The following is a 57,457-nucleotide window of genomic DNA, read 5'->3' on the forward strand; positions in this document are numbered from 1 at the left end:
CGGTCAACGCGGACGTGAACGGCGGCGGGCAGAAGAGCACGGGCCCGTTCGCGTTCACGGTCACCTCGTGGAGCACGGTGACGAACGTGACCGGGTTCACCAATAACAGCACGTCGGTAGATGTCACGACCGGTGACAGCGCGGGGAGCTTCACGCCGAAGATCCGCTTCGCCTTCCCGGCACTTGACCGCTTCCGCACCCAGATCGCCCCCAGCGGCCAGGGTCTGAATATTTCCGGAGTCTCCGGCTATACGGTGACGGATTCCGCGAGCACCCTCACCATCTCCACCACGAGCCTGGTGCTGAAGATCCAGAAGTCGCCCTACCGTCTGTCGGTCTACAAGGGCGACGGGACGACGCTGATCACCCGGCAGTACGACCCCGCCACGTTCAGGAACATCGGCTGGGCCAGCGACGGCGCCACCACGGTCACCAAGATCGAGGACCACTTCATGTCGCCGTCGGGCGAGCGGTTCGAGGGCTTCGGCGAGCGCTATGACCGCCTCGACCAGCGCGGCACCGACGTGCACAACTACGTCTACAACCAGTATCGCGACCAGGGCAGCACCCGGCGGACCTACCTGAGCGTGCCGTTCTTCCTGAACTCGGCCGGTTACGGGGTCTACCTCCCCAGCACCCGCTACGCGATCTTCAACCTCAACACCCACCTCAGCGACCTGGCCGGATTCACCGTCGACACGAGCGGCGCGCTCGACTCGACACTGGACTACCACTTCTTCGCCGGCACCCCCGCGGAGATCGTGGACGACTACACCGCGGTCAGCGGCCGGCCGCAGCTGCCGCCCAAGTGGGCGTTCGGTGTGTGGATGTCGGCCAACGAGTGGAACACCCAGGCCGAGGTGGAGAGCGAGCTGGACAAGGTCGGCACCTACAAGATCCCGCACACGGCGATGGTGCTGGAGCAGTGGAGCGACGAGGCCACGTTCTATCTGTGGCACGGCGCCACGTACACGCCCAGCGCCGGCAGCGGGAAGCTCGCCTACGGTGACCTGACGTTCCCGGCGGGCGGCGAGTGGCAGAACCCGAAGGCCATGGTCGACAACGCCCACGGCAAGGGGATCAAGATGATCCTCTGGCAGATCCCGGTCTTCAAGGAGAACTTCGACACCAATCCCCCGACAGCGCCGCAGCAGCATCTCAACGACAAGAGCTACGCCCAAGCACAGGGCTATGTCGCGAAAAATCCGTCCAACGCGCCGTATCGGATTCCGACCGGACAGTGGTTCGGCGACAGCATGGTCCCCGACTTCACCAGCACGGCGGCGACGAACTGGTGGATGAGCAAGCGGGACTACCTGATCAACGAGGTCGGCATCGACGGCTTCAAGACCGACGGCAGCGAGGCGGTCTTCGGCAGGGGCGTGACGTTCGCCGACGGCCGCAAGGGCGACGAGATGCACAACGCCTACCCCAACAGCTACACCAAGGCGTACAGCGACTACGTCAAGGCCGAAAGCGCGGACAACGTCATCTTCAGCCGGGCGGCCACCGCCGGCGGCCAGAGGAACTCGATCTTCTGGGCCGGTGACCAGAACTCCAGCTTCTCCGCCTTCCAGGAGGCGGTCAGGGCCCAGCTCAGCGCCGGGCAGTCCGGCGTGCCGTACACGGCCTGGGACCTGGCCGGCTTCACCGGCGACTTCCCCAGCGCCGAGCTCTACCTGCGGGCGGCGGCGCAGGCGACGTTCTCGCCGGTCATGCAGTATCACTCGGAGAAGTCGAACCCGGGCACGTCCGAGGCCCGCACGCCGTGGAACGTACAGGCGCGCAGCGGCGACACGACGGTCGTGCCGACCTTCCGGAAGTTCGCCAACGTCCGGATGAACCTGATCCCCTACCTGTACACCGAGGCCAAGGCCGGCTCGGCCACCGGGGCTCCGATGATGCGGGCGATGAGCTTCGCCTTCCCCGGCGACGCGACGGCCGCGGCGCAGGACCAGCAGTATCTGTTCGGCTCCCAGTTGCTCGTCGCGCCGGTGACCACGCAGGGCGCGACGACGAGGAACGTCTACCTGCCCGCGGGCGAGTGGTACGACCTGTGGAACGGCGGCCGCTTCACCGGCCCCGGCACCAAGTCCTACGCCACGGCCCTCTACACGATCCCGGTCTACGCCAGGCCGGGCGCGATCATCCCGCTCAACCTCAACGCCGACTACGAGCTCGGCGGCGAGATCGGCAACAGCGTCACGAGCTATCCGAACCTGGTCTTCCGGATCTACCCGTCGGGCAGCTCCTCGTACTCCTACTTCGAGGATTCGGCGAACGCCAACCGGACGATCAGCTCGGCCGAGAACTGGGCCGGACACTCGGTGGCGCTCACCGTGCCCACGCTCACCACGACCGGCACGCTCCAGGTCGCCAGTACCAAGCCGACATCGGTGACCGGCGCGACCGCGCGGGCCACGCTGGCGGCGCTCCAGGCGGCGGCCGAGGGCTGGTGGTGGGACCCGGTGCGGCAGCTCACCTACGTCAAGCTAGCCGCCAGTGCCTCCAGCAGGACCGTCACGCTCAACGGCGTGGACAAGGCCGCGTACGAGGCGGAGTTCGGGACGGGCACCGGCACGACGACCAACACCGACCACGCGGGCTACACCGGCACCGGGTTCGTCGACAACTTCGCGAGCTCGGGTGACGCGGTGAGCTTCCAGGTCAAGGCGGACGCGGCGGGCAGCCACCAGCTCAAGTTCCGCTACTCGACCACGGTGGCGAGCACCAGGACCGTCTACGTCGACGGCGTCTCGGCGGGCACGCTCACGCTGCCCGCGCAGGCGAACTGGGACACCTGGGGCACCGCCTCGCTCACCACGACACTCACCGCGGGCGCGCACACCGTCAAGATCGCCTATGACGCGGCCAACACCGGCGGGATCAACCTCGACAACCTGGTGGTGGGCCGGCCATGAAACGTGCTCTCGTCCTTCTGACGGTTCTCCTGGGTACCTTCCTCGTCGCGGGCGAGGCGCGGGCGGCGGTCCAGCGGGTGCAGTTCACCAGCGGATCGGCCTATCTGATCGTCGAGTTCCTCGACGACGACCTCGTCCACTTCGAGCTGGCCTCCGGGACCAGCCCCGGCACCGGATCCGCGCTCTTCACCACGCCGCAGGTGGCGAAGAAGGACTACACCGGTCCGTCCTCGTTCAGTCAGAGCGGCAACACGCTGACCACGGCCTCGATGAAGGTCGAGGTCACGGCCGGCACCCTGTGCGTGCGGGTCTCAGACCCGGTCAGGCAGCTGTACGAGGCGTGCCCGCGCAACCTGACCCAGGCGTGGAAGGGCCTGACGATCACCAAGGGCTCGATCCAGAACGCGTACGGGCTGGGCGAGCAGTTCTTCATGGGCGGCAGCTCCGACGGCGACTGGGTGGGACGCAGCCGGACCCCGGGAGGTCCGTACGGCAACGCCATGGCCTACGACACCGACAACGGACCGGTGGGCAACGCGCAGATCCCCGTGCTGTTCGGGGTCGGCGCGTCGAACCTGAACTACGGGTTGCTGCTCGACCAGGTCTACAAGCAGGAGTGGAACCTGACCGGCGACCCGTGGACGGTCGACACCTGGGGCGACCAGCTCAGGTGGTACACGATGACCGGGCCGGACCTGCCCGACCTGCGCAAGGACTACATGGAGCTGACCGGCCGGCCGCCGGTGCCGCCGAAGAAGGCGTTCGGCATGTGGGTGTCGGAGTTCGGCTACGACAACTGGGCCGAGATCGACAGCCGGCTGAACGGGCTGCGGGCGGCGAAGTTCCCCGTGGATGGGTTCGTCCTGGATCTGCCCTGGTTCGGCGGAGTGACGGCCGGATCCGACAACACCCGCATGGGCACGCTTTCCTGGGACACGGCCAACTTCCCCAACCCAGCGACAACTATTTCCGATTATCAGGCGAACAAGGGCATCGGCCTGATGACCATCGAGGAGTCGTACGTCGGCAAGAACCTCGCCGAGCACGCCGACCTCGCCACCCGCGGCTACCTCGTCAGGTCCGGCTGCGCGACCTGCTCGCCCGTCTACCTCACCGCCAACGACTGGTGGGGCCGCGGCGGCATGATCGACTGGACTCAGGACGCCGCGGCCGACTACTGGCAGACGACCAAGCGCCGGCCGCTCATCGACCAGGGCATCATGGGCCACTGGCTGGACCTGGGCGAACCGGAAATGTACGACGCGGCCGACTGGACGTCCGGCGTGCTGCCCGGCAAGCACGCCCACGCCGACTACCACAATGTCTACAACCTCAAGTGGGCTGAGAGCATCGCCAGGGGCTACACGTCGAGCACCAAGCGGCCGTTCGTGCTGGCCCGCTCCGGCGCCGCCGGGATGCAGCGCTACGGCGTGGCCATGTGGTCGGCCGACATCGGCTCCAAGCTGACCGCGCTCGCCCAGCAGCAGAACGCCCAGCTGCACATGTCGATGTCCGGCATCGACTACTACGGCTCCGACATCGGCGGATTCCGCCGCGAGATGCTCGACTCCGACCTGAACGAGCTCTACACGCAGTGGTTCGCCGACGGCGCCTGGTTCGAGGTGCCGATCCGGCCGCACACCGAGAACCTGTGCAACTGCGCGCAGACCTCACCGGACGCGATCGGGCACACGGCCAGCAACCTCGCCAACCTCCGGCAGCGGTATGAGCTGGCGCCGTACTACTACTCCCTGGCCCACCGGGCCTACCTGTACGGCGAGCCGGTGGTGCCGCCGCTGGTGTACCAGTACCAGAACGACGCGAACGTCCGCGAGATGGGGCACGAGAAGCTCATCGGCCGCGACCTGCTCGTCGGCGTCGTAGCGGGCGCGAACGAGCGTAAACGGGACGTCTACCTGCCGGCGGGCTCCTGGTTCGACTACGCCACAGGCGAGAAGCTCACCAGCACCGGCCAGTGGTTCACCGACCGGCCGCTCTGGGTCGGCGGCGCGTTCCGGCTGCCGGCGTTCGCCAGGGCGGGGGCGATCATCCCGAAGATGTACGTGGATGACAAGACCATGAACGTCGTGGGCAAGCGGACCGACTCCACCACCAGGAACGAGCTGGTGGCCCGGGTCTACGCCGACCCGGCCGCCTCGAACTTCACCCTGTACGAGGACGACGGGGCGACGACCGGCTACCAGAGCGGCGCCGTACGCACGACGCTGTTGAGCCAGCAGCTCAGCGGCGGCACGGCGACCGTCACGGTGGCCGCGGCCGGCGGCACCTACACCGGCGCGCCCGCGAGCAGGACGAACGTGGTCGAGCTGGTCTCGGGCACCCAGGCGTCCGCCGTCACGCTCAACGGCACCGCGCTCACCCAGCACGCCACCAAGGCGGCCTTCGACGCCGCGACCAGCGGCTGGTACAACGCGGGCGGCAACCTGATCGTCGCCAAGTCGGCGAGCACGAGCGTCACGAGCGCCAAGACGTTCGCGTTCACGCTCGGGCAGGCTCCGGCGTCGATGACGTTCAGGTGCGACAACGGCACGACCACCACGGGCCAGTCCGTCTACGCCGTGGGCAGCGTCCCGCAACTCGGCGGCTGGTCGGTGGCGAGTGCGGTCAAACTGTCGCCGACCGCCTACCCGACCTGGACCGCGACGATCGGCAAGCTGCCGCCGAACACCGCCATCGAGTGGAAGTGCGTCAAGCGCCAGGAGACGAACTTCCCCGACACCGCCGACCAGTGGCAACCCGGTGGCAACAGCACCTTCACCAGCCCCGCCTCGGGAACGGGAGGCACTACCACAGGGGCGTTCTGAGCGCCGGATCCGGCGCGTCCATCGAGGTCGCGGTGTTAGCGTCTTGAATTCCCTGTGGTTCCCTGAAGGAATCAGGCAACTCGGACAGGCGTAACCTGCCTTGGACCGCCCCCGTGCTCGGCAAGCGTGAGCACGGGGGCGGCTTTGGCGTGGTGGAAGCCGGTCCGATGGTGAGAATTCCTGGCATACCCTGTCCGGTACGGCTGACGCCGTCCCGGCTTGGGTGCATGGCCCGCCGGACGCTGTCCACCGCCGGTGGGCGGTGGGGCGGGCACCGTGCGCCGGTCGGGCACACGGCTGAAAGCCATCGGGTTGTCTCGCGAGCTGTCTTGAGGGTTGTTTCGTGAGTTGGCCGGGACGCGGGTGGGCCGTTTCGGGGTGGGGCGGTTCTTGGACCGGTCGCGTGCCGCCGGTCGGGGGTGCAGGTCGGCTCGGGTGCGGCGGGCGCGGCGAGCCGCGCGGGTGAGTTTGCGTCGTGGTCGGGCGCGGGCCACGTTGCCCTCCACGACGGCGTGGATGGTGCGCGCGCCGGTGGAGCGGTGGGTACGGGTGGCGTTTGGCCGAGCAGGCCGCGTGCGAGGATCCGCTCGGCCGCTGCCCAGTCCCGGTCACCCGACAGGCCACAGGCCGGGCAGGAGGCCCACCTCCAGCCCCGCTCACCGACCCGATCCGGAGCAGGGCAATGCATGAGCACCGACGTACCCTGGCCGCAGCGGGGGCAGTATCGGGAGGTGCCACGCGCCGGGACGGTGACCACCGCGATGGAGTGTCTGGCCGCCAGGTGCCGAATCGCCTCGACGATCTTCCCGCGCACCTGCCCCAACAGGCGCGCGTTCGCGCTCCCCCGTCGCCCGCGCGCCTCCAAGGTGGCCAGGTCCTCCAGGTAGATGACCGTCGCCCCGGCGCTCACGGCGTGGTCGACCGCCCAGCGTGCCGCCGACCAGGCCAGCGCCTTGTTCAGGTTGCGGATGCGGGCGCACAACCGCTCATGCTCAACCCCGATGCGCTGCCAGGCCGTATGCAACGCGGCGTAGCGGGAATCGGCGGGCGTGATGCCCGCCAGAAGCCTTTCCAGGTGCCGGTGTTTGGCGGCCAGGTGCTCACGCTCGGCCCGCAACCGGTGCAACTTGGCGCAGATGCCGCTCGCGTCGTAGGCGAACGGCCGCCCATCACTGATCACCCGGCCATCAACCAACTGCCCTGTCACGCCGGCCAGCAGAGTGTTCAGGCCCCAGTCAAAGCCGTACCCGACCGTATGGCCGGCAGCGGGGGCGAAACCGATCGGGATCCGGAACGGCAGGTCGACGCGCACCCGGCCCTTGGCCACCCGCACGGTGGGGGCACACAACGTCGCCTCCGGCGTGACGGTCGGCGGCAACGCGACCGGCAGCACATGCCACGCCCAGTCCCTGCCGGAGGCGGGAAACTCGACCAGCGGAAGCCGCACCCGCAGTCGGGCGCTACGACTGCCAGAACGCTCCAAGGTCACCAACTGCCGGTCGGCCGCCGCCAAGACCACCTGCGCCGCAACGTTCGGCGGCCCCTCCACCTCGGTCAGATCGGCCGGGAACGCGCCATGCTCGTCAAGGTAGGCGCGAACCTGCCGGGTCCGGTTCCGGATGTCCGCTGCCGTCACCCCGTCCGGCAGCAGCGCACGCAGCGCCTCCCACTCGGCGCCCGTACGCGCACCCGTAGCCTGCGGCCAGGTCGCCACGATCGCCGCCACCAGGCGACGCCGGTGCAACGCCAGCCGCAACAGGCGAGCGGCCTGCTCCTGCGCGCACCGCAACACCCGATCACACACATGCACGCCTGAGGGCGGACCCACGGCCCAGCCGAGCCGTCGCAGGGCCATCCAGCCCTTCGACGGCAACACCCGCCCGTCCAGCCCCACCCCGGACGCCAAAGCGTCCAGATCTTCCGGATTCCACCGGGCGGCCACCAGGCGGGCGGTCAGGTCGCGTGCCAGGCTGGCCAGCCAGGCCACCCGCCGCACCAGCAGCGGCTGAGGAACGACTTCGCCGCTCGCTTCCTGCACCGCCGCGTGAGCGGTGCAGGAAGCGGTGGCAGTGAGTTCACTCATGCACCGCTCCAGCCTCCGGGCAGGCGGAATCCCGGGTGGGCGGACGGTGACGCACCGCGCTCGGATCGGCCGTCCTGTGAGCACTGCCCGACAGTCGGCGACCACGCGCGGACGAGGGTGCCGGCCGGGCGGCGGCCGCACCACACGGTCGGCGCGGCCCGATCGCTGGGAAGCCGGTATGCCTGCATATCCGCACCCCCGCCCCCGGAACACAACCTCACGATTGGTAATTGAAAGATTACCATCCGTTGGCCTTGGTGGATAGAACAGGTGAACGACAACGCTCCGATTCGCCTGCCCGCCAGGCCAGAACCAGCCGCAACCTGTCGCGTTGCGGGCGTCCAAACAGCGGCGCCGCAGGCAACCGGTTCGGCTGGCGCCTCGCCGAACCATGACAGGCCCTGCGGAACGATCCCGCTCGGCCCAGCCGACCCCACCGATCAAGAGGAAACCTCGACGACCATGGCGGATGTTCAGGTTTTCATAGCGAATATGAAGCAGCAGTTCATACCCTCGAAGACATGCTCGGATCCGGAACCACACTCAACGATCGCTACACGCTGATCGGCCGCGTGGGCGGCGGCGGCATGGGCGAGGTCTGGCGGGCCACCGACACGGTGCTCGGCCGGACCGTGGCGGTCAAGGTGCTCATCCCCGCCCTGACCGAGGACCCGAAGTTCGCCCAGCGCTTCCAGAACGAGGCCAGGGCGATGGCCACGCTGCGGCATCCCGGCGTGGTCGACGTCTACGACTACGGCACCTCCGAGGTCGACGGGCGCCAGGTGAGCTTCCTGGTGATGGAGTTCGTCGAGGGCGAGTCGCTCGACCGCGTCCTGCGCCGCGAGGCGCTCGATCCGGCGGCCACCATGCGGCTGGTCGCCGAGGTCGGCGACGCGCTGGCCGCCGCCCACGCGCAGGGCATCGTGCACCGCGACGTCAAACCGGCCAACCTGATGGTCCGGCCCGACGGCAGCGTGGCGCTCACCGACTTCGGCATCGCCCACTCGGTCTCCGCGGTCCAGCTGACGGCCACCGGCGCCATGCTCTGCTCGGCCGGATACTGCGCCCCCGAGATGGCCACCGCCAGTGACGTCACCCCGGCCGTCGACGTCTACGCGCTCGGCGTGGTCGCCTACCAGTGCCTGACCGGGCGGTTGCCGTTCGATGGCGACACTCCTGTCCAGATCATCTACAAGCATCTGCACGCCCCCGTCCCGGACCTACCCGCCGACGTGCCGTCGGGGCCGCGCCAGGTCGTGACGCGAGCGCTGGAAAAGACGCCGGACCGGCGCTGGCCGACGGCCACGCTGATGGCCGAGGCGGCGAGGAAGGCCTCCGACGCGCCTGACTCACTGAGCTCGCTGAGCTCGCTGGGCTCAGCGGACCTGCCGCCCACGCCCGACTTGCCGGACTCGCCAAATTTACTGGATTTGCCCCCCACGCCACGTGGCCGCCGGGCGCTGGCCGCCGCGCTGGCCGTGGCCGTCGCCGTCCTGGTGAGCCTGGCGGTCGCCGGATCGGTGTGGATCCGCAGCGACCAGGCGGCCGAGCAGAGCGGCAGCGTCCTGCCCCCCGTCACGCCCGCCTCGAGCACACACCCGACCGCCGCCACGCCGAGCAGGAAGCCACTGGCGCCTCCGTCGAAGCACTCCCCCACCGCGCGGCCGATCATCTCCCAGACACCGACCGCCACCGCGACGGCCACCCCCCGCCCGACCGTGACCAAACCGACGGCCACCCCGACCTCCGACGCCCCCGAGCCGACCGACAAGCCCACCGCCACGCCCGAGCCGACGGAGCCCACGATCGAGCCCCCGGTCAGCGAGCCGCCGAGCGACATCCAGTGCATCAAGGCGCCCTGCCCCAGCTAGCTTGCTGACCACCTAGTCCGGACATGTGGCCATCCGGCCATGAGAAGGTAATCGGGTGGATACGACTCGCGATCTGCTCGTAGCGCTGGCCCGCCGCTACGCCTTCTCCGACCTCGGAGCACTGGCCTCATCCGAGGAGATCGCCGACGTGTGCGAGTTCGGCAGCCGGCTGCTCTCGCTGGACGCCGAGGACTTCGCGGTCGAGGCGAAGTCCGTGCCCGCGGACCTGCGGCGGCGGGCACGGGCCTGCCACATGCCGCAGACCCCGCGCGAGCAGCCACGCGGCGCGCTGGAGTCGCTGCGGCCCGCCTACGGGCTGCTGCTGGAGGTCATCGCCGTCCGCTGGCAGCGTCGCGAGCTGAGCCCGATGATCGCCGCCGTCCACATCGCCAGCGAATACCTGCCACTGCTGGCCTACGAGCCGCATCTCGGCCATGCCGGCGACCCCGCGCGCTGGCCTCCCGGGCTGAGCGCGCCGGGCAGCAGGTTCGGCGTGATCGGCGACCGCGAGTGCGACCACACCAAGTCCGAGCAGTCGGCCACCAACCGGACCCTGCGGGTGGCGAGCGAGCCGCCCGAGGGCTGGCGCGCGTACTTCGACCGGCAGCACAGCCAGGTGGCGGGCGCGATGGCCGTCTGCGTCGCCGACTGCCGCAACCCGTGCACGGCGATGCACTGGATCGAGCCGGAAGAACGCGCCGACCTGCACGTACGGGCCCGCACCGCGCTGGCGTTCGCGGAGACGCCGCTCGTACGCCTGCGGCACGCGGCGCCCGTCGGCCACGGCTTCGGCGTGCCCTCGCCGGAAGAGGTGCTCGACGCCTGGCAGCGCAGCCGGTCGGCGCTGGACAAGAACGAGATCGGCTCGGCCGCGCTCCAGGATGACGGGTTCCCGCTGCCCGGCCTGCCCGCGCTGTTCTCGGCCATCGGCCGCGCCCCGATCGTGCCCGCCACGCTGCTGGCGGGCGTCAGCGAGCACGTCACCGGCCTGCTCCAACGCTGACGCTTGGGCCTGCTCTTTGGGCCTGCTGGGGCCTCAACGCTCTGGGCCTGGGTTGCCCCCTGGAAGCCTCCAGGGTGACCCCGCCGCCCGCCTCGCTTACAAAGACGGGGTGGGCGTCGCCTACCGCGGGGGCGCAGGCGACGCCCGTCCTACCGCCTGGCGGTGGCCTGCTCGCCCAGCATGCCGATGCCGTACAGCAGCCCGCCCACCAGGTCACCGGCGCTGAACGCCGTAGCCATCGACATAGCGGTCAGCCGGCACGCGGTGTCGGGCAGCCGCCGCCGGGCGTTCTCGCCGGTCACGATCTCCAGCGCCCGTCCGGCGACGTCCACGAAGATCAACACCGCCTCGTCCGCCTCCTCGCCGAGCGCGGCGTGCAGCCGCTCGGCGAAGTGCCGCCGGCCGCCGACCGGCGCGCCGAGGAAGGCGCCGAAGCGCAGGCCGCTGCGCCGCTCGGCGACGTGGAGCGCCTGCCTGATGTCGTCGGCCTGGGCCGAGGTCAGTCCGCGCATCGCCATCACCATCCCGCCGAAGCTCCGCCGACGCGTCTGCCGGGCTCGGCCGTCTCCGCCATCGCGACCCAGTCGGACTCGGGCGCCGGCGCCCAATGAGCGACCCGGTCGGCCAGCACCAGGCCCGACGTGCTCACGCCGTGCTCGCTCCCGGACGGACCGCCCAACCACACCGGGCCCGTCTCCACCCTCCGCGCCGAACCCCGCCCCGGCACCATGACCGCCAGGCTGATCAGCACGAACAGAGCGAGCGAAACCCCCAAGAGAAAAGCCAGAATCTCCAGCGCGCTGTCCACACCCAAGAACGTAATCCCGGTTCGGCTGTCCGGCCAGACCCGGTCGTGAGAGAGTCTGACTCAAGATCCCCCAGACAAGGTCAACTCAACTGTGGATGCGATCGGAAGGTATCCCGTCGAGCGCGTTCTGGGCTCGGGCGCGTTCGCGACGGTGTGGCTCGGCCGGGACGACCGGCTCGACTCCTATGTGGCGATCAAGGTGCTGGCCGACAACTGGTCCGCCGAACCGGCCGTGCGCGAGCGGTTCGTCAAGGAGGCCCGGCTGCTGCGCCAGGCGGACTCGCCGCGCATCGTCCAAGTCCACGACATCGGCGAACTTCCGGATGGCCGCCCGTACTTCGTCATGACTTATGCCGACATGGGGTCTTTGGCGGGGCGCGTACTGGACGGCCCCCTACCGATACCCGAGGCGCTCCGCGTCCTCGGCGAGATCGCCGAGGGCGTGACGCTGCTGCACCGGCTCGGCATCGTGCACCGCGACCTCAAGCCGTCGAACGTGCTGTTCCGCGCGCTCCCGGGCGGTGGCGAGCGCCTCATGGTGGCCGACCTCGGGGTCGCCCGCTCGCTGGCCGACGCCACCAGCCACACGATCGCGGCGGGCTCGCCCGGGTACATGGCGCCGGAGCAAATGCGCCTGGACGGCGCCCCGGACGAGCGGGCCGACGTGCACGGGCTGGGCGCCATGGCCTACCACCTGCTCACGGGCCAACTGCCCGCCTCGGGCTCGGTACGGCTGGCACCGCACCGGCTGCGGCCGGAGGTGCCGGTACGGGTGGGGGCGGCCATCATGAAGGCCATCGACCCGGACCCGGACCGCCGCTGGCCAAGCATCCCCTCCTTCGCCGCCGCCCTCAACGCCCCGGACGACGCGCCCGTGGGTTCCGTGGTCCCGGACTACGCACCCCTGAGCGACGCACCCCTGGGCGACGCATTCCCGGAGTACGCGCCCGTGGGCGACGGACTCCCGCAGGAGACGCCCGTAGGCGACGGCCCCACGGAGAGGGCGCTCTCGGACGTCCAGCCCCCGGAGCGGGCGACCCCGGACGTCCGACCCTCGGAAGGGTCGGCCCCGGGCGACCGACCCCCGGAAGGGTCGGCCCCGGACGACCGACCCCCGGACGACCGACCCCTGGACGACCGACTCCCGGAGGGCGGGCTCCCGGCGAGGGCGCTCCCAGGGGTTCGGCTCCCGGAGGACAGACTGCCGGAGAGGGCGCTCCCGGTGGGCGGGACGGACTCGGAGCGGCGACCGGGAATCTCGCCCCCCGGATCCGCGGACGACGAGACCGCCGCGTACAGAAGCACGGACACCGGCGAGGACGCAAGCGGCCGTCCGGCCGCAGGTGCAGATGCGATCGCGGATGCAGATGCGGACGCAAGTGCAAACGCATCCGCAACTGCGGGCCCAGGTAGAGGCGCAGACCACGGTGGCGGCGCGGGAGCGCGCACAGGCGGTGGGACCGGACCGAGTGGTGGAGCCGGACCAGGTGGTGGAGCCGGACCAGGTGGTGGAGCCGGACCAGGTGGTGGAGCCGGACCGGGGGGAGGCGCAGGCCCGGGGGGAGGCGCAGGCCCGGGGGCAAGTGCGGGCGGAGTCCTGGGAGCGGCCGCAGGTAGTAGGACCGGACCTGGTGGTGGGGCAAGCCCGCGGGGAGGCGCAGGCCCGGCGCCGAGCGCGGACGCGGGCGCAGGCTCTGGCGCGGATCTGGACGCGGATGCGGATCTGGACGAGGGTGCGGATCTGGACGAGGGTGCGGATCTGGACGAGGGTGCGGATCTGGGCGCGGATGCGGGGCGGGGCAAGGCGGTGCTCGCCGGGGTGGGCGCCGTGACTGTCGCCCTGGCCGTGGTCGTCGCGGTGCTCGCGCTGCGTCCCACCGACCGGTCGTCCACGGTGACCGGCTCACCATCCGGATCCTCAGCGCCGTTCGGATCCGCAGGACCGTCCGCGTCCGTAGGACTGTCCGGATCAGCAGGAGCGTCCGCATCCGCAGGACCGTCTGCATCCGCACAGTCGGCCGGATCTCCGAGCGCGGCCGGAACGCCACGGGCTTCCGAGCCAGGGCCGCCGAAGGAGGGGATGGGGTTGCGGGCGGATGCGGATATCCCGGCTCAGTACCGGGCGCTGATCATCCAGGCGGGCACCTGGTGCCACGACGTCGCGGGTCTGTCGCCGGCGCTCGTGGCCGGGGTGGTCAAGGCGGCCAGCGACTTCGACCCCGACCTGAGCGACCCGGCCGCCGACGAGTTCGGCATCGCCAGATGGACCCCCAGGGTCCTCCAGTACTGGCAGCCCAACGGGATCAACGACCCGATGCCGAAGCCGCCCTTCTCCCCCGAGCTGTCCCTGCCCGCGATGGGCCGCTTCTTCTGCGGGCTCGGCCCTCAGATCGCCGACGTGCCAGGGGACCCGGCCGCCAAGCTGGCCGCTCTCTACGTGTCCGGCGTGGTGCCGGTGAGGCGGGAACAGGGCGTGCCGGCCAAGTGGAAGGCCCACGTACAGCAGGTCCTGAAATATCGGGACCAGTATCAGTCCTGACAGCCACCAGCGACCATCACGCCAGCGACAACGACAGCAGGCCGCACACCAGCAACGATAAGGTTCCAGGGCCACCAGATCGCCGGTCGCCCCAGAAGCCGCCCCTGGCCGCCCCAACCTGGGCCGACAGGGAGATCAACGTGCGTTCGGCGCCCAGGCGGCCCGCCAGCATGACGCCGATCGTCAGCCCGTCGGCGGTCCAGTGCAGTGGCAGGTTCGCGGCGGGCTGGCCGGTCACGTTTTGACGCGCTCCTCGCCCTGAAGAGGCGAGGATTCCCGTGCTGCTTACGCAGCAGTCCATGCCGCGTAAACAGCACGAGCTGTGGAACAGGATGCTTGACGCTTCACCGACCCGCCTACCGGCAAGTCTCCACGTCCTGTCACCGCCCGTCCGGCGGCCTCGTCGTACCGATGAATCCAGGAAGCGATCTCACAGCCAGCTTGGTTATCGCTTGCCAGTTCGATCACGGAAACCTTACCGTACGTGATTGAGATGTCGCAAGCAGTTCCGATCGCTGCCCGCTCACGCCCCAAAGGGCACCGGCGCGCGGGCCTCCACCATCCCGCCTGGAGACGGGAGCACTGGCCTGCATCTCGGTAGATCGCGGGGAAGGCGGCTAACCCCTTCGGGCGTAGCGGGCGATGCGCAGCCGGCCCGGATCGCGTCCGGCGCAGGCCAGGAACGTGCCTTCGTGCGGCGGCGCGAGATAGAGGTCGCCGGGGTTGTTGTGCGTCATCACGTCGAGCAGCGCCGCGGCGTCGGCGACGGTACGGGCAAGGGGGCCGTTCGTCGACAGGCCAGCGAGGTCGGGGATGATCGGCGCGAAGCTGATCCGGCCACGGGTGGGTTTGATGCCGAACAGCCCGCACACCGACGCCGGGATGCGGATCGAACCGGCCCCGTCGCTGCCCTGCGCGGCCGGCGCCAGCCCGGCGGCCACGGCCGCGGCGGCGCCGCCGCTCGACCCGCCCGCGGAGGTACGCGGATCCCATGGCGAGCGAGAGGGCGGCGAGAGGGCGGTCTCGGTGTAGCAGGGCAGGCCGAACTCCGGTGTCGCGGTCTTCCCCAGCATCACCGTGCCCGCCTCACGCAGGCGCTCGACCACCGTGTCGTCCACCGGGGCGACGAAACCCCGGTATGTCGACGACCCGAACATGATGGGCACGTCCTTCACCAGGTTAAGATCCTTTATAGGGATCGGCACTCCGGCGAGGGGTCCGTCTGGCAGCTCTTTGGTCAGACGGTGCGCCTGTTCGAGGGCTCTCTCGGCGGTCACCGTCACATACGCACCCACCTGTGGATCGATTCGCTCGATCCGATCGAGGTGGTGCCGCGTGAGCTCGACCGGCGAAATCTCCTGGTCACGGATGGCTTGCGCCTGCTCGAGCGCCGAAAGCTCGTGAAGTTCTCGCACGCTACCGCACACTAGGCATCTCTAGAGAAGAACGTAATAGATACCCGGAAAACGGGCGTAGAACACGGTGAGCTGGGCCATAAAACTATGGACAAGGCAGCACTAGGAATCGACAAGAACCACGGGCTACGGTGAGTTACGTGGACTCCGACCATCAGCGAGAAGACGGTCACAACTCCTCACCCATCTGGGTGAGTGACCGACCCGAAGGCGAGCCGGCCCCCGCGAAGCAATCGGCGCCCACGTCAACCTACGCGCCCATCGAGCGCGCGTCGTTGCGCAGCCTGCTCCAACAACCACGCTTCCGCCGCATGCGCAACCGCGCCCTGCTGGCGATCCCCGTTGGCGTGGTCGTGGGCATCCTCGTGGGCGACTGGCGGGTAGGCGTGACCGCGGGCGTGATCGCGGCCATCCTCGACACTGTCTACCGAGCGCGGTCCAACTCGACCGTGCCGGCCTGGCGCCGTGCCTCCATCGCGGAGCGCCGCACCGAGGCCCAACTGCGCAAACTCGAACGCAACGGCTATCGCACGCTCCACGCGCGGGCGATACCGGACAGCGAGGCCCAGATCGACCACCTCGTGGTGGGCCCGACGGGCGTCTACGCGGTCGACTCCGAGAAGTGGGACAAACGGCTGCCCGTACGCGTCCAGATGGGCAAGAAGCTCTTCCACGGGCCGTTCGACATGAAGCCACGTCTCACCGAGGCCAAATGGGAGGCTTCGCGGGCCAGCGAGCTGATCAGCGAGGTCTACGGCAAGGAGATCTCCGTCGTGCCCTCGCTGGCCATCTACGGGCCGCCCGTGCCGTGGAAGATCATGACGATCCGCGGCGTGGACGTCTATGAGGGCGGCCGTGCCCGCAAGTGGATCACCAAGCGGGAGCGGGCGCTCACCAAGGCGGAGATCGACCGCCTGCACGACATCGCGGCCCAGGTCCTGCCCGCGAGATACGGCGAGGACTGACCGACCGAGCTCTGAAGGCACGCCCGTCGACAGTCTGACGGGCGTGCTTTCGGCAGTTCCGGAGGCGCGCCCCGCATGGCCGGGATCCACCCAGCTCGCCGCCGTACGCGTTCCGAGCGGTGGACAGTTGTCTCAGCAACCGGGCAAATGGTCGTACGATGTGAGGACTCGCAACGATGGGAGAAGTTCAATGCCCGCCCTCAGGTCTCGTACGGTCACCCATGGCAGGAACATGGTCGGCGCCCGCGCCCTCCTCCGGGCGACCGGCGTAGCCGGGAGCGATTTCGGCAAACCCATCATCGCCGTGGCCAACAGTTTCACGCAGTTCGTGCCCGGCCACGTTCATCTGCGCGACGTCGGCGACGTGGTGTCCGCCGCGATCCGCGAGGCGGGGGCGATCCCGCGTGAGTTCAACACGATCGCGGTCGACGACGGCATCGCGATGGGCCATGGCGGCATGCTCTACTCGCTGCCGTCGCGCGAGCTGATCGCCGACGCCGTGGAGTACATGGTCAACGCCCACTGCGCCGACGCCATGATCTGCGTCTCCAACTGCGACAAGATCACGCCGGGCATGCTGCTGGCCGCCTTCCGGCTCAACATCCCGACGATCTTCGTCTCGGGCGGGCCGATGGAGGCGGGCAAGACGCCCGGCCGCAAGCTCGACCTGATCGACCCGATGGTCGCCGCCGCCGACAGCAGCGTCTCCGACGAGGACCTGCTGGAGATGGAGGAGAACGCCTGCCCGACCTGCGGGTCGTGCTCGGGCATGTTCACCGCCAACTCCATGAACTGCCTGGCCGAGGCGATCGGCCTCGCGCTGCCGGGCAACGGCACGATCCTGGCCACGCACAAGGCGCGCAAGAACCTGTTCGAGGACGCCGGGCGCCAGCTCGTGGAGATCACCCGCCGCTACTACGAGGACGGCGACGAGTCGGTGCTGCCGCGCTCGATCGCCACCAGCGAGGCCTTCGAGAACGCGATGGCGCTGGACGTGGCGATGGGCGGCTCGACCAACACGATCCTGCACATCCTGGCCGCGGCCCGCGAGGCCGAGGTCGACTTCGGGCTCAAGGAGATCAACGAGATCTCCCTGCGCGTGCCGTGCCTGTGCAAGGTGGCTCCGGCGACGAACAAATACCACGTCGAGGACGTGCACCGCGCGGGCGGCATCCCGGCCATCCTGGGTGAGCTCGACCGCGCCGGGCTGCTCCACCGCGACGTGCCGACGGTCAACGGCACCACGCTCGGCGAGACGATCGCCGCCTGGGACCCCCAGTCGCCCACGGTGCGGCCCGAGGCCCTGGAGCTGTGGCACGCGGCGCCGGGCAACGTCCGCACGGTCAAGCCATACTCGCAGGGCAACCGCTGGGACTCCCTCGACCTCGACCGGGCCGAGGGCTGCGTGCGCGACCTGGCGCACGCCTACAGCGCGGACGGCGGGCTCGCGGTGCTCTACGGCAACATCTCGCGTGACGGCGCCGTGGTGAAGACGGCCGGGGTCGACGAGTCGATCTGGAAGTTCAGCGGGCCGGCGGTGGTGTTCGAGTCGCAGGAGCAGGCGGTCGAGGGCATCCTCGGCGACCGGGTCAAGGAGGGCGACGTGGTCGTCATCCGCTACGAGGGGCCGAAGGGCGGGCCGGGCATGCAGGAGATGCTTTACCCGACGTCGTTCCTCAAGGGCCGGGGCCTGGGCAAGGCGTGCGCGCTGGTCACCGACGGCCGCTTCTCCGGCGGCACGTCCGGGCTGTCGATCGGGCACGCCTCTCCGGAGGCGGCCGAGGGCGGCATGATCGCGCTGGTCGAGGACGGCGACACGATCGAGATCGACATCCCCAACCGGTCGATGGAGCTCCGGGTCCCCGAGGCCGAGCTGGCGGAGCGCCGTACGCGCCTGCTCGCCGACCTGGGCGGCTACCGGCCCCGCGACCGCAACCGGCCGGTCAGCGCCGCCCTCCAGGCGTACGCGGCGATGACGACGTCGGCCTCCACGGGCGCCTCTCGCGACCTCTCCCAGCTGTCTAGATAAGTTTCTTTTACGGCAGGCACGGTGGGCCCCACCCGCCGTGCCTGCTGGCGTCTGTCCAGGGGCACGCTCCTCCGGTTCACCGGCTGAGCGCCGTGACGTGCGTCTTGCCGGCCATGGCTTCCGTCAATGGTCGGCCGTGGCTTCCATGCCTGGTCAGCCCTGGCTTCCCTCCGCGATGGCGTGCCGCCTCCGCCCGTGGGGACGTGGCGGGTTCCGTCAGCGTGGCCTGCGGCTTCCATCAGTGGTGGCATGGCGGCTTTCGCCAGTCGTGGTGTGGCGTCTGACAGCCTTATTCGTTCGATACATGGTGCTTACCAGCCGTACAGGCTTTCGAAAACTGTCGGTGGTCGTCTCTATTGTGGGGGTATGGCTACAGGCGTGAACTCCCACACTCGCCCGCTGACCACCGCCGAGATCGCTGCCCTCGCCCTGTCCCTCGCTCATCTGGGGTCCGGTCCACAGGCCGTCACCGCCAGGCGCGGTCTGCAGCACGCGCTCGAGCATCTGGAGCTCGACGATGATGTCATCGCCACCACCCTCACGACGCTCACCGAGCCGCTGCCCGTGGACATCGCGTCGCGGGCCAGGCTCATCGCGGACGCGATCACCAGCAGGCTGATGATTCGTCTGCACTATCGGGATGCTTCAGGACATGTCACGGCTCGGGATGTCGAGCCGGTGACGTGCCTGGTGCATCGCGAATACTGGTATCTCGTCGGGGTCTGCCGGATGCGGCGCGCCATCCGGGCGTTCCGGTTCGACCGGATTCTCGCGGTCGAGCCGACGCTGACCCCGTCCCGGCCGCACCTGGCCGACCGGTTCCTGCCCTTCCAGCGACGCAAGCGGGCTCGCGCCGCCTAAGGAGCGTCCCTCCCGGAGGCCGGGCGGGACTCGCAGCACCTAGCGAGCACCCGCCGGAAGACTGGGTCGAGGCCCGACCCGTCGCGCCCAGCCGTCGGCGCGGCGGGTCGGCTTGATGACGTGCGGCACCGCCGGCCAGCCGGTGAACCCGGGCGTCAGCCGCAGCATCCCCCGCCGCAGCAGCCGCCCGAGCTCGGCGCGGCGGCGCCGCCGGTCATCGCGACCGTGGAGAGCAACCTGACGGTGTCGTCGTGCCCCTCGGGGCACGCGGCCGCCTCGTCGGAGGCGGCCATCGGGCGGGTCACCTCGAAGGTGGACCCGCAGGCACGGCAGCGAAAGTCATAGCGCGGCATGCCCCCAAGACTACGGCAAACCACGCTACGGCAGAGAGCCGAAGGTCACCTGGGCGTAGTCGTGGACGGGCTCGTAGCCGATCGACCGGTAGACGGCGTTGCTCGTCGGATTGGCCAGGTCGGCGAAGAGCACCACCTGCTCACAGCGCGTCTCCAGCGCCACCCGGCTGGCGAACGCGGTGACCGCGGCGCCGTACCCCCGTCTGCGGCAGGACTGCGGCGTGTACACCGGCCCGACGCGGCAGACGCCGCCCGCCGCGGGCGACAGGGCGGCCATCGATACCGGGACCCCGTCCGCCTCCCACATGAACAGCTGCCGCCCGGCCAGCCGGTGCTCGACCTGCTGGACGGGATCCCCACCTACGCCCAGACCCACCTCCTCGCCGAACGCCTGGAACCAGGCGACCAGCAGGGGAAAGTCGGCGACACCCGCCAGTCGGCCGTGGCCGGCCGTGTCGGGGACGATCAGGGCGCCGAGGCGGTAGAGGCGCTCCGACAGCACGGAGCGGGGCTCGCCGAGCACCTCGGAGAGCGCGCCGGTCAGCTCCAGCGGGCCCAGGACCTCCGTGAGCTCGCCCCGCCACGCCGTGACCAGCGGCGCGATGGACTCGACCGGCATACGGGCCAGGCCGATCGGATGCGGCGGCGTACGGAAGACCGCCCCCCGGACCTCGCCGTCGGTGGTCCACCAGCCGAAGGAGGCGTCATCGGCGGGCATCCCGGCGCGAACGTTGGCCAGCACCGTCAGCGGCACCGTGTTGCCCACGGGGTCGGCGAGCAGGAACGCCTCGGCGGCGCTCGCGTACTCCTCGACGTCGGTGGTGAAGGTCCACATGCCCTGGAATCCTGCCAGGAGCCGTGAAGCACGACAAAGACATTTCAGGCCCGGATCCCAGGGATCCGGGCCCGAAGGTCAGGCAGCCGCTTCCAGGTAGGGCGCCCATTGAGGATCGCCGACGAGCGAGGCGCCGATGAGCCGCCAGTGAGCGCCCCGTGGCACCGCCGGGGCGACGCGCAGCGTCCACCCCAGCTCCTCCAGGAACTTGTCGGCCTTCCTGTGGTTGCACGGCGTGCACGAGGCGACGCAGTTCTCCCAGGTGTGGGGGCCGCCCCTGGACCGGGGGACGACATGGTCGATGGTCTCGGCCCGCAGGCCGCAGTAGGCACAGCGGTAATCGTCGCGCCGCATGAGCGCGGCCCTGGTCAGGGGGATGCGAGACCGGTAGGGAATACGGACATATCTGCGCAGCCGGACCACCGAGGGCACCTCCAGCGTGCACGTCGCGGAGCGCAGGACCGCGCCCCCGCCGTCACGGTGGACGATGTCGGCCTTCTCCCGCAGCACGAGCACGATGGCTCGGTGCAGCGACAGAGTGGTGAGTGGCTCGTAAGTAGCGTTGAGCAGCAGGACTTGGCGCGTCATCGGGCCTCTCCCTGCTGCATGGGTATCAAGGGGGACATGCCGTGGCATGTCCCGGCTGTCGGCCCCTCCTGGGGCACTGGTGCTTCCGTCACGTGGACCTCCGCCGGACGGTCCAGCGGATGGTCACCACGGCACCGTCCTGTCACCAAGTCTGACGTTTACCGCGTGGTCCCCGCCACCCCATAACCCCCAGCCGGAATGACCAGAGGGACGCACGGTACGTTTTATGCCCACTTCACCAGGGCTTTACGCGCCCTGCTTGGCAGTAAGGTTCGGGCATGACGCGAGAGCCCTACCCCACAGCACGCCGCGAGGAAAGCGCCGAGATTTTGCACGACACTCCCGTCGCGGACCCCTATCGCTGGCTTGAGGATCCCGACAGCCCGGAGACGCAGGGATGGCTGCTCGCGCAGGCCGACCTGTTCAAGCGGCAGAGCAAGCCGCAGCGGTTCGGGGACCGCATCGCCGAGTTGCTCAGGTCGGGCTCCGTGGGGGTGCCCGCGTGGCGCGGCGACCGCCATTTCTTCAGCCGCCGCACGCCGGACCAGGAGCACGCGGTCTACTACGTCTCCGAAAAGGGCAGCACCGAGCGGGTCCTGATCGACCCCATGGCCATCGACCCGTCGGGCCTGACCACGCTCGATGCCGTCCAGCCGGACAAGGAGGGCCGCCTGCTCGCCTACCAGATCTCGGTGGGCGGCAACGAGGAGTCGGTCCTCTACGTCATGGACGTGGCCACCGGTGCCCGTGTCGAGGGCCCCATCGACCGGTGCCGCTACTCCCCCATCGCGTGGCTGCCCGGCGGCGAGGCGTTCTACTACGTACGCCGGCTGCCGAGCACGGAGGTGCCGGAGGGCGAGTCGCAGTTCCACCGCCGCGTCTACCTGCACCGCGTCGGCACGTCCACCGAGGACGACGTGATGATCTTCGGCGAGGGCCTGAAGATGACCAACTACTACGGCGTCTCGGTCTCGCGTGACGGCCGCTGGCTGCAGATCTCCGCCAGTGAGGGCACGGCGCCGCGCAACGACCTGTGGGTGGCCGACCTGACCGCCTCCTCGCCCGACAGGCCCGACCTCCAGGTCGTTCAGGAGGACGTGGACGCCCAAACAGGGTTCTCGTTCGGCCGCGACGGCAGGCTGTACATCCACACCGACCGCGACGCGCCGCGCGTCCGGATCTGCGTCACCGACCCGGAGACGCCCGGCTTCGACAACTGGCGCGACCTGATCCCGGAGGACTCCGAAGCGGTGCTGTCCGACTTCGCGATCCTCGACGACCTCGAGCGCCCGGTCATGCTGGTCAGCTGGACCCGTCACGCGATCAGCGAGATCACGGTGCACGACCTGGCCACCGGCGAGCGGATCGGCGAGGTGCCGGCCCCCGGCCTCGGCTCGATCGGCGGCATCGCCGAGCGCCCCGAGGGCGGCCACGAGGCGTGGTTCGGCTACACCGACAACACCACGCCGCCGACCATCCAGCGCTACGACGCCAGGACCGGCGAGACCACGCTCTGGGCCGCCTCGCCGGGCGTGGTGGATGTGCCGCCGGTGCGTACGTCCCAGGTCGTCTACCGGTCCAAGGACGGCACCGACGTCCGCATGCTGGTCATCTCGCCGGTCGACGGCGACGGGCCGCGCCCGACCATCCTGTACGGCTACGGCGGCTTCGGGCTGTCCATGACCCCCGGCTACTCCGCCTCGGTGCTCGCCTGGGTGGAGGCGGGCGGCGTCTACGTGATCGCCAACCTGCGCGGCGGCGGCGAGGAAGGCGAGGACTGGCACCGCGCCGGCATGCTCGGCAACAAGCAGAACGTCTTCGACGACTTCCACGCCGCTGCCGAGCACCTCATCGCGACCGGCGTGACGACGTCCGAGCAGCTGGCGATCTCCGGCGGCTCCAACGGCGGGCTGCTGGTGGGGGCGGCGCTGACGCAGCGTCCCGAGCTGTACGCGGCCGTCGCCTGCTCCGCGCCGCTGCTGGACATGATCCGTTACGAGCAGTTCGGGCTGGGGGCGACCTGGAACGTCGAGTACGGCTCGGCCGCCGACCCCGACGGGTTCGGCTGGTTGTTGGCCTATTCGCCGTATCACCAGGTCCGCGAGGGCGTGGCGTACCCCGCGACGCTGTTCACGGTCTTCCAGTCGGACACGCGCGTGCACCCGCTGCACGCGTGGAAGATGTGCGCGGCGCTGCAGCACGCCTCCACGGGTGAGGGGCCGATCGTGCTGCGCAACGAGACCGAGGTGGGCCATGGCGCCCGTTCGATCAGCAGGTCGGTCGATCTGTCGGCTGACACGCTGACGTTCCTGGCCCGGCACACCGGCCTGTAGCCGCGAACGGGAGCGTCAGCGGGGGAAGATGACCGTCCGGTGGCCGTCGAGCAGCACCCGCTGCTCGGCGTGCCACTTGACGGCCCTGGCCAGCGCCACGCACTCCACGTCCCGCCCGATCGCCACCAGGTCCGCCGGGGAGTGGCTGTGGTTCACCCGGGCCACCTCCTGCTCGATGATCGGCCCCTCGTCCAGGTTGGACGTTACATAGTGCGCCGTCGCGCCGATCAGCTTGACGCCCCGGTCGTGCGCCTGGTGGTAGGGCCTGGCGCCCTTGAACGACGGCAGGAACGAGTGGTGGATGTTGATCGCCCGGCCCGCCAGCTTCTCGCAGAGGTCCTCCGACAGCACCTGCATGTAGCGCGCCAGCACCACCAGCTCCACCTGGTAGTGCTCGACCAGCGCCAGCACCTCCGCCTCCTGCCGGGGCTTGGTCTCGGGAGTGACGGGCAGGTGGTGGTAGTCGATGCCGTACGACTGCGTCAGGGGCCGCAGGTCGGGGTGGTTGGACGCGACGGCGACGATCTCGATGTCCAGGGCCTTGGCACGCACCCGGTAGAGCAGATCGTTGAGGCAGTGGTCGAACTTGCTGACCATGATCAGCACCCGCGGCTTCCTGGCCACGTCGCGCAGCTTGATCTCCATGCCGAACTCCGGCGCCAGGGCGGCGAAGGCGGCGCGCAACTCGTCCTCGGGCAGCGGCGCCGCGAACTGGACCCGCATGAAGAACCGCTGCGCCTCCCGGTCCCCGAATTGCTGGCTCTCGATGATGTTGCACCCGTGCCTGGCCAGCAGCCCCGATACCGCGGCCACGACACCGGGCCGGTCGGGGCAGGACAGAGTCAGGATGTATTCGGCAGAGCTCATCTTGTCACTCTCACGGGCAGGAGATCACGGGGTGGCTTCGGGTTGACCTGGGCAGACTACCTCTCAGCGGCGGACTCCACATCGCCGTCCGGCCGACGGGCGGCGCATGCGGAACGCCTCACCCGCTAGACCGACCCAAACGGGATGGAGTGCCCGCCTTTGGATGCTTCCGTACTGATCGCGATCGCCTGTGTGTTCGCGTTCGTGTCCGGGATGAACGACGGCGGCGCCCTGCTGGCGACCGGGCTCAAACTGCCCGCGATCCGTCCGGCGGTCGGCACCCTCACCCTGGTAGTGCTGATGGCGTTGGTGCCGCTGGTGACCCATCAGGTCGCGCGGACGTTCGTGACCCGGCTGGCCACGTTCCAGGGGCCGGGCGCGAAGATCGCGATGTCGATCGCGGTGGTCGCCGCGCTGAGCGTGGTCATGGCGCTGAGCGCGAAGGGCCTGCCGACCAGTCTCACTCTGGCCGTCGTCGGCGGCCTCACCGGGGCCGGGCTGGGCTGGGGGCTGCCGGTCTCGGCCGGGTCGGTCGCGCAGGTGCTGGCCTTCGCCCTGGCCGCGCCTGTCGTGGGCGGGCTGCTGGGCTGGGTGGTGATCCGTCTGCTGCTCCTGGTGACGACCATCAGGGGGCTCCCACGCTGGCACTGGGCGGGCTTCCTGCTGCAGACCGTCGCCTACTCGGCCAACGACGGCCAGAAGGTGCTGGCCGTCCTGATGGTCGCGGGGGGCTTCTCGAACGCGCCGCTCCCCTACACCTCGCTGGTGGCGGTGCTGTTCGGGTTCGGCACCGTGTACGGCCTGCCCAAGGCGGGACGCACGCTGGGCCGGGAGCTCATCGTCTTCCGCCCCCTGCACGGCGTGACGGCCGAACTGGCCTCGGGCCTCGCGGTGATCGGCAGCTCGGCCCTGGGTATGCCGGTGAGCATGACCCAGGCCATCGCCGGCGGGCTGATCGGCGCCGGGGTGGCACAGGGTGCCGGCCGGGTCCGCTGGCACGCCGCCGTCAAGATCGTCGTCGCCTGGGTGCTGACGCTTCCGATGAGCGCGCTGGTGGCCGCGCTCGCGTCGTACGCGGTGAGGGGGGTGACGGCATGAAGCGGTTGCGAAGGGCTCAGGCGCTGCTGTCGGGACGCATGGACAGCGCGCTCACCGAGGCCCTGCTGGGTCAGCTGGCGGCGACCAAGGAGGGCGCCTGGCTGGCGATGGCCATGATCGGCGGGGAGGTGGGCCGGACGGGCGCGCACGAGAAGATGCGGGTGATCGAGCACCTCGGCGACCAGGAGCGGCGCACCCTGGTGGAGGAGCTCAAGTCGGCCCTGGTCACCCCGATCGACCGGGAGGACCTCTACCGCCTGTCCCGCTCGATCGACGACGTCCTGGACTCGCTGCGCGACTTCGTGCGCGAGTCGCACCTGTATCGGGTGCCGGACCAGCTCCGCTTCGCGCCGCTGCTCGACCAGGTCATCGAGGGCATCGACGCCCTGGAGAACGCCGTCCGCGACCTCGCCGCCCGCCCCTCGACCGTGCTCCATGACGCGCTGGAGGCGAAGAAGACCGGCAGGTCCATCAGGCGCATGTACCAGTACGAGATCGCCCGCATCTTCTCGGGCGAGCTGACGTCCGACGCGATGAAGCAACGCGAGCTGGTGCGCCGCCTGGAGATCGTCGGCATGGCCATCGGCGAGGCCGCCGACGCCATCGCCGACGGTTCCATGAAACGCTGACCACGGTAGGTGCCTGAGGAGGCCGCGTGGAGTTCCACCAGATCAGCAGTGACCGTCCGGCCGCGCGGGTGGTCTGCGTGGACGCCGAGGGCCGGGTACTGCTCGTGCGGTGGCATGACCACGTCAGCGGCGAGGCGATCTGGGAGCCGCCGGGTGGCGGGATCGACCCCGGCGAGACTCCCCTGGAGGCGGCCACCCGGGAGCTGACCGAGGAGACCGGCCTGCCGGGGTCGGCGGTACGTGATCAGTGGGTGCCCGTCCATCGGGACTTCACCTGGCTCGGTGTGCGGTACGTGAAGACCGAGCCGTTCTACCTGGCCCGCTTCCCCGGGAAGGCCCCCGAGGTGGACCCGGGTGAGCTCACGGACGAGGAGACTCGGGCCTACCTCGGCTACCGGTGGTTCGCCGCCGACGAGCTGCCGGACGAAGTCGAGCCGCCCGAACTGGCCGAGGTGATCGCCAAGCTGACGGGACCGGCCTGACGCGCGGTCACAGGTCCAGCCCCGTAGAGCCACCGGCAGCCTGGCGCACGATCAGAGGTCCAATGTGAGGCCACCCGTGGCCACGGCCAGCTCGCCGTCATACGTCCGGGCGGCCGCCGCCAGCGCGGGCTCGGGCGGGGTGTCCGGCCACAGGTGGGTGAGCACCAGCCGGGCCACACCGGCGCGGGCCGCCGTACGACCCGCGTCGAGAGCGCTCGACAGGTAGGGCGCGTCCTCGTCGGGCACCTGTTCGGGATAGGTCGCCTCGGCCAGCAGCACGTCGGCGTCCCGGGCCAGCTCGGCCAGCTCGGGGGCGGGCCCGGTGTCTCCCGTGTACGCGATCACCCGGCCGCCGCCGGTCAGCCGGAGTCCCGCGTTGGGCACATGGTGCGGGAGCGACCAGGTGTCCAGGCGGAAGGGCCCGATCTCGTACGGCTTGCCGGGAGCCAGGTCGTACGACACGAAGCTGCCGGCCAGCATGCGGGCCTTGTCCAGCGCGAGCACGGCGGTGAGGGCCTCGGGCGGCGCGTACACCGGCAGCGCGGCAGGCGGCGCGTCACCCAGGGCGCGGGCCCGGAGGAGGGGGTTCAGGTCGGCGCAGTGGTCGGGGTGGCCATGCGTGACCAGCACCGCGTCGATCTCCTCGGCGGCCGTCGACATCAGCAGCCTGGGCAGGGTGGCGTAGCCGGGATCGATCAGCACCCGGAACCCGTCATGCTCGACCAGGTAGCCGCTGCACGCCTGCCCGGCCGCCGGCCATGCCCCACAGCCGCCCAACACCGTGATTGTCACCATGAACAGGGAAATATAGCGGGCTCAGGACGGGTAACGGTGGCCCAGCTCCGTCAGCGTGGCCAGCATCAGCCCACGCAGCAGCTCGCCCGCCACCTTCTCGTGCTCGCCCTCCACCGGCAGCCCTTCGGTCACCCGAGCCTGGTAGACCTCCCGCTCCCCCGGGTCGGTGTAGGGCTGCGCCGTCATCCCCACCACGACCGTCGCCCGGGTGCCGCCCCTGGGAAGCACGGCCACGGCATGTGTGCGCAGGCAGCTCTCGTCCGGCGCGCCGTACCAGCCGCACTTGATCGCGGCCTCCGGCGAGCTGAGCGCCTCGCGGGCGCCGAACGCCTGCTGGCCCGAGACCTGGCGCATCCAGTCGAGGACCGTGCCCGCCACCGGGTCGCCGGCGGCGGCGGTCTGGGCGAGCGCCGCGTAGGCGGTGGCGACCTCGTCGGCCGCCACCTCGACCGAGCCGAAGCGCGACGGATCCCCGTTGGGCGGCGCCCAGACGACGCCCGTGCGCTGGTAGATGTCGTCCAGGATGACCCGGGGCCCGACCGCGAGCCAGAGGTTGAGCGTGTCGGCGTTGGAAGAGACGACCACCGCAGGCTCGGCGTGGCGGCGCCAGCGCTCGGCGTCGGGGATGTGCGCGGCCGCCACCCACGCGTACAGCGGCTTGAGCAGCGAGGCGCAGCGCAGCCGGGCCAGGCCGGAGCGGACGCTCACCGCGCGGGCGGGCGGGCCGCCATAGCCACGCCTGATGCCCGCCGCCTGAGCGCTGGCTCCTTCCTGGAGGTCGCGCAACAGCTCGTCAAAGGCCACGGGTCCAACCGTAGCCGTAGGAGGGGCTCTGCCAGCGCCCTTCGTGCCACTCCGCGCCCGGCGGGTCGCCAGGAAACCCTGCGGGCCCATCTCAAGGACCGCGCCACCCGCGTCTCAAAGACCGCGCCACCACCAGGACACCGCGATCGCGACGAATACCAGAGCCGGGACGCCGAGCGACACGGGCAGCCGCCTCCTCTTGGCGATCTCCGTGTCCGTCGCGAAGGCCGCCACGGCACCCGCCATCGCGAACGCCACCGCCGACATCACCACGTGGGTGAACCTGGACGACGAGGACGGGAGCATCTCACCCGCCAGCCGGAAGACCACCAGCATCGCGGCCGTCACAAAGGCGACGCGGAAGCCCGGGCGTACCTCCACCCGGTTGAGCACCACGGCCGACAGGGCGAACGTGCCCACGGTGATCACCAGGAGGGTGCCGAGCGCCGGAGGCAGGCAGTTCCACGCCTCACAGCCGACGGCCGTCCATCCGATGCGGGCGGTGGCCCACCACAGAACGCCCAGGGCCGCGTAGACCGCCGCCGCCCTGGCCGCCCGTTGCTTCGACATGTCCTCCATACTGGCCGATGCATACCGGCCGATGCCCTTACATGCTGGCCGACCGGAGACGAGCCGCCCGCTCGTCGTCGGCCGACGCCTCGGCCGGGTGGCCGAGGGCGCGATGGACCACGGCGCGGTTGTCGTAGAGGGTCGGCTGCTGGGGTTCGAGCGTGATGGCCTGCGTCAGGTCGGCCAGCGCGCCCACCCAGTCCCCCGACTCGTACCGCAGCACGCCGCGGTTGCCCCAGGCCGACGCCAGCTCGGGAGCCGCGCTGACCGCCAGGTCCAGCGCCCGGCGGGCCTCGCCCAGCCGCCCGGCCGCGGTCTCCAGCTGGCCCAGCACGACCAGCAGGTACGGGTTGCCCGGCGACTGACCGAGCCCGGCCGTCACATCGGCCCTGGCCTCCTCGTCCCGCTCCAGCATGGCCAGCAGGCCCGCCCGGTTGATGTAGGCGTCGAGGTAGTCCGGGTCCAGCTCGATCACCCGGCCGAGGTCGATGAGGGCGCCGTCGAGGTCGTCGCGTACGACGCGCAGCTCGGCCCGGTTGTAGTACGCCTCGGGCAGCGGCGGCCCGGCCCGCATCGCCCACTCGTAGTCGGCCAGCGCCTCCCCGTGCCGCCCGAGCCGGAAGAGCAGGTTGCCGCGGTCGAGGTAGTAGTCGGGGAACATCGGGTCGATCGCGACGGCCGCCCCGTACTCCTCCAGCGCCTCCTTGACCCGCCCGAGCGAGGCCAGCAGCTGGGCGCGGTTGGCCAGCAGCACCATCCGGTGCACCGGGTGCCGCTCACCCAACTCACGGGCCAGGTCGAGGGCCGAGTCCACCAGGGCGAGCGCGGCCTCGGGACGGCCTTGGCGCAGCTCGATCAGCGCGAGCCCGTTGCGGTCGAAGCCGAGTTTGAAGGCGCGTTCCATGGGGTCGGGCAGCAGGCTGGAGATGGCTATCGCCTGGTTGATCCAGCCCGTGGCCCGGCCCAGGTCGCGCTGGGCGGCGTCGGGGTGGCGGGCGTCGAGCATGGCGGTGCCGTACGCGCTGGCGGAGTGGACGGCGGGATCCTGGCTGGAGCGGCGGGCAGCCTCCCACAGCACGCGGGCCTCGAGCGTCTGGCCGAGCGCGCCGAGCGCGGTCGCGGTGCGCTGCGCGAAGAGCCACCACCGGTGGCTGCCGGGCTCGGTGCGCGCGAGACCGAGCTGGCCCAGCTCGACCAGCGCGTGCAGGAAGCCCTCCCTCGTGCAGCGGTCGACGAGCTCCCACAGCTGCTCGGCATCGCGCGATTCCTCGGGAGGCTCCGGCCCGCCGGAGTAGACCATGATCGTCAGGATGTCCGGCGGGATCCTGCGCATCAGCACGTCGAGCAGTTCGGCGTCGGTGGGATCGGCCGCGTCGGCGTTGCACACGGCCAGCGTGCGGCCGGGCGGCACCACCGCGCGGACGAACTCCGCTATCCCGTTGGCCAACCGCAGTGAGCGGCGCGGCGCGGGCACCAGAATCCGCTCGTCATCGGACAGCCCGGCGTCCAGGGCCATCCTGCGGAGGGGCACCCGGTCACACAGGCCGGGTGCCACTGCTCGGATCTCGATGTCATGGGCCGCCACGAGCTCCTTGGAGCTGTCCAAGGCGGCGGGGACCAGGTGGTGCAGCAGCGCGGATCCGATGGTGTAGGGGCCCAGGGGCCGTCTGTGTCCGTCGATCACCGGCATCAGCAGGTGTACTGCCTCCCATCGGTCGGGCGGGGCCCCCTGAGCCCTGAGATGGGATCTCCCCTCGATCACCCCTTATGTATGACGCTGGAGGTCCCGGCAAGCCTCGCGGTGCCAGGCTTGCGGACGGCGATGCGCTTCATGATGAACCTCTCCACTTTTGGGTTTATTCACCACTATCGGACACCTCAGCGAATATCAAGATTTCTGGCGAATAAGTGAGCGGTCAATCAATAAGAACCCCTGGTTTTTTGACTGCGGTTAGGGGCCTATTGGGACCGAAACCAGCGGGAGATTGACACCGACCTCTTCTGTCCAGATTCCTCGACCAACGCGCACAAACAACGGCCGACGAGACCATCCGATGGACAACCCTCGTGAGAAAGGTTCTTCGCTCGGACGATGTTGGTGGCCTGCTCGATCAGCCGATCGAGGCTGGGCTCCCTCGCCCCCTTGTGCGAACGGTCGTTCCACGGGCACGCCTCGGGGCGCGCACAAGCGGTCTTGGCGGGGTACGACACGGCGCGCCGCTCCAGCTTCAGCGGATCGTCCCGCTTGATCTTCAGGTCGGCCAGCACCCTCCTGGCCCTCCTGGTCACCATGACCAGGGCCCGGTCGCCCATCTCTCGCGGCGAGCCCCTGCTGGGCACGGCCAGCAGCATCGCCGCGGCCATCAGCCCGCCGCCCACGATCATGCTCAGGCCCACCTGCTCGTGGAACCAGATCACCGCGATCGCCGTCACCCAGAGTGGCTGGGACGACATCAGCACGGCACTGGGGATGGCCGGCACATGCGCCTGGCCGTACGAGCGGGCCAGGAAGCCCAGAGCGCACGAGACGACGGACAGGTGGGCGAGTATCCCCCAGTCGGACAGGGTGGCCGGCACCGCGAACCCGTCGCGCACGGCCAGCACGCCGGCCATGGCGCCGATCGTGGCGAGCTGGATGACGGTGAGCGCGTAGGCGTCGAAGACCTTCTCGCCGCCCGAGAGCCGAGAGAGCAACAGTGTGTGGCCGGAGTAGAGAGCGGCGGCACCGAGCGTCACCCCGAGCGCGAGCAAGGAGATCTCCCGGTCCTCCGTGCCGCGCATCAACGTGAATACGGTCATGCCGGCCAAGGCGAGTCCCACGCCCACCCAGACCCGGCGGAGCACCTTGGCCCGGAACACCACCAGGGCCAGGATCGGGGTGATGACCACGTTGCACCCGACGGCGAACCCCGAGACCGCCGACGGGAGACTGTCGAGCGCGATGGCCTGGGCGCACTGCCCGACGCCGAACATGACCCCCAGGATGACCCCGTTGACCCAGGTCCCCCGCGGCAGGCGCCGGAGGCTGCGCGGCCGGAGCAGGAGGAGGGTGAGCGCCGCGAGGAGATATCGCTCGGCGAGCAGATCCTCGACGGGTAACCGGAGGATGAGATCTTTCATCAGCGGGAACGCCGACCCCCAGGCGGCGCTGACGAACAACAGGAGCACGGCTCCCAGGAGGGGCCGGGGAGCGGGCACAACGGCCATGCCAAAAAGCATCTCACTACAATCAGCAGCCATCGGTGTACAGGCAGCAGCCGGTGATGTTCCTCTACCACCGAGAGGAACGAGCCTCACCCGCGGGTGCGTACATCCCTATCCGCAGGAGTCTCCAGAGCACCATTTCCGTCACATCCGCTCGCCAGACCGACCTCGCGACTACGGAGTGTGCCTGCCCGCGCACTTCGGCCCGGGCAGGCACAGGGTTATGGCACTACGATTCGAGCGCGTCGGCCGACTCGACGACCCGCCGGAGGTCGTCCTCCTCCGGCACCAGGCTCTTCTCGCCATAGACGACAACGAGGTCGCCCACCTGCCGCCGGGCGATCTCCCGCCAGCCGTGGCGCTCGTACAGCGCCAGGGCGGCCCCCTGGTTGAGGGTCGTGTCTCCGCGGACGTGGTGGAATCCCAGCTCCACCGCCCGTTTCTCCAAGGCTCGCAGCATGGTGGCGCCGAACCCGCGCCGCTGGAAGCCCGGATGGACCCGCAGCCGGCACACCTCGGCCGTCTGCGAGTCGATGGGTCTCAGGCCGCCCATGGCCACGACCCGCGAGCCGAGCTCGCCGACGAGGAAGTCACCGCCGCACGCCAGGTAGAGCTCCTGGATGCGGGGGAAGTCGTCGTCGTAGTAAACACCGTCGCCCGGCGCCAGTCCCACCTCAGCGAGAGAGATCTGGTGCAGGGCGAGGATGGTGTCGAGGTCAGACCAACGATAACGTCGGATCTTCAGCTTCATGCACTCCCTTCCCCGGTGGCCAGCTCAGAAGGACGCAGTTCCTCCAGGAACGCGGCCAGGTCGGGATGATTCGCGTCGCGCGCCTTGATCGCCTGTGCGAGCGCGACAGCCGGGCGCATGATGAAATCGGTGCGGTATTCGGGGCCGAGCAGCCGCATCGCCGCCCTGCCCATGGCGATGGCCTCATCGACGTCCCCCTCGATCAGGCGGCACTGTGCTCGGTCCAGCCTGATCAGCGTCTGGTCGATGATGTGATCTTGATATTTGTCGAGTGCCTGGTCGAGCACCACCTCGGCTTCGAGGGTCTGTCCGAGCTTCGTGAGCACGTCGCCCTGGTAGAAGTAGAGCTGCCGTTCGGTGTAACCGAAGGCCATGTCCTCACGCTCGTGCGATTTCATGTGCGAGAAAGCGTTCCTGGCCCGCGCCAGAGCACGTTTGGCCTGGTCGACGACCTCCTTCTTACTGTCGACGCCCGAGATCATCGCCAGCGCGCGGGCCTCGACGACCGGCGCCATCGCCTGCGCGGCGCACGGTGTCTGGCCGGCCAGGTCGCGGCTCTTCTTGGCCAGGTTGAGCGCCTCGCGGGCGTCGCCGTAGTAGAGCGGGACGAGCGCCTCACGAGCCGTCACCCAGGCGCGCAGCGCGCGGTCGCCGGTCTCGTCGGCGGCCGTGCGGCCGGTGCGGAAGAAGGAGCGGGCCAGCCGGTGGTCGCCGAGGTTGATCATGATCATGCCGCTCAGCCCGGACAGCTGCGCGGCCATGCGGCACAGGCGCTCCTGCAGGTCGATGGGCTGGCGGCAGGACATGGCGCTGTGGACGGAGCTGAGTTCGAGCAGCACGTCGCACAGCAGCCGTAGCGGCGCGGTGGTGGTGTATTGGCGCCCGAAGGCCAGCGTGGCCTCCTCCCACTGATCGAGCATGGCGGGAGAGACGGTGGCCGACACCAGCATGGCGTCCATCCGCCGTCTGATGCCCTCGCAGGCACCCAGCACCGGGCCCTCGAACTGGCCGGCCTGGGGGCCCTTGGCCAGCATGTTCAGCAGCGTACGGCGCAGGATGTTCTCGTCCTCCTCGTCGGAGGGGGCCGGCGTCGTCTTCTCCGGCGGCACCAGCAGCTCGCGCTGCGGGCTCGCGGCGGGAAGCCGCTCCTTGACGTCGGCGGCGACCACCCCGGGCATCCGGTGGCCGTGGCCACAGATGCACGGCCCTTCGTAACCGAGCGCGCCCGGCTCGACCCGGTAGACCGTGCAGAGGTAGTGGAGGTATTCGGGGCCGGGCCGTTTGAGCCCGCTCTCGTAGGCGGACAGCAGGGTTTCGCCGATGCCGGGCTGAGTCTTGCCGTCGCGCTCGAACAGGGCTCTGACCTGCTCGATGACGTCGGCCAGGGCGATGCCGTGCGAGAGGCGATGTCCCTTGATCCTGGTCGTGCCGAACTGGGGTCCACAATGTTCGTGGATCTCCTCAGCGATCTGAGCGGAGGTGCGCCCGGTCGCGAGCCCTCTGGCCCGGATCCGCCGCGCCATCTCCGTCTCTCTGTGCTGCCTGCCGGACATCCCGGCCCCTCTCACGCAAGTCCCGCCGGTCCGAAACTGCTAACTGAGCGTAGCGTTAACGTCGCGCTGCGCCTACCAATGACTATGGCGCATTGATGAGGGGTTGGAAACGCCTTCTTGGAGGTTCCGGTTAAGGATCGTCCTCCGGCGGACTGTTTCTTATCACCTATGAGTGAGAACCGGCGCCCCGTGAGCAGAAACCTCGCGTTGCGCAGTCCGTTGACTTGAGTCATCTTTGGCCCACCAGCAACGATTCAAGGGAGGGACGAAAGGTGGGGGACGACAACTTCGGGCACCTGGAGCGTTTGGTGTCGGAACTCGACGCTCGCGGGTTGCTCGCACGAGTGGTTCGGACCCAGAACGGGCGGATGTTCGTCCGGGTGATCAACCCGAACGCGACCAGCCTGACCGAGAGCGTCACCTGCCGGCCCACTGCGGTCGCTGAGCTTCCGGACTGGTGGTACTGCTGGTCCTGGGGTGAGCGCATGCATACGGCCGACGACCCGGCTGGTGCGGCGACCAAGGTCGCACGCGTACTCGCCGCCGTGGGGGAATGATGACGCGGTGGTCCGGGTGGAGCGCAGCCACCACGGCTCACCGCATCCATGGCGGCTTCTCGGAGCCGGCGGGGTGGTCGGTGCGGAGGGTCTCCTGCACACCGCAGGGGCTCTGGCCATCCCGCCGGTTCCGCTTCTCGCGGGACTCGTGCTTGTACGGCCAGCCAGCCGTACACAGGAGATGCCCTCCAGGTCCGCCTGGAGGGTGTTCGGGGGACCCCTCCCGGAAACGGCTTGGGACATGCTTCCGGGTGTGTGTCCCAGCCGAGCCGTACGTCACCGGAGCGTCAGGCCTCGCCCTCCGCGGCCCAAGGGGCCTGATGTCCCCGTCTTCCCCGGCGTGATGTGACTGCGGCCGGTTCGGTCGGCGGTATCTTTTTGAGCGTTCCGCTCGAAAAGTCCGTCGACCGAACCGCTTCCGGAAGGGGACCCAACCAGTGTTCCTGCTGGCAACGCCTACCACTCCTCCGCCGAGTTCTCTGGACCCGTCGAAGATGATCAGCGATGTGGGTGCGGCCTGTGAGAAGGACACGTTCCTGTGCGGGTTCCTGCAAGCCTCGCTGCCTGTAGGTTTCCTCGCCCCGCTCATCGCCACGCTCATCACGGTCATCCTGATCCTGGTGCTCGCCCTCGTCGTGCGGAACATCGCCAAGCGCCTGATCACCCGGGTGGTCAGCCGCGCCGCCACCGGAGGCTCGATCACCGGCCGGTTCCGCAGAACCGGCGCCGCGACCGAGGGCATCGACGCCCTCCTCCACGAGCGCCGCAAGCAACGCGCCGAGACGATGGGCTCGGTGCTGCAGCACATCGCCTCGATCGTCATCATGGGCACCGCCGTACTGACCGTGCTCGACCGGCTGACGATCCCCATCGCTCCCCTGCTGACCAGCGTCGGCATCCTCGGCGTGGCGATCGGCTTCGGCGCGCAGGAGCTGGTCAAGGACTTCATCGCGGGCATGTTCATGCTGCTGGAAGACCAGTACGGCGTGGGCGACGTGATCGACTCGGGCGCCGCGGTAGGCACCGTCGAGGCGGTCACCCTGCGCGTCACCAGGCTGCGTGACGCCGACGGCCGCGTCTGGTACATCCGCAACGGCACCATCACCCGCATCGGCAACGAGTCGCAGGGCTGGTCGCGGGCCTACCTCGACGTCCCCGTCGCCTGGAACACCGACGTCACCACCGTTCGAGCGATCCTGGAGCACGTGGCCGAGGAGATCTGGGCCGACACCGACTTCCGCGAGACGCTCATCGTGGAGGAGCCCTCCGTGTTCGGCGTGGAGCAGCTGTCCGACAGCTCGCTGGTGTTCCGGATCTCCGCCAAGACGATGCCGTCCAAGCAGGCGCAGGTCGCGCGGGAGCTCAGGCTCCAGGTCAAGTCCGCGCTGGACGCCTCGGGCATCCCCATGGTCGCCACCGCATAGGCTTGTACGGTGACTGAAACCTCCTTTTACGAGGCCGTCGGCGGCGAGGAGACCTTCCGGCGACTCGTACACCGCTTCTATGAGGGGATCGCGCAGGATCCGCTGCTGCTCCCGCTCTACCCGGAGGAAGACCTCACCGGGGCCGAAGACCGGTTGCGGGGGTTCCTCATTCAATACTGGGGTGGCCCCACCACCTACAGCCAGGAGCGCGGGCACCCGCGGCTGCGGATGCGGCACAACCCGTTCGTCATCGGCGAGGCCGAGCGCGACGCCTGGCTGCGGCACATGCGTGACGCGGTCGAGTCGCTGGAGTTGCCGCAGGAGCAGGAGACCAAGCTCTGGGACTACCTGGTCTACGCGGCGCACAGCATGGTGAACTCTCCGACATAGCGGGCATGACCGCCCCATGGACATCCCCTGGTGGCGTGATGCCGTGGTCTACCGAGATGCGGGCCAGTGCTCCCCCCGTCTTCAGGCGGGATGGTGTGGGCCCGCGTGTGAGTGCCCTTTGAAGCGCGAGCGTGCAGCGATCGGAACTGCTTGCGATGACTCAATCACTTACGGTGCCAGTCGAAGGGCGAACTGGTCGGCCGCGACGGCTGCCGGGTGCCGCTGCCGTGGTCGGCCGAGGGCGCGTCGTACGGGTTCTCGCCCGACGGGGTGGCGCCGTGGCTGCCGCAGCCGGCCGCGTTCGCGGCGCTCAGCGCGGCGACCCAGGCCGCCGATCCGGGGTCGACGCTGTCCTTCTACCGCCGGGCCCTGGCCTGCCGCCGTGAGCTGGTGGGATCGCTGCCCTACACGCTGGAGTGGCTGGACTCCCCCGAAGGCGCGCTCTTCTTCACCCGCGGATCCTTGATCTGCGCACTCAACTGCGGCACCGAGCCGGTGCGGCTGCCGCCGCACGACGGGGTCCTGCTGCCCAGCGGGCCGCTCGACGGCGACCTGCTGCCGCCCGACACCGCCGTCTGGCTGCGTTCGTCAGCCTGACGGGCGGAACCGGTCGCGTCCGTCATCCCGACAGCTGGAACCGGTCGCGTCCGTCATCCCGACGGCTGGGACGCCTCCGGCTCCGCGGTGGCGTGGCGCTCGCCGCGCGTGGGGATGACGGGCAGCGAGATCAGCGCGCACGCCAGCCCCGCCGCGAACCCGGCCCAGTAGCCCGTGGCCGTGATCAGCAGCCCGGCCAGCGGTGTGACGCCGAGGGACACGACGTTCTGGATGGTGTTGTGGGTGCCCAGCACCCGTCCCGCCCATCCGGGGCCGGCGAGCTCGCCCGCCGAGAGGTAGGCGAGCCCGTTCCCCGCCACGGTGATCACCGCGGCCAGCGCCAGCATGGCCGGGCCGAGCCAGGACTCGGTGACCGCGCCCAGCACGAGCAGGGCCAGCACGGCCAGCGAGCCGAACGTCAGCAGCCGCAGCGGCGCCATCCGCAGGCCGCTCCGGTCGGACCAGCGGCCGACCGCGATGCGCACCGCCGCGCCGCCGATCGCCGCCACGCCGAAGAGCTGTCCCGCCCGTACGCCGTCCCAGCCGTAGACGCCGACCAGGCAGGCCACGCCGTACGTGCTGACGACGATCTGGGGCACCACGTGCAGCGCGCTGGTCGCGTGCACCCGCCAGAGCGCGGGCTGCCGGTACGGCGAGGCGGCCGGTGCCTTACGAGCGCCCGAGATCGCGTGCGGCGGCTCGGCCAGGAAGAGGGTGGCCAGGACGGCGGCGAGCAAGCTGACTCCGGCGCAGACGATGAACACGCCCGAGATGCCGTGGGCCCGCGCGATCGGCGGCAGGACGAACGCGGCCACGGCCATGCCCAGGGTGTAGGAGACCTGGCGCAGGCCCATCGCGACGCCGCGCTCCGGCGGCTCGAACCAGCGCAGCACGATCCGGCCGCCGCCGACCATGGCCGCCGACCCCATGGCCCCGGCCAGGGCGAGCAGCGGGACCACCGCCCAGATCTCGGTCACGAAGGCCAGGGCGGCGAACAGCACGGCGGCCAGCCCGACGCCGACGCCGAGCACCAGCCGCTCGCCCCGCCGGTCGGCCAGCATGCCCCAGGCGACCAGGGACAGCAGGATGCCGAAGCCGGGAGCGTTGCCGATGACCCCGGCGACCGGCAGCGAGACGCCGAAATATCGCTGGATATCCGGCATGACGAGCGGCAGCCCGAACAGCCCCAGCGTGACGCAGGCGTGCGCGTTGACCCCCAGTCCGAGCATCAGCCAGCGCTTCATGCCGACATGAACCGCCGCAGGTAGCCGAGTTCGTCGGAGGTGAGCCGGCGTGGCGCGGCACGTTCGACGTCGTAGGCGACGATCACCGAGGTGGCCCGGACGAACAGCTCCTCGTCGTCGCGGATCTCGTACTCCAGCGTGAACCGGACCGGCCTGATCTCGGTCACCCAGGTCTCCACCCGGACCGGCTCGGGGCGGAAGCCGAGCGGGCGCAGGTAGTCGATCTCGTGCCGGGAGACGACGAGCCCTTTGAAGGGGGCGTCACCCGCCTTGTACGGATCGATGTGGAGCATCCCCAGCCGGGCGTCCTCCAGATAGTCGAAGAAGCGGACGTTGTTCACATGCCCAAGTGAGTCGATGTCCGCAAATCTCACCATTCGGGGGAAGATATGCCGCTGGGCGAGGGAATGTTCAACCACGCAGGCCACCGTACCCGCCCCGGTCAGGTGGCCTTGCGCCGGGCCGTACAGGCTAAAACGGTCAGGACCGAGATCGCGACCGTGCACCCGAGCGCCCACCGGTAGCCGGTGACGAGTTGTTCGACGGCGAGACCGGAGACCCGCGAGAGCGTGCCGGCGAAGACCTGGTCGTGCAGCGCGGCGGGCAGCGGCGCGGTGATGATGGACAGCGTCAGCGCGGTGCCCACGACCACGCCGGTGTTCTGCAGCATGAGCCGCATCGCGTTGACGATGCCCAGCCGGTTCGACGGCACGCCGTCCAGGATCGCCGTGGTGTTGGAGGGCAGGAACACCCCGGAGCCGAGTCCGATGAGCACCAGCGCGAGCGCGACCGTGGCGTACGGGACGCTCGACGAGATCGTGCAGAGCAGGAGTAACAGCCCGGCGGTGGTCGTGGCGGCCCCGGCGACCGCGAGCGTGCGCGGGCTCATCCGGCGCTGCAGCAGGCCCGAGCCCGCCGAGCCGATCATCCCCGCGGCGGCCAGCGGCAGCACCTTCAGCCCGGCCCGCACCGGGTCGTCGCCGCGCACGGCCTGATAGTAGAGCGCGACGAGGAACACCAGCCCGACGCGGGCGATGGAGTTGAGGAAGGACGCCAGCGTGCCGAAGGCGAAGCCGCGATCCCGGAACAGGCCGATGTCCACGACCGGGTGGGCGGCCCTGAGCTCCCTGATCACGAACAGCGGCAACCCCAGTACGAAGGCGGCCAGCCCGGCGAGGATCAGCGGGTGGCCCCAGCCGAGCCTGGTCACCTCCGACAGCGCCAGCAGCAGCCCGCCCAGGGTGACCAGGACGAGCACGTTGCCCGGCAGGTCGAGACCGCGATCGCGCCCGGCGGGCTCGACCCGTCGCAGCACGATCGCGCCCCACACCAGGCAGGCCAGCCCGAGCGGCACGTTGTACCAGAACACCCAGCGCCAGCCGAGCTGCTCGGCCAGGAGGCCGCCGAGCGTGGGCCCGGCGAGCTGGGCGATCGAGAACGAGGCGACATAGACGCCCATCCCCTCGCCGAGCCGCGCGCGGGGGAAGGCGTCCGTGACCAGGGCTGCGCTGTTGGTCATCAGCATGGCGGCGCCGGCGGCCTGTAACACCCGCAGGGCGACGATCGTCCAGGCATCCGGCGACAGCCCGGCCAGCAGCGCCGCGAGCGTGTAGGTGCCCAGCCCGCAGAGGTAGAGCATGCGCCGCCCGAACATGTCCGCCAACCGGCCGAAGACCACCATGAGCACGGTGTTGGTCAGCTGGAAGCCGAGCAGGATCCAGCTCGCGGCCGTGGCGTCGGCGTGGGTGCTCCTGGCGATCTCGGGCAGGGCGACGTTGATCGCGCTGCCGCCGAGCCCGGTGAGGACGCTGGCCAGGCTCACCACCGACAGGGTGCGCCAGGCGTACCGGACCTGCTCCCGTTCCTCGACTACCGTCACCACGGGGCCTGTCCTTTCTAGATTTCAATACTAGAATCTAGTTCGCATCGGCAGGCAGTCAAGGATCGAGGTGCGACATGAGCGGGATCGTCGAGGGTCGCGTGGTGATCGTCACGGGCGCGGCCAGGGGCATCGGGCGCGGTCACGCGCTCGAGTTCGCCCGGCAGGGCGCGAAGGTCGTGGTCAACGACCTGGGAGCGGAGGTCGACGGCACGGGCTCGTCGGACGCCGCCGCCGCGGTGGTCGAGGAGATCGAGGCGCTGGGCGGGGAGGCGATCGTCAACGGCGAGGACGTCTCCGACTTCGACGGAGCGGCCCGGCTGATCCAGGCGGCCGTCGACCGCTTCGGCGACCTGCATGTGCTGGTCAACAACGCAGGCATCCTGCGTGACCGGATGCTGGTCAACATGACGGCCGAGGAGTGGGACGCGGTCATCAGGGTGCACCTGCGCGGGACGTTCGCGCCGCTGCGGCACGCGGCGGCCTACTGGCGGGCCAAGGCCAAGGCCGGGGAGCGGGTGGACGCGCGGATCATCAACACCACCTCCTCCTCCGGCATCTACGGCAACCCGGGGCAGGGCAACTACGGCGCCGCGAAGGCCGGCATCGCGGGCCTGACGGTCATCGCGGCCAAGGAGCTGGAACGCTACGGCGTGACCGTGAACGCGATCGCCCCGGCGGCGCTCACCCGTATGACGGAGAACCTCGCCCCGACCGGCGCCGGCTCGTCGAGCGCCGACCCCGACGACATCGCGCCGCTGGTGGTCTGGCTGTCCAGCGCCGAGGCCAGGGGGATCACCGGGCGGGTGTTCAACGTGCGGGCGGGGGTGATCAGCGTGGCCGAGGGCTGGCACGCCGGTCCGGCCGTCGACAAGGGCGGCCGGTGGGACCCGGCCGAGCTGGGCGCGGTCATCCCCGCTCTCGTCGACAAGGCCGCGCCCAACGCGCTGACCAACGGCCAGATTCCCGGGCGGGAGAGCTGACCGATCTCTTAGCGGGAGAGCTGACCGATCTCTTGGCGGAAGAGCTGAACGTGGTGCGCCGCGTGTGGTCGGGGTGATCAGCCCTCCGCCAGGACCCTGAGTGGGTCGAGGCGGCGGATCAGTGTCATCGCCGCCTCGATCACCTCGCGGGCGGCGTCCTCGGTGTCGCTGGTGGCGACCTCGCGGGCCGCCTCGCCGATGATGCTGGTCAGTGCGGCGACGGTGAACCGGTCGAGCGGGTCGGCGCCCGCGCCGAGCAGCACGGCGTTCTGGCGTACCCACTCCCGGCCCCGGGTGCGGCGGACCAGCTCGAAACCCGGCGGCCCGTCACCGTCGATGAACAGCCGGACCAGGTCGCGCCGCTCCCACGCGCCCGCGAGGTAGGCCCGCGCCCCGGCGATGAGCAGCTCGACGGGGTCGTGGACGCCCGCCTGCTTGGCCCGCGACACGCTGGCGGCCGCGGCCTCCTCGTGCGCCGCCTGGTGGTCCTCGTAGAGCGCGAGGAACAACTCGGTCTTGCCGCCGAAGTGGTGGTAGAGGCTGCCGACGCTGGAGCCGGCGCGGGCCACGACCTCGGAGACGTTCGCCTCGGCGAAACCGTGCTCGCTGAAGACCTCGCGAGCCGCCGTCAGCATGCTCTGGCGGGTCTGGGCCGTACGGCTCCACTCCCACGACGACTTCCGTGCCATGGGCCTATCGTACCGGGGCGAATTCTAGAATTTGATTCTTGACAGGAACGCGTCCCGACTGGCTTCCTAGAGGAACGTTCTAGAAATTGGGGAGGCGGCCATGGACTTCTCGCTCAGCGCCGAGGAGCGTCAGATCCGCGACACCGTACGCTCCTTCGTCGAGAAGGAGATCATGCCGCTGGAGCCGGAGGTCCTGCGCAACGAGCGCGAGGGCCGCCCGGCGCTCGCCCCGGAGATCCTGCGCGACCTGCGGGCCAGGGCGAGGAAGATGGGCTTCTGGGGGATCAACACCCCCGAGGAGTACGGTGGCGCCGCGCTGGGCCCGGTCATGTCCGCGATCATCGTCATGGAGCTGGGCAGGACCTTCGTGCCGTTCATGTTCGGCGGCAGCGCCGACAACATCCTCTACGCGGGCACCCCCGAGCAGCAGGCGCGTTACCTGCTCCCGACGATCGAGGGCGAGCGCCGCTCCTGCTTCGCGATCACCGAGCCGGGCGCGGGATCCGACGCGCGCAACATCCGCACCCGCGCGGTCCGTGACGGCGCCGAGTGGGTCATCAACGGCGAGAAGACGTTCATCACCGGCGGCAGCGAGGCCGACTTCGTCATGGTGTTCGCCGTGGCCGAGCCGTACGGCGTGACCTGCTTCCTGGTCGACCGCGACATGGGCTGGACGTCCGAGCCGATCCCGACCATGGGCGAATGGGGCCCGGCGTCGCTGGTGTTCCAGGACGTGCGGGTGCCCGAGGAGAACATCCTCGGCGAGCTGGGCAAGGGCTTCGAGCTGGCCATGCAGTGGATCGGCCAGGGCCGCTACATGATCCCGGCGCGGGCCATCGGCTCGGCCGAGCGCATGCTGGGCATGGCCATCGACTACGCCAAGATCCGCAAGTCGATGGGGCAGACGATCTCCGAGTACCAGGCGATCCAGTGGATGATCGCCGACTCGCAGGTGGAGATCGAGGCGGCCAAGTGGCTGACCCTGTACGCGGCCTGGCGGGTGCAGGAGGGTCTGGACGCCCGTCATGCCGCCTCGATCGCCAAGCTCAACGGCGCGATCATGGCCAACCAGGTCGTGGACCGGGTGCTGCAGATCCACGGCGGCATGGGCTACACCAAGGAGCTGCCGATCGAACGCTGGTATCGCGAGCTGCGCCTGCTACGCATCTTCGAGGGCACCGACGAGATCCAGCGCCGTACGATCGCCCGCAATCTGATCAAGGGACACGCCCGTCTGGGCACCATCGGGGAGTGACATGACGGTAGAGGCGCTGTTCAACCCGGGATCCATCGCGCTGGTCGGCGCCACCGACAAGTCGGGGTGGTCGATCAGCACGCTGCTCAACCTGCGTACGTACGGCTTCGCCGGGCCCGTGCACCTGGTCAATCCGCGCGGCGGGACCGTGCACGGCGCGCCCGCCCACCGGAGCCTGGCCGAGGTGCCCGCGCCGGTCGATCTGGCCTACGTCATGGTGCCGACGGGCGCGGTGCTGGGGGTGCTGCGGGAGGGGGCCAAGCTGGGGATCCGGTGTTACGTGATCCTGACGGCGGGCTTCGGGGAGGCGGGGCCTGAGGGTGCGCGGCTGGAGTCGGAAATTTCGGCTTTTGCCGAGGAAAATGATCTAACGATCCTGGGACCGAACGGGAACGGCTACATCAACGCCGCCGCCGGCATCACCCCGTACGGACTGCCCATCCCCCAGCCGCTGCTGCGCGGATCGGTGGGTGTGGTGCTCCAGAGCGGCGCGCTGGCCAGCTCCGTGCTCGGCTTCGCGCAGGCCCGCAACGTCGGCATCAGCCTGCTGACCTCGATGGGCAACGAGTCGGTCGTGAGCGTCACCGACGTGGTCGACCATCTCGTGGACGATCCCGCCACCAAGGTGATCGCGCTGTTCCTGGAGACGATCCGGGATCCGGCCGAGTTCTCCCGCGTCGCCAGGCGGGCGCTGCTGGCGGGCAAGCCGATCGTGGCGCTGAAGATCGGCCGCAGCAGGCTAGCCTCCCACACGGCGCAGGCCCACACCGGCGCGCTGGTGGGGGACGACGACGTCATCGACGCGGCCCTGCGGCAGCTCGGCGTGATCAGGGTCCGCTCCCTGGAGGATTTGGTCATCACGGCGGGGCTGCTCGCCTCCGTGGGACCGCTGCCCGGGCGGCGCGTCGGCGTCGTCACGCCGTCGGGCGGCGCGTCGGAGATCATCGCCGACCGGGCCGAGGACGAGGGTCTGGAGCTGCCGCCGTTCGCGCCGTCGACGGTGGCGCGGCTGGCGGAGATCGTCCCATCCTTCGGTACCGTGCAGAACCCGCTCGACGTGACCGGCTATGTGCTGATCGACCGGACGCTGCTGGGCCGGGCGCTGGAAGCGGTGACGGCCGATCCGGGGATCGACCTGGTCATGCTGCTGTCGGAGCCGCCTCGGGTCGCACCGGCGGACACCGCTCCGGTCTTCGCCCTATACGCGGCCAGCGCCCGGCGGATCGCCGAGTCGCCGGTGCCGGTCGTGGTGGTGAGCAACGTGCTGACGGATGTGACGGAGTTCGGCCGGGCGGTGCAGGAGGAGACCGGGTTTCCGTACGTGGTGGGCGGGATCGAGCACGGGATGTCGGCGATCGGCGCGGCCGTCCGCTGGTCGGCGGCCCATACTCGCGCCCTCGCCGACCCGGCCTCGGCTGGAGCGCCTGCCCTCGCGAGCGAGGAGGCGGCCTTGGTCGGGGCGGTCGGGGTGTGGGGGGAGCATCGTGCCGCTGCGCTGCTGGCCTCGGCGGGGGTGCCCGTCGTGCCGTCGGAGCTGGTGGGCGATGAGGCAGCGGCGGTCGCGGCGGCGGAGCGGTTCGGATTCCCGGTGGTGCTCAAGACCGCTGCCGAGGGCTTGGGCCACAAGAGCGACCTGGGCGGCGTACGGCTGGGACTCTCCTCCCCAGAGGAGGTACGGCTGGCGTACCGCGACGTGGTCGCCGCGCTGGCCGGAGACGCGGCCGCCCTGGTGCAGCCGCAGCGCGACGGCGGGGTGGAGCTGCTGGTGGGCATCGTGCGAGATCCCGCTTGGGGCCTCACTCTGGCCGTGGGACTGGGCGGGATCTGGGTGGAGGTGCTGCGTGACACGGCCCAGCGGATCCTGCCGGTGGACGCCCGTTCGGTGCGGGAGGCGCTGACGGAGCTGCGCGGGGCCGCGTTGCTACGTGGTGTCAGGGGTGGCGAGCCCGCCGATGTCGACGCGGTGGCCGAGGTGGTGGCGCGGGTGGCGGCGTTCGCGGAGTCGCTGGGGGACCGCCTGGAGTCGCTGGAGATCAACCCGCTGCTGGTCAGGGGGTCCCATGTGGAGGCTCTGGACGCGCTGGTGACGTGGCGCCCTTGACGGGACCGCGGGCGCCCGTCATGCCAGGCGGATGGCACCCGCAGGGGGCCCCTGAGCACGCCCAGCCAGATGGCACCGCAGGGGCCCCTGAGCATCGCCCAGCCAGATGGTCTTGACCACGTCACCGCGGCCGGATGGCACCGCGAGGCCCCCTCACTGCGGCCGGACGAGACCGCGAAGGTCTCTCACCGCGGCCGGATGAGACCGCGAGGGCCCCTCACGGCGGGCGGTTCGACAGGGCCGAGTCCGTCATGGCAGCCGGTTCGACAGGACCAAGGTGGCAGCGGTGGCGAACATGCCACCGTTGCCCAGCACCACGCTCACCTCCACCCCTGGCACCTGGGCGGCGGCCTCTCCACGGAGTTGCCGGACTGCCTCCTGGATGGCGAACATCCCGTACATCCCGGTATGCGTGTACGAGAGCCCGCCCCCGTTGGTGTTGAGCGGCAGCCGACCGCCCGGCGACGTGTGCCCCTCGGCGATGAACGCCCCCGCCTCACCCCGCCCGACGAAGCCCAGATCCTCCAGCCCATAGATCGGCACGTGCGCGAACGCGTCGTACACCATCACATGGTCCACGTCCGCATGCGAGATCTTGGCCTCGGCGAAGGCCGACTCCCCCGACAGCCGGAACGCCTTGGACGAGGTGAAGTCCGCCATCTGCGAGATGATCGGCGAGTCGGCCGCCTCGCCCGAGCCGAGCAGGTGGACCGGGTCGCGCCTGGCCCGATCCTCGGAGGTGACGATCAGCGCGCCGCCCCCGTCCGTCACAAGACAGCATTCCAGCAGGTGGAACGGGTAGGCCACCAGCCGAGACGCCAGCACGTCCTCGGCCGTGATCAGCTCCCGGTACATCGCGCGCGGATTGAGGTGCGCCCACCGCCGCTGCGCGACCGCCACCTCGGCGAGCTGCTCGTGCGTGAGCCCGGTCTCCTTCATGTACCGCAGCGCCGTCAGTGTGAACAGCGTCGGCGGCCCCGCCACCCCGTACGGCAGCTCGAACTGCCCCAACAGCGAGTCGGCCCCCATCCCGAACCGCGCCGCGCCGACCCGGGACCGTCCCGACTCGCCGTGGGTGATCAGCACGGTATGGCAGAGCCCGGCGCGGATCGCCGCGGCCGCGTGCCGTACATGGAAGAGGAACGACGACCCGCCCACGCCGGTCCCGTCGAGCCAGGCGGGGGTGACACCGAGCGCGTGGGCGATCTGTACCGGCCCCGGCGTGCCCACGGTGGCGAGGCCGTCGATGTCGTCCTTGGTCATCCCCGCGTCGGCGAGCGCGTTGCGCGCCGCTTCCAGGTGCAGTCCCATGGTCGAGTGGTACGGCAGGCGGCCCACCTCGTCGGTCTCGGCCGCGCCGGCGATCACGATGTTCATGCGGTGGCTCCAGCCGGGTTCATGCGGTCGCTCCAGGGTCGCTTCGGCTGGTCGCCTTAGGGGCGTTTCGGCTGGTCGCTCCAGGATCGCTCCGGCCGGTCGTTCCAGGGTCGCTTCGGCCGGTTGCTTCAGGGGCGCTTCGGCTGATCGTTTCGGCCGGTTCGAAGAGCGGCACGCACACGTCGCCGCGCCGCTCGAAGACCACGCGGAGGCTCAGGTCGAGCGGCAGGTTCTCGGGGAGGATCTCGACACCGACGATGTTCGTCATCATGCGCACCCCCTCCGCCAGCTCCACGACGGCGATCGCGTATGGACCGTCGTCCTCGAAGCCGGGCGCGGGACGGTGGTTGATCACGTACGAGTACAGGGTCGCGTGGCCGCTGGCCCGCACCCAATCCACGTCGGCGGAGCCGCAGTGCGGACAGTCGGGCCGTGGATAGAAGTAGTGCCGCGCGCACGCCCGGCAGCGCTGGATCCTGAGCTCTCCGGCCGCCGTGCCGTCCCAGAAGGGCTGCGTCTCCGGCGTGGGCCTCGGTACGGGCTTCATCGGCCTCCTCAATCTAGTTCTAGAATGACACTCTAGATTTAGATTCGGGCGAACCTCAAGGGCTGGGGATTCCGTTGCCGTTGCGGCCACGGCCGTCGAGCACGTCGTCCAGCGACGGCCGGTGCTCCGCGCCGCGAGGTCCCGCCTGGGCCAGCTGGATCAGCACGCCGTGCGCCTCCTTGGGATGCAGGAACACCTCACGCCAGCGCTGGTCGCGGACATTCAGGCCGTGGAGCCGGTAGCCGCGCTCGGTCAGCCTGGCCACGGCGGCGTCGAGGTCGTTGACATGGAAGTTCAGGTGGTGGACGCCGCCCCTGCCGCGGGTCAGCTCGAAGAAGCTGTCAAAGAAGCCCGAACCGGCCAGCGGCTCCATCAGCTCGACCTTGCCACCGCCCTCATAGGTGAGCTGCAGAGTGCGGTAGCCGCTCGAACGGTTGTCGCCACCGCCGCCCAGGTGGCGGCCCCCGAGCAGGTCGCGATAGATCGGCAGCAGGTCCCGGATGCGGGGCGCCGCCACGGCCGTGTGATCGAAGGTCACCTCTAGCCCGTCCAGTTCCAGGTCCACACTGACTCCCTTCCTAGAATTCGATTCTAGATCTTAGCGGAGCGGTCCGCACTCTTGACGTGGGGCGTTGTGAGGAGCAGCATTTCAGAAATGGATTCTAGAGCTACCTTCTAGAACTCATGACGGGGGCCTGTACGACGAGAGAGGCGAGTCATGAGGCTGTCCTACGTCCGCGAACTCGACGAGTACCCCACCGGCGCCCGGCGCATGAAAATCCTCACGATGGCCGTGCTCGCCATCCTCATCGGGTCCTACGAGGCGCAGATCGCGCCGGTGGTCCCGCTGCTGCTCAAGGACCTGCACATGACGCTGGCCACCTACGGCGCCGTGTCGGGCGCCGCGGCCATTGCCGGGGCGATCGCCTCCATCCTGGGCGGACGGCTCACCGACCGGCTCGGCCGGGTGCGGCTGCTGGTGCCCCTGATGATGCTCACCGCCGTGTGCTGCTTCGTCATGACGCTCGTGCACAGCCCGCGCGACCTGCTGCTCGCCCGCATCCTGCTGGCGTTCGTGGACGGCGTGGCCATGGCCAGCACCGCGCCCCTGGTACGCGACTTCTCGCCGCGGCTCGGCCGGGCGCAGGCGTTCGGCTTCTGGACCTGGGGACCGGTCGGCGCCAACTTCCTGGCCGCGGCCATCGCCGGCTGGACGCTGCCGATCTTCCAGGATTCGTGGCGCTCGCAGTTCGTCATCATGGGCTGCTTCTCGCTGGTGATCTCGTTCGTCATCGCCTTCAACATCGCCGACCTCTCCCCTGAGCTGCGGGCCAGGATCCAGCACACCGAACAGGCCGCCACCCAGGTGGTCGACCTGAGCCAGCCGGCCCGCCTCCGCTCGCTGTTCGCCAGGCGCAACATCTGGGCGCACGTGGTGGGCATCTCGCTCTGGCTGGTGCTCTACCTCACGCTGTCGTTGTTCGGGCAGACGATGCTCGTCGGAGCGCTCGGCATCAGCACCGCCCAGGCGTCCACGATCATGGCGGCGTTCTGGAGCCTGAACCTGATCACACTGATCATCACCGGACGTCTCTCGGACCGTACCCAGCTGCGCAAGCCGTTCTCACTGGGCGGCACGATCGCCGCGGTGCTCGTCACGGCCTACCTCGCCGTCGCGCTCGGGCAGGAAGGCGTCTCGACGGGCACGCTCATGCTGGTGGGCGCGCTGCTCGGCGGCTCGCTCGGCGTGGCGTACGCGCCCTGGATGGCCAACTACTCCGAGGACGCGGAGGACGCCGACCCGCGGCTGCAGGGCACGGCTTGGGGGCTGTTCGGGTTCCTCACCAAGGGCATCGCCGTGATCGGGCTGGTCGTCATCCCGCGGGTGGTCGAGGCAACGAACTGGCAGATTTGGCTGTTCATCTCGCTCGGCTGCCTGATCCTGTTCATCCCGGCGATCGTCCTGTTCAACGGCCCATGGCGCCGCCCCGCCCGCACCCCTGTCACCGTCGCCCTGGAGTCGGCTGAAGGCTGACCGACCGCCTCTGGGCGGTCCGAAGGCCGACCGCCCAGGGCGGGCCGAAGGCCGACCGCCCTCGGCGGGCCGACGGCTGACCGAGCTCGCGAACACCGAAGGCCACCACCCTCGGCGGGCCAAGGGACGACCGGGTTGTCCGCCTCGCTCTCCAGGATGCTGCCGGTGCCTGCCGCCTCGTAGCCGGCTGCCGTCGCATCCACGGGGTCGGGTCAGCACCCAGACGGCCAACTATGCGCACGTCACGGCGCTCAGCCACCTCCACCGGAGGAGCGTGCCCCTGGACAGACCCCAGCCACGCACAGAGGGTGGGGCCCACAGGGCCTGCCGTAAAAGATAGGAGAAAGCCCAGCCACGTCTAGCGGCACGCCCCCCGCACGGGGGGCGTGGCTCACGGGCTGGGCCTACACCGTCGGAAAACTCCCCGACCGAGTGCGGACGTCAGTCGCGGTGGAGCTTGCGGTAGGTGATCCGGTGGGGGCGGGCGGCGTCCGCGCCCAGGCGCTCGATCTTGTTCTTCTCGTAGTCGGCGAAGTTGCCCTCGAACCAGAACCAGTTCGACCCTTCCTCCCACGCCAGGATGTGCGTGGCGATGCGGTCGAGGAACCACCGGTCGTGCGAGGTGATGACCGCGCAGCCCGGGAAGTCGAGGAGCGCGTTTTCCAGCGAGGAGAGCGTCTCGGTGTCGAGGTCGTTGGTGGGCTCGTCGAGCAGGAGGACGTTGCCGCCCTGCTTGAGGGTGAGCGCCAGATTGAGGCGGTTGCGCTCGCCACCCGACAGGACGCCGGCCTTCTTCTGCTGGTCGGGCCCTCTGAAGCCGAACGCCGCGATGTAGGCGCGGGACGGCATCTCGACGTTGCCGACCTTGATGTGGTCGAGCCCGTCGGAGACGACCTCCCAGACGTTCTTGTTCGGGTCGATGCCGCCGCGGCTCTGGTCGGCGTAGGAGATCTTGACGGTGTCGCCGACGACGATCGACCCGCTGTCGGGCGTCTCACTGCCGGTGACCATGCGGAACAACGTGGTCTTGCCGACGCCGTTGGGGCCGATGATGCCGACGATGCCGTTGCGCGGCAGGTCGAACGTCAGCTTCTCCATGAGCACCCGGTCGTCGAACCCCTTGGTGAGATCCTCGGACCTGATCACCGTGGTGCCGAGACGCGGGCCCGGCGGGATCTGGATCTCGTCGAAGTCGAGCTTGCGGTGCTTGTCGGCCTCGGCCGCCATCTCCTCGTAGCGCTGCAGACGGGCCTTGCTCTTGGTCTGGCGAGCCTTCGGGTTGGAGCGAACCCACTCCAGCTCGTCTTCGAGGCGCTTCTTACGCTTGACGTCCTTCTGCCCCTCGACCTTGAGGCGCTGTGTCTTGGCCTCCAGGTACGTGGAGTAGTTGCCCTCATAGGCGTAGGCGCGGCCGCGGTCGAGCTCCAGGATCCACCCGGCGACGTTGTCGAGGAAGTAGCGGTCGTGGGTGACGGCGAGGACGGTGCCCGCGTATTTCTCCAGGTGCTGCTCCAGCCACTGCACACTCTCGGCGTCGAGGTGGTTGGTGGGCTCGTCGAGCAGCAGGAGATCAGGGGCCTCCAGCAGCAGCTTGCACAGGGCGACACGGCGGCGCTCGCCACCGGACAGCGTGGTCACGTCGGCGTCGGGCGGCGGGCAGCGCAGAGCGTCCATGGCCTGCTCAAGCTGGCTGTCGACGTCCCACGCGTTGCGGTGCTCAAGCTGGTCCTGCAGCTTGCCCATCTCGGCGAGCAGCTCTTCGCTGTAGTCGGTGGCCATCTGCTCGGCGATCGCGTTGTAGCGCTCGAGCATCTCCAGCGTCTCGGCTACGCCCTCCTGGACGTTGCCCAGGACGGTCTTCTCCTCGTTGAGCGGGGGCTCCTGCTGGAGCATGCCCACGGTGAAGCCCGGCATGAGTTTGGCGTCGCCATTGGACGGCTGCTCCAGGCCGGCCATCATCCGGAGCAGCGTCGACTTTCCGGTGCCGTTCGGGCCCAGGACGCCGATCTTGGCTCCGGGCAGGAACGACAGCGTGACGTCGTCAAGGACAACCTTGTCGCCGTGCGCCTTGCGCACGCGCTGCAACGTATAGATGTACTCCGGCATGGCATCTAGCTTAGGGGCTCTCGACCCGGGCTTCCGCCGGTCCACCTGATGGTCATGAGATGGAAGGCGCCACATCGGATAGTGGGCGATCTCCGGCGACGGTTTCGGTCGTCGGGATCCATGCCCAGCGACGGCTCTTCGGTCGTCGGGATCCACGCCCGACACCAGCTTCGGGCGCCAGGCCCCATGCCCGGCAACGGCTTCAGGCGCTGGGACCCATGCCCGACACCAGCTTCGAGCACCGGGACCCATCCCCTACCAGAACTCAGATGAACGACCAGGATCCGTTTCGCCATCGTCCACCGGCCATCTAGGCGGTACGGCGGGCGACCTGACGGACCGTCGAGTCGGTACGGCGGGCGCGTTGCGCAGTCTGTCGTCTGAAACCTCTTCCTATCCGCCGTACATGCCACCCGACGATCAGTGTGGTCGGGCTCCGTAGGGTGTCCACCATCAGCTGCTGGCGTGATCCCGAACTCGGGTTGTCGCCACGGAGACGACCTCGTCTGCCGCTCCACAACCCGAGATCGGCGCACCGCAGCCCCAACGGCTTGGGGTTGTCGGTACGGATGATCGTCGACGGATCGGCCAGGTCACGGTTAAGGTCGGCCACCCCACTCAGCTTCACCGGCTGGATCGCATCGCCGGACCCGCCCCTGGCCGGCCGTTGGCGCGCGGGATGCCGTTCCCGACGAGTTGCTTGTGCACCTAGACCAGGTGACCCCGCACGTAAACAGTCAGATCAATCGAAGGCGGCGCACTCCTGTCATGGTCGGCGCGGGCATGAAGTCCACGGGGTCGTTCGGGTCGGTGCGCAGGGGGTTGAACCGGTCGAGCAGGATGTTCAGGGCGACCCGTCCTTCCAGCCGGGCCAAGGGGGCGCCCAGGCAGAAGTGGATGCCGCGGCCGAAGGCGAGATGCGGGTTGGGGTCGCGACCGGGGTCGAAGACGTCGGGGTTGGGGAACTGACGAGGGTCTCTGTTGGCCGGTCCGGGCCAGACCATGATCAGTTGGTCGGCCGGTATCATCACGCCGCCGAGTTCGGCTTCGCGGGTGGTGGCGCGGCCGAGGGCGGCGAATGGGGTGAAGAAGCGGAGAGATTCCTCGATGACGGCCGGGACCAAGTCGCGGTCAGCCCGTACCTTGTCCTGCTGCTCGGGAAAGGCGTCCAGGCAGAGCACCGTGTTGCCGAGGAGCATCGTCGTGGTGATGTGGCCAGCGAGCAGGAGGATGATCGCGAAATTGACCACCTGGATGTCGGGAAGGCGTTCGCCGTCCACCTCGGCCTCGACCAGCCTGGTGAGCAGGTCGGCACGCGGCTGCCGTTTGCGCTCTGCGGCGTGGCCTGCGAGATAGGCAGACATTTCATGCCACGGTCGTAGCGAGGCCTGAATGTCCGCGTTCTGTTCTTCTGTGGTCTTGTTGAGTGAGATCTTGGCGTCGCGCTGGAACAACGCATCTGCCCACTGCTTGAACAGGGCGCGATCGCTGCTGGGCACACCCAGCAGTTCGGCGATGACGATGACCGGAAGCGGGTAGGCCAGATCGGTCACGAGTTCCAGTTGCCCGCGTTCTTGCGCCTCGTCGAGCAGTTCGTGGGTGAGGGCGGCGATCCTCGGCTCGAGATCCGCGACGACCTTACGGGTGAAGGCGCTGCTGACCAGCTTGCGCAGCTTGCCGTGCTCCGGCGGGTCGATCTGGGTGATGAAACCCTCCATCGAGAATTCCTCGGCGGCAGGCATCAGGCTCTTGGGAATCACCCGCATGGTGTCGGAGGAGAACGTCGCCGGGTCCCCTAAAACCTCCTGCAGTTCCGGGTACCCGTAGACGTTCCACATTCCGATGTCGGCGTCGTACTCGACCGGCCGGCCCGATCGCGGCCCGTGCAGCCAGAAGTGCTGTTTGGGGATGTTGTACCTCTCGACGATGTCGGCCATCGCCTCTCCCTTGGTAGAAGATCCGTTTTCGGTTGGGGATCAGTTCCTGAAAGATCGAGATGTACTTCCCTGGCCGCCCGGGGGGACGGCCCGAGGCTAGATGCGGCCGTCTACGTACGGCCGCCCGTCCGTGACCACTGCGGTGAGCACCTCAGCGGAGGGATGCGTCATTTACCACTCTGATCCTCGTCACCCGACTTCTCGCGATAGTCCTGCCAGCGCTGGAGGAACTCCCCCGCGTCGCGCTCAACGAAGGCGAAGAACTCCCGGGTCTCCTCCAGCCGCGCCCGCTGCTCGAGTCGGCTCTCGCCGACGACTGAGAGCCCGAAGTCCAACGCCTCCAGACTGGATCGCACCCCGGCCAACTGAACCCCCATGACGTGCGCCCATCCACCGCCGGCCACCTGATAGCGGTGTTCACGGCTCGACGTGGGAACACGCTCGATCATCCCGGTGCCCTCCAGCTGCCTGGCCACCGTGCTGATCGCGGTCTTGCTCACGTCGAGTTGCGCGGCCAGATCAGTGAGCGACTGGTGCACGGGGTCGCAGATCATCAACCACGCATAAACACGGCCCATGGTCCGCGTCCCACCGAAACGCTCCATGACCAGGCCCATGCGGTCGACGAACTCGGCCTCCTGCTGATCCATCTATGCAAACTCCGACGTTATCGTGAAGTACGTACTTTACGAAGTGTACGTACTGCCTCGGCGCGTGGCAACAACCAGAAGGCCACCCACGAATCGCCCGGCCGCGACGATGGATTCCGGCTGCGGACTGGAGAATTGCGATTCGCCGTCAGGCGGCGGCCTTTTCAGGAGGACGCCAGACAGCAGGCCGCAGAAGTCCGGTGCGGCATCACGCGGCGACCCCTCCAGAGGGACATCAGGCAGCAGCCCATCGAAGCCCCACTGCGACGCCAAGCAGCAGCCTCCTCAGAGGCACCTCAGGCAGCGGCCCACCGAAGCCCGGTGTCAGGCAGCGGATCTTTCAGGAGGGCATCACGCGATGAGGACTTCGAGGGGACGTCAAGCGGCAGGGTCCTCGGGGAGGGCGGGTGGCGGTGGTTGGATTACGGGGACACAGACGCGGTCGCGGCCGAGTTCTTTGGCGCGGTAGAGCGCCAGGTCGGCGGCGGCGAGGAGTTCGATCAGGTCGTCGCCGTGGACGCTCATCAAGGCCACGCCTGCCGAGATGGTGACCGAGATCATCGCATCGTCCGCCGGGACGGACATGCGGCCGATGCAGTAGCGGAGGCGTTCGGCCACTCGGCGAGCCTCGTGGATGTCGGCGCGCGGTAGGAGGACCACGAACTCCTCTCCGCCGAAGCGGCCCACCACGTCGTAGTCGCGCAACTGGCTGCGGAGAGTGGCCGCGACGCCGACGAGGACCTGATCGCCGGCCAGATGACCATGGGTGTCGTTGACTCGTTTGAAGTGGTCGATGTCGATGATCAGGAGGGCGAGCGTCTCACCGGTGCGGCGGGCGCGGACGATCTCGGTGTCGGCCTCGCGCTGCCAGGCGGCGGCGTTCAGCAGGCCGGTCTTGGCGTCGGTGCGAGCCGCCGCCTGGAGCTGGGCGTGCAGGAGGCTGCGCTGGAGGAGGACGACCGGCGGCAGAGCGAGGAGCAAGAGGGCGAGGTTGAGCCCGCAGGCGATCGCGACCGTGACGCCGAGGCAGAGCTCCACGACGTCAAGGAGCACGCTCTCCCTGTCCCAGAGCACCTCGCGCCAGGAGATGTCCGGGTTGGCGGTGTGTGCCGCGATCGCGATGAGAATGGTGTTGAGCAGGGCGAAGAGCACGGCGGAGCCGATGGCGCAGAGGATCGGGAGTCCGCTGCCCCGCGAGAGCACCGCCGAGTCGGGTACGAGCCAGTGGAACGTCACGGACGCCGTGCAGGCCGCCAGCCCGATGACCGCCGCGCTGCACACCCGGCGATAGAGGACCGTCGCACGGACCCGCCATTGCAGCAGGACCTGCAGCACGATCGGCGCGAACAGCGAGTAGGCCGGCGGCAGCAGCAACGCCACCGGCAACCACCACGCGGACAGCAGGTCCCGGGAGACGCCGGCGGGCATACCCAGACGTCTGGTGGCCTCGATGCAGACCGCGCCGCAGCCCATGAGAGCGGCGAACGTCAGTAGCTGCGGCCACCGGAGTTCGGTAGATGTCGTGAAAAAGGCGGTTGCGGCGAGATTCAGGATGACGATCCCGCTCAGGTAGTAAAGAAGCGGACGACGTTGTCCGAGTAGTGGCCAGCGGCTGGCCAGCGTTGAAACACCGTTGCGAGGCTTGACCGAGGCGTGACTGGTCGCCGCCATCTCGTCCCCTCCCTGACTAACGATGTGTAACACATTAATTGCGGAGTGTGCGTTGCGCGATGGGAACCAACTACGTTTGACGTTGTGACCACATACGTGCTGTAGTCGGCGAATGACCCGCTCACTCCGCGAGTGGACCGTGCTGAAAGGAGCAGCCATGGTGCAGGGCGTGACCTGGACCTGAGAGACGCTCTAGCAATCTGACACCCGGCAACACCATCGGCCGAATTTTCGGTGCCACCCCGTGGGGCTTCATGGCATCACCGCGTGCGGCCGGTGACCCCTCCCTTCCTTCCCGCTCTTACCTGCGGGCGCATGAGCGGGCACCGGCTTGATCGACCGATGCTCCGCTCATGCGTGAGCCGTTGTGCAGCAGAGCCCGCTACGCCGCCGCTCGGTCCTGGCCCGCTACGCCGCCGCTGCTAGATACTGGTCCGCTACGCCGCCACTCGGTCCTCGCCCGTTATGGCGCCGCTCGCTCCCGGCCCCGCCACACCGCCGCTCGCTCCTGGTCCGTTATGCCGCTGCTCGCTCCTCCGTCGGCCAACCAGCGTCCTCCGCCTCGGTCTCGTTGTCGTCGGCACCCAGGATCCGTACGGTCGCGCCGCCGCTCCTGCCCGCCGGAGACGGAGCGCCTCGGGATTGGGACCGCGTCGACGCCGCACCTGCTGACGTGACACCTGTCGACGCCGCACCTGCTGACGCCGCACCCATTGACTCGGAGTGGGTGGGCGGGAGATCGGTTGACGAATCATCGGTGGGCGAGGTGGCGCTCGGTGAAGAGGCGGAATGCTTGGTGTTGGGCTGCTTGGTGGTTGCGGGGCCGCTCCGCTTAGTGTCGGCTCCCGTAGTGGGGCTTTCGAGGGCGCGGGTGCGACGGGAGCCGGTGCCGAGCACGCTGGCGGATATCTGGTCCTTGATGCTGTGAGTCGGCGCACCCCTCTCCTCGGCCGTGCCGCTCTCCTCGGACGTGTGGGGCTGTGAAGTCGAGCGGTCCTGCTCCGATGCCGTGCGGTTCTCCGATGTCATCGCCTCATCTGCCGGGGCTGGCGGCTCCGTCGGACGGTCAGGGCCGCGCTTCTGCTCCTCCGCGACGCGAGGTGCGGAGCCTTCATCCATCCGGGCATCTACTCGGGCGGTCACCCGGGTTGTCGTGAGACGGTCGGGGGCGGGCTTGGCGCCCATGGCCCAGTCCTGGGTTTCCTCGTCCAGGCGGTCGCGCATCTCCCTGCTCACCGAGCCGGTGCCGCCGCCGCGCTCCGGCTTGGCGAAGACGCCTGTGCCCCAGCGCAGGTCGTGGCCCACCGAGCTGGCCTCGACCTCGGGCATGAAGCGCCGGTCGCCCTCGGGGCCGAACTCTCTGATGCGGAGCTTGCCGGACACGACTACGGGCTGTCCTACCTGCACGGATTTGGCGACGTTGTCACCGAGGGCACGCCAGCAGCGGACCGCGAAGCACACTCGCTCCCCGTCGGCCCATTGTCCGGTCCTCTTGTCGAAGTAACGGTGGGTGGTGAGCACCCGGAGTGAGGTCACCCTGGCCCCGTCCTCGAAGCTGTATTGGCGTGGCTCTGCTGCGACGTTGCCGGTGAGTGTGATGTAGATGTCGTTCATCCCGTTGCCTCCACTGTGGCGGGCGGGGTGCCCGCGGCCTGGGAGTACGGTGCCTCAGATGGGTGTGGGCGGGCGGGGCCGAACGGGGTTCTGTGGACAGCGTCGTCTTGAGGACGGCTGCCTGTGGACGAAGCCGCTTGAAGTGACTGCGCATGGACATCGCCACCCGGTGGTGTCCCACCCAGTGGTGGATCAACGATCTCATTGTGCGTTTCCTAC

The 57,457-nt window shown here is 69.5% G+C and carries 49 protein-coding genes (1 of these 49 running past the window's edge); 21 read left to right on the forward strand and 28 right to left on the reverse strand.

What is annotated here, in order from left to right; genetic code table 11:
• Nucleotides 1-2,921, forward strand: partial view of a TIM-barrel domain-containing protein gene (locus ACIBO2_RS11755; protein ID WP_397296708.1) — the 3' portion only. The gene continues 352 nt to the left of window position 1, outside the view; only the last 2,921 of its 3,273 coding nucleotides appear in the window; its start codon lies off the left edge, out of view; it ends in the stop codon at nt 2,919-2,921.
• Complete coding sequence (locus ACIBO2_RS11760; protein ID WP_397296711.1) at nt 2,918-5,746, forward strand: TIM-barrel domain-containing protein; 2,829 nt, start codon at nt 2,918-2,920, stop codon at nt 5,744-5,746. Before ACIBO2_RS11755 ends, ACIBO2_RS11760 begins: the two co-directional genes overlap by 4 nt.
• On the opposite strand, the gene ACIBO2_RS11765 is transcribed toward ACIBO2_RS11760, so the two are convergent.
• Nucleotides 5,727-7,829 (reverse strand): zinc ribbon domain-containing protein, encoded by a 2,103-nt coding sequence (locus tag ACIBO2_RS11765; RefSeq protein WP_397296714.1) that lies wholly within the window; start codon nt 7,827-7,829, stop codon nt 5,727-5,729. The two genes, ACIBO2_RS11760 and ACIBO2_RS11765, sit on opposite strands and share 20 nt — an antisense overlap.
• Before the next feature lie 521 nt (nt 7,830-8,350).
• On the opposite strand from ACIBO2_RS11765, the gene ACIBO2_RS11770 reads away from it, so the two are divergent.
• Both ACIBO2_RS11770 and ACIBO2_RS11775 read left to right on the forward strand, forming a co-directional pair.
• Nucleotides 8,351-9,700, forward strand: a complete 1,350-nt coding sequence (locus ACIBO2_RS11770) for a protein kinase (protein WP_358544873.1) — start codon at nt 8,351-8,353, stop codon at nt 9,698-9,700.
• Nucleotides 9,701-9,755: 55 nt separating this feature from the next.
• Nucleotides 9,756-10,703 carry a hypothetical protein gene (locus ACIBO2_RS11775; protein WP_358544871.1) on the forward strand — a complete coding sequence of 316 codons (948 nt, stop codon included), beginning with the start codon at nt 9,756-9,758 and terminating at the stop codon, nt 10,701-10,703.
• Between the two features lie 149 nt (nt 10,704-10,852).
• Here ACIBO2_RS11775 and ACIBO2_RS11780 read toward each other — a convergent pair whose 3' ends face one another.
• Both ACIBO2_RS11780 and ACIBO2_RS11785 read right to left on the reverse strand, forming a co-directional pair.
• Nucleotides 10,853-11,215, reverse strand: a complete 363-nt coding sequence (locus ACIBO2_RS11780) for a DUF5130 family protein (RefSeq protein WP_357953526.1) — start codon at nt 11,213-11,215, stop codon at nt 10,853-10,855.
• A 5-nt stretch (nt 11,216-11,220) separates the two neighbouring features.
• Nucleotides 11,221-11,511 carry a hypothetical protein gene (locus tag ACIBO2_RS11785; RefSeq protein ID WP_358544870.1) on the reverse strand — a complete coding sequence of 97 codons (291 nt, stop codon included), beginning with the start codon at nt 11,509-11,511 and terminating at the stop codon, nt 11,221-11,223.
• Nucleotides 11,512-11,602: 91 nt separating this feature from the next.
• On the opposite strand from ACIBO2_RS11785, the gene ACIBO2_RS11790 reads away from it, so the two are divergent.
• On the forward strand, nt 11,603-14,050 hold the full coding sequence (locus tag ACIBO2_RS11790) for a protein kinase (protein ID WP_397296719.1): 2,448 nt from the start codon (nt 11,603-11,605) through the stop codon (nt 14,048-14,050).
• Nucleotides 14,051-14,066: 16 nt separating this feature from the next.
• On the opposite strand, the gene ACIBO2_RS11795 is transcribed toward ACIBO2_RS11790, so the two are convergent.
• Both ACIBO2_RS11795 and ACIBO2_RS11800 read right to left on the reverse strand, forming a co-directional pair.
• The gene (locus ACIBO2_RS11795; RefSeq protein WP_397296722.1) at nt 14,067-14,288 is read right to left on the reverse strand and encodes a hypothetical protein; all 222 of its coding nucleotides are present in this window, start codon (nt 14,286-14,288) and stop codon (nt 14,067-14,069) included.
• 379 nt (nt 14,289-14,667) lie between these two features.
• Nucleotides 14,668-15,345, reverse strand: a complete 678-nt coding sequence (locus ACIBO2_RS11800; protein WP_397297644.1) for an amidase — start codon at nt 15,343-15,345, stop codon at nt 14,668-14,670.
• On the opposite strand from ACIBO2_RS11800, the gene ACIBO2_RS11805 reads away from it, so the two are divergent.
• From ACIBO2_RS11805 to ACIBO2_RS11820, 4 genes are all read left to right on the forward strand, one after another.
• Nucleotides 15,295-15,480, forward strand: a complete 186-nt coding sequence (locus ACIBO2_RS11805; RefSeq protein WP_358544883.1) for a hypothetical protein — start codon at nt 15,295-15,297, stop codon at nt 15,478-15,480. The genes ACIBO2_RS11800 and ACIBO2_RS11805 overlap by 51 nt on opposite strands.
• A gap of 296 nt (nt 15,481-15,776) precedes the next feature.
• Complete coding sequence (locus tag ACIBO2_RS11810; protein WP_358544866.1) at nt 15,777-16,430, forward strand: nuclease-related domain-containing protein; 654 nt, start codon at nt 15,777-15,779, stop codon at nt 16,428-16,430.
• A 190-nt stretch (nt 16,431-16,620) separates the two neighbouring features.
• Nucleotides 16,621-18,459, forward strand: coding sequence for a dihydroxy-acid dehydratase (gene ilvD / locus ACIBO2_RS11815; protein WP_397296725.1), 1,839 nt, complete (start codon nt 16,621-16,623; stop codon nt 18,457-18,459).
• 366 nt (nt 18,460-18,825) lie between these two features.
• Nucleotides 18,826-19,320 carry a WYL domain-containing protein gene (locus tag ACIBO2_RS11820; protein ID WP_358544863.1) on the forward strand — a complete coding sequence of 165 codons (495 nt, stop codon included), beginning with the start codon at nt 18,826-18,828 and terminating at the stop codon, nt 19,318-19,320.
• 155 nt (nt 19,321-19,475) lie between these two features.
• Here the strand turns inward: ACIBO2_RS11820 and ACIBO2_RS11825 are convergent, their stop codons facing one another.
• The 3 genes from ACIBO2_RS11825 to ACIBO2_RS11835 form a co-directional block, all read right to left on the reverse strand.
• Nucleotides 19,476-19,673, reverse strand: a complete 198-nt coding sequence (locus ACIBO2_RS11825; RefSeq protein WP_357953535.1) for a zinc ribbon domain-containing protein — start codon at nt 19,671-19,673, stop codon at nt 19,476-19,478.
• A 25-nt stretch (nt 19,674-19,698) separates the two neighbouring features.
• Nucleotides 19,699-20,508 carry a GNAT family N-acetyltransferase gene (locus ACIBO2_RS11830; protein ID WP_358544861.1) on the reverse strand — a complete coding sequence of 270 codons (810 nt, stop codon included), beginning with the start codon at nt 20,506-20,508 and terminating at the stop codon, nt 19,699-19,701.
• A gap of 78 nt (nt 20,509-20,586) precedes the next feature.
• On the reverse strand, nt 20,587-21,096 hold the full coding sequence (locus ACIBO2_RS11835) for an HNH endonuclease (protein ID WP_357953539.1): 510 nt from the start codon (nt 21,094-21,096) through the stop codon (nt 20,587-20,589).
• A gap of 278 nt (nt 21,097-21,374) precedes the next feature.
• Here ACIBO2_RS11835 and ACIBO2_RS11840 point away from each other — a divergent pair, with 278 nt between their 5' ends.
• Nucleotides 21,375-23,429 (forward strand): prolyl oligopeptidase family protein, encoded by a 2,055-nt coding sequence (locus ACIBO2_RS11840; RefSeq protein ID WP_397296730.1) that lies wholly within the window; start codon nt 21,375-21,377, stop codon nt 23,427-23,429.
• Between the two features lie 15 nt (nt 23,430-23,444).
• Here the strand turns inward: ACIBO2_RS11840 and purU are convergent, their stop codons facing one another.
• Entirely contained in the window at nt 23,445-24,296 is an 852-nt protein-coding gene (gene purU / locus ACIBO2_RS11845) for a formyltetrahydrofolate deformylase (RefSeq protein ID WP_397296733.1), read from the reverse strand.
• A gap of 159 nt (nt 24,297-24,455) precedes the next feature.
• On the opposite strand from purU, the gene ACIBO2_RS11850 reads away from it, so the two are divergent.
• The 3 genes from ACIBO2_RS11850 to ACIBO2_RS11860 are packed head-to-tail and all read left to right on the forward strand — an operon-like array spanning nt 24,456 to nt 26,505.
• On the forward strand, nt 24,456-25,394 hold the full coding sequence (locus tag ACIBO2_RS11850; RefSeq protein ID WP_397296736.1) for an anion permease: 939 nt from the start codon (nt 24,456-24,458) through the stop codon (nt 25,392-25,394).
• Nucleotides 25,391-26,023 carry a DUF47 family protein gene (locus tag ACIBO2_RS11855; RefSeq protein WP_358544856.1) on the forward strand — a complete coding sequence of 211 codons (633 nt, stop codon included), beginning with the start codon at nt 25,391-25,393 and terminating at the stop codon, nt 26,021-26,023. The genes ACIBO2_RS11850 and ACIBO2_RS11855 overlap by 4 nt, the downstream gene beginning before the upstream one ends.
• 26 nt (nt 26,024-26,049) lie before the next feature.
• Nucleotides 26,050-26,505 carry an NUDIX hydrolase gene (locus tag ACIBO2_RS11860; RefSeq protein ID WP_397296739.1) on the forward strand — a complete coding sequence of 152 codons (456 nt, stop codon included), beginning with the start codon at nt 26,050-26,052 and terminating at the stop codon, nt 26,503-26,505.
• Between the two features lie 51 nt (nt 26,506-26,556).
• Here ACIBO2_RS11860 and ACIBO2_RS11865 read toward each other — a convergent pair whose 3' ends face one another.
• From ACIBO2_RS11865 to ACIBO2_RS11895, 7 genes are all read right to left on the reverse strand, one after another.
• Nucleotides 26,557-27,300: an MBL fold metallo-hydrolase gene (locus ACIBO2_RS11865; protein WP_358544853.1), complete on the reverse strand. Its 744-nt coding sequence runs from the start codon at nt 27,298-27,300 to the stop codon at nt 26,557-26,559.
• Nucleotides 27,301-27,321: 21 nt separating this feature from the next.
• Entirely contained in the window at nt 27,322-28,104 is a 783-nt protein-coding gene (locus ACIBO2_RS11870) for a hypothetical protein (protein ID WP_358544852.1), read from the reverse strand.
• A gap of 114 nt (nt 28,105-28,218) precedes the next feature.
• Entirely contained in the window at nt 28,219-28,674 is a 456-nt protein-coding gene (locus ACIBO2_RS11875) for a hypothetical protein (protein ID WP_397296744.1), read from the reverse strand.
• Between the two features lie 37 nt (nt 28,675-28,711).
• Entirely contained in the window at nt 28,712-30,358 is a 1,647-nt protein-coding gene (locus ACIBO2_RS11880) for a tetratricopeptide repeat protein (RefSeq protein ID WP_397296747.1), read from the reverse strand.
• Between the two features lie 275 nt (nt 30,359-30,633).
• Nucleotides 30,634-31,881 (reverse strand): DMT family transporter, encoded by a 1,248-nt coding sequence (locus ACIBO2_RS11885; RefSeq protein WP_397296750.1) that lies wholly within the window; start codon nt 31,879-31,881, stop codon nt 30,634-30,636.
• 226 nt (nt 31,882-32,107) lie between these two features.
• Complete coding sequence (locus tag ACIBO2_RS11890) at nt 32,108-32,629, reverse strand: GNAT family N-acetyltransferase (RefSeq protein ID WP_358544848.1); 522 nt, start codon at nt 32,627-32,629, stop codon at nt 32,108-32,110.
• Entirely contained in the window at nt 32,626-34,152 is a 1,527-nt protein-coding gene (locus tag ACIBO2_RS11895) for an XRE family transcriptional regulator (protein WP_397296753.1), read from the reverse strand. Before ACIBO2_RS11895 ends, ACIBO2_RS11890 begins: the two co-directional genes overlap by 4 nt.
• A gap of 302 nt (nt 34,153-34,454) precedes the next feature.
• On the opposite strand from ACIBO2_RS11895, the gene ACIBO2_RS11900 reads away from it, so the two are divergent.
• From ACIBO2_RS11900 to ACIBO2_RS11915, 4 genes are all read left to right on the forward strand, one after another.
• Complete coding sequence (locus tag ACIBO2_RS11900) at nt 34,455-34,739, forward strand: hypothetical protein (protein WP_358544845.1); 285 nt, start codon at nt 34,455-34,457, stop codon at nt 34,737-34,739.
• 494 nt (nt 34,740-35,233) lie between these two features.
• A complete protein-coding gene (locus ACIBO2_RS11905; protein ID WP_358544843.1) occupies nt 35,234-36,163 on the forward strand; it encodes a mechanosensitive ion channel family protein in 930 nt (309 codons plus the stop codon).
• 9 nt (nt 36,164-36,172) lie between these two features.
• The gene (locus ACIBO2_RS11910; RefSeq protein ID WP_357953563.1) at nt 36,173-36,553 is read left to right on the forward strand and encodes a globin; all 381 of its coding nucleotides are present in this window, start codon (nt 36,173-36,175) and stop codon (nt 36,551-36,553) included.
• Nucleotides 36,554-36,769: 216 nt separating this feature from the next.
• The gene (locus ACIBO2_RS11915) at nt 36,770-37,150 is read left to right on the forward strand and encodes a hypothetical protein (protein WP_358544839.1); all 381 of its coding nucleotides are present in this window, start codon (nt 36,770-36,772) and stop codon (nt 37,148-37,150) included.
• Nucleotides 37,151-37,203: 53 nt separating this feature from the next.
• Here ACIBO2_RS11915 and ACIBO2_RS11920 read toward each other — a convergent pair whose 3' ends face one another.
• The 3 genes from ACIBO2_RS11920 to ACIBO2_RS11930 all read right to left on the reverse strand — a co-directional run bounded on the left by ACIBO2_RS11920 (nt 37,204) and on the right by ACIBO2_RS11930 (nt 40,276).
• The gene (locus tag ACIBO2_RS11920; RefSeq protein WP_358544836.1) at nt 37,204-38,394 is read right to left on the reverse strand and encodes an MFS transporter; all 1,191 of its coding nucleotides are present in this window, start codon (nt 38,392-38,394) and stop codon (nt 37,204-37,206) included.
• Nucleotides 38,391-38,771 carry a thioesterase family protein gene (locus ACIBO2_RS11925; protein ID WP_357953568.1) on the reverse strand — a complete coding sequence of 127 codons (381 nt, stop codon included), beginning with the start codon at nt 38,769-38,771 and terminating at the stop codon, nt 38,391-38,393. Before ACIBO2_RS11925 ends, ACIBO2_RS11920 begins: the two co-directional genes overlap by 4 nt.
• A 65-nt stretch (nt 38,772-38,836) precedes the next feature.
• On the reverse strand, nt 38,837-40,276 hold the full coding sequence (locus ACIBO2_RS11930; protein ID WP_397296760.1) for an MFS transporter: 1,440 nt from the start codon (nt 40,274-40,276) through the stop codon (nt 38,837-38,839).
• A 74-nt stretch (nt 40,277-40,350) separates the two neighbouring features.
• Between ACIBO2_RS11930 and ACIBO2_RS11935 the strand changes: the two genes are divergently transcribed.
• Nucleotides 40,351-41,256 (forward strand): SDR family oxidoreductase, encoded by a 906-nt coding sequence (locus ACIBO2_RS11935; protein ID WP_358544832.1) that lies wholly within the window; start codon nt 40,351-40,353, stop codon nt 41,254-41,256.
• Between the two features lie 77 nt (nt 41,257-41,333).
• Here the strand turns inward: ACIBO2_RS11935 and ACIBO2_RS11940 are convergent, their stop codons facing one another.
• Nucleotides 41,334-41,945, reverse strand: a complete 612-nt coding sequence (locus tag ACIBO2_RS11940) for a helix-turn-helix domain-containing protein (RefSeq protein WP_357953572.1) — start codon at nt 41,943-41,945, stop codon at nt 41,334-41,336.
• A gap of 100 nt (nt 41,946-42,045) precedes the next feature.
• Between ACIBO2_RS11940 and ACIBO2_RS11945 the strand changes: the two genes are divergently transcribed.
• Both ACIBO2_RS11945 and ACIBO2_RS11950 read left to right on the forward strand, forming a co-directional pair.
• Nucleotides 42,046-43,200, forward strand: a complete 1,155-nt coding sequence (locus ACIBO2_RS11945; RefSeq protein WP_358544830.1) for an acyl-CoA dehydrogenase family protein — start codon at nt 42,046-42,048, stop codon at nt 43,198-43,200.
• A gap of 1 nt (nt 43,201) precedes the next feature.
• Entirely contained in the window at nt 43,202-45,301 is a 2,100-nt protein-coding gene (locus tag ACIBO2_RS11950) for an acetate--CoA ligase family protein (RefSeq protein WP_397296765.1), read from the forward strand.
• Between the two features lie 249 nt (nt 45,302-45,550).
• Here ACIBO2_RS11950 and ACIBO2_RS11955 read toward each other — a convergent pair whose 3' ends face one another.
• From ACIBO2_RS11955 to ACIBO2_RS11965, 3 genes are read right to left on the reverse strand one after another with little or no spacing between them, the layout of a single operon-like run.
• Entirely contained in the window at nt 45,551-46,678 is a 1,128-nt protein-coding gene (locus tag ACIBO2_RS11955; protein WP_358544826.1) for a thiolase C-terminal domain-containing protein, read from the reverse strand.
• A 19-nt stretch (nt 46,679-46,697) separates the two neighbouring features.
• Nucleotides 46,698-47,225 (reverse strand): Zn-ribbon domain-containing OB-fold protein, encoded by a 528-nt coding sequence (locus tag ACIBO2_RS11960; protein ID WP_397296769.1) that lies wholly within the window; start codon nt 47,223-47,225, stop codon nt 46,698-46,700.
• Nucleotides 47,226-47,280: 55 nt separating this feature from the next.
• Complete coding sequence (locus ACIBO2_RS11965; protein WP_358544822.1) at nt 47,281-47,790, reverse strand: VOC family protein; 510 nt, start codon at nt 47,788-47,790, stop codon at nt 47,281-47,283.
• 153 nt (nt 47,791-47,943) lie between these two features.
• On the opposite strand from ACIBO2_RS11965, the gene ACIBO2_RS11970 reads away from it, so the two are divergent.
• A complete protein-coding gene (locus tag ACIBO2_RS11970; RefSeq protein ID WP_358544820.1) occupies nt 47,944-49,260 on the forward strand; it encodes an MFS transporter in 1,317 nt (438 codons plus the stop codon).
• Nucleotides 49,261-49,701: 441 nt separating this feature from the next.
• Here the strand turns inward: ACIBO2_RS11970 and ettA are convergent, their stop codons facing one another.
• From ettA to ACIBO2_RS11995, 5 genes are all read right to left on the reverse strand, one after another.
• Entirely contained in the window at nt 49,702-51,366 is a 1,665-nt protein-coding gene (ettA, locus tag ACIBO2_RS11975) for an energy-dependent translational throttle protein EttA (RefSeq protein ID WP_225292519.1), read from the reverse strand.
• Nucleotides 51,367-52,103: 737 nt separating this feature from the next.
• Nucleotides 52,104-53,303 carry a cytochrome P450 gene (locus ACIBO2_RS11980; RefSeq protein WP_358544818.1) on the reverse strand — a complete coding sequence of 400 codons (1,200 nt, stop codon included), beginning with the start codon at nt 53,301-53,303 and terminating at the stop codon, nt 52,104-52,106.
• Nucleotides 53,304-53,470: 167 nt separating this feature from the next.
• Nucleotides 53,471-53,953 carry a GbsR/MarR family transcriptional regulator gene (locus ACIBO2_RS11985; RefSeq protein WP_397296775.1) on the reverse strand — a complete coding sequence of 161 codons (483 nt, stop codon included), beginning with the start codon at nt 53,951-53,953 and terminating at the stop codon, nt 53,471-53,473.
• Between the two features lie 378 nt (nt 53,954-54,331).
• Nucleotides 54,332-55,624, reverse strand: coding sequence for a GGDEF domain-containing protein (locus ACIBO2_RS11990; RefSeq protein ID WP_358544814.1), 1,293 nt, complete (start codon nt 55,622-55,624; stop codon nt 54,332-54,334).
• A gap of 516 nt (nt 55,625-56,140) precedes the next feature.
• Entirely contained in the window at nt 56,141-57,238 is a 1,098-nt protein-coding gene (locus ACIBO2_RS11995) for a single-stranded DNA-binding protein (protein WP_358544813.1), read from the reverse strand.
• Nucleotides 57,239-57,457: the final 219 nt, after the last annotated feature.

Source organism: Nonomuraea sp. NPDC050022, assembly GCF_044460705.1.
Classification (GTDB): domain Bacteria; phylum Actinomycetota; class Actinomycetes; order Streptosporangiales; family Streptosporangiaceae; genus Nonomuraea.

What these genes read in the sequence shown, in the direction of transcription:
- ACIBO2_RS11920 (WP_358544836.1), bottom strand. Translation starts at nt 38,394, where the DNA reads ATGAAGCGCTGGCTGATGCTCGGACTGGGGGTCAACGCGCACGCCTGC.
- ACIBO2_RS11955 (WP_358544826.1), bottom strand. Translation starts at nt 46,678, where the DNA reads ATGAACATCGTGATCGCCGGCGCGGCCGAGACCGACGAGGTGGGCCGC.
- ACIBO2_RS11885 (WP_397296750.1), bottom strand. Translation starts at nt 31,881, where the DNA reads ATGGCCGTTGTGCCCGCTCCCCGGCCCCTCCTGGGAGCCGTGCTCCTG.
- ACIBO2_RS11835 (WP_357953539.1), bottom strand. Translation starts at nt 21,096, where the DNA reads ATGACGCGCCAAGTCCTGCTGCTCAACGCTACTTACGAGCCACTCACC.
- ACIBO2_RS11995 (WP_358544813.1), bottom strand. Translation starts at nt 57,238, where the DNA reads ATGAACGACATCTACATCACACTCACCGGCAACGTCGCAGCAGAGCCA.
- ACIBO2_RS11825 (WP_357953535.1), bottom strand. Translation starts at nt 19,673, where the DNA reads ATGCCGCGCTATGACTTTCGCTGCCGTGCCTGCGGGTCCACCTTCGAG.
- ACIBO2_RS11765 (WP_397296714.1), bottom strand. Translation starts at nt 7,829, where the DNA reads ATGAGTGAACTCACTGCCACCGCTTCCTGCACCGCTCACGCGGCGGTG.
- ACIBO2_RS11985 (WP_397296775.1), bottom strand. Translation starts at nt 53,953, where the DNA reads ATGGATCAGCAGGAGGCCGAGTTCGTCGACCGCATGGGCCTGGTCATG.
- ACIBO2_RS11925 (WP_357953568.1), bottom strand. Translation starts at nt 38,771, where the DNA reads ATGGTGAGATTTGCGGACATCGACTCACTTGGGCATGTGAACAACGTC.
- ACIBO2_RS11980 (WP_358544818.1), bottom strand. Translation starts at nt 53,303, where the DNA reads ATGGCCGACATCGTCGAGAGGTACAACATCCCCAAACAGCACTTCTGG.
- ACIBO2_RS11945 (WP_358544830.1), top strand. Translation starts at nt 42,046, where the DNA reads ATGGACTTCTCGCTCAGCGCCGAGGAGCGTCAGATCCGCGACACCGTA.
- ACIBO2_RS11940 (WP_357953572.1), bottom strand. Translation starts at nt 41,945, where the DNA reads ATGGCACGGAAGTCGTCGTGGGAGTGGAGCCGTACGGCCCAGACCCGC.
- ACIBO2_RS11820 (WP_358544863.1), top strand. Translation starts at nt 18,826, where the DNA reads ATGGCTACAGGCGTGAACTCCCACACTCGCCCGCTGACCACCGCCGAG.
- ACIBO2_RS11760 (WP_397296711.1), top strand. Translation starts at nt 2,918, where the DNA reads ATGAAACGTGCTCTCGTCCTTCTGACGGTTCTCCTGGGTACCTTCCTC.
- ACIBO2_RS11875 (WP_397296744.1), bottom strand. Translation starts at nt 28,674, where the DNA reads ATGTCGAAGCAACGGGCGGCCAGGGCGGCGGCGGTCTACGCGGCCCTG.
- ettA (WP_225292519.1), bottom strand. Translation starts at nt 51,366, where the DNA reads ATGCCGGAGTACATCTATACGTTGCAGCGCGTGCGCAAGGCGCACGGC.
- ACIBO2_RS11935 (WP_358544832.1), top strand. Translation starts at nt 40,351, where the DNA reads ATGAGCGGGATCGTCGAGGGTCGCGTGGTGATCGTCACGGGCGCGGCC.
- ACIBO2_RS11830 (WP_358544861.1), bottom strand. Translation starts at nt 20,508, where the DNA reads ATGTGGACCTTCACCACCGACGTCGAGGAGTACGCGAGCGCCGCCGAG.
- ACIBO2_RS11840 (WP_397296730.1), top strand. Translation starts at nt 21,375, where the DNA reads ATGACGCGAGAGCCCTACCCCACAGCACGCCGCGAGGAAAGCGCCGAG.
- purU (WP_397296733.1), bottom strand. Translation starts at nt 24,296, where the DNA reads ATGAGCTCTGCCGAATACATCCTGACTCTGTCCTGCCCCGACCGGCCC.
- ACIBO2_RS11950 (WP_397296765.1), top strand. Translation starts at nt 43,202, where the DNA reads ATGACGGTAGAGGCGCTGTTCAACCCGGGATCCATCGCGCTGGTCGGC.
- ACIBO2_RS11890 (WP_358544848.1), bottom strand. Translation starts at nt 32,629, where the DNA reads ATGAAGCTGAAGATCCGACGTTATCGTTGGTCTGACCTCGACACCATC.
- ACIBO2_RS11855 (WP_358544856.1), top strand. Translation starts at nt 25,391, where the DNA reads ATGAAGCGGTTGCGAAGGGCTCAGGCGCTGCTGTCGGGACGCATGGAC.
- ilvD (WP_397296725.1), top strand. Translation starts at nt 16,621, where the DNA reads ATGCCCGCCCTCAGGTCTCGTACGGTCACCCATGGCAGGAACATGGTC.
- ACIBO2_RS11895 (WP_397296753.1), bottom strand. Translation starts at nt 34,152, where the DNA reads ATGGCGCGGCGGATCCGGGCCAGAGGGCTCGCGACCGGGCGCACCTCC.
- ACIBO2_RS11960 (WP_397296769.1), bottom strand. Translation starts at nt 47,225, where the DNA reads ATGAAGCCCGTACCGAGGCCCACGCCGGAGACGCAGCCCTTCTGGGAC.
- ACIBO2_RS11990 (WP_358544814.1), bottom strand. Translation starts at nt 55,624, where the DNA reads ATGGCGGCGACCAGTCACGCCTCGGTCAAGCCTCGCAACGGTGTTTCA.
- ACIBO2_RS11905 (WP_358544843.1), top strand. Translation starts at nt 35,234, where the DNA reads ATGATCAGCGATGTGGGTGCGGCCTGTGAGAAGGACACGTTCCTGTGC.
- ACIBO2_RS11865 (WP_358544853.1), bottom strand. Translation starts at nt 27,300, where the DNA reads ATGGTGACAATCACGGTGTTGGGCGGCTGTGGGGCATGGCCGGCGGCC.
- ACIBO2_RS11780 (WP_357953526.1), bottom strand. Translation starts at nt 11,215, where the DNA reads ATGCGCGGACTGACCTCGGCCCAGGCCGACGACATCAGGCAGGCGCTC.
- ACIBO2_RS11970 (WP_358544820.1), top strand. Translation starts at nt 47,944, where the DNA reads ATGAGGCTGTCCTACGTCCGCGAACTCGACGAGTACCCCACCGGCGCC.
- ACIBO2_RS11770 (WP_358544873.1), top strand. Translation starts at nt 8,351, where the DNA reads ATGCTCGGATCCGGAACCACACTCAACGATCGCTACACGCTGATCGGC.
- ACIBO2_RS11810 (WP_358544866.1), top strand. Translation starts at nt 15,777, where the DNA reads ATGCGCAACCGCGCCCTGCTGGCGATCCCCGTTGGCGTGGTCGTGGGC.